General features: G+C 60.8%; 48 protein-coding genes, 1 other RNA gene and 2 pseudogenes (2 of these 51 running past the window's edge). 27 read left to right on the top strand and 24 right to left on the bottom strand.

The features are described from left to right. Positions 1 to 179: the end of a phenylacetic acid degradation bifunctional protein PaaZ gene (gene paaZ, locus F7R06_RS09650; protein WP_090323874.1), read on the top strand. It extends 1,876 nt beyond the left edge of the window; the window shows 179 of its 2,055 coding nt (coding positions 1,877–2,055); its start codon lies beyond the left edge, outside the window; the stop codon is at positions 177 to 179. A 217-nt stretch (positions 180 to 396) separates the two neighbouring features. On the opposite strand, the gene F7R06_RS09645 is transcribed toward paaZ, so the two are convergent. From F7R06_RS09645 to F7R06_RS09635, 3 genes are read right to left on the bottom strand one after another with little or no spacing between them, the layout of a single operon-like run. Beyond that, entirely contained in the window at positions 397 to 1,305 is a 909-nt protein-coding gene (locus F7R06_RS09645) for a helix-turn-helix domain-containing protein (protein ID WP_090323876.1), read from the bottom strand. Further along, entirely contained in the window at positions 1,302 to 2,720 is a 1,419-nt protein-coding gene (locus tag F7R06_RS09640) for an aminotransferase (protein WP_090323878.1), read from the bottom strand. The genes F7R06_RS09645 and F7R06_RS09640 overlap by 4 nt, the downstream gene beginning before the upstream one ends. 30 nt (positions 2,721 to 2,750) lie before the next feature. Next, positions 2,751 to 3,854, bottom strand: coding sequence for a polyamine ABC transporter substrate-binding protein (locus F7R06_RS09635; RefSeq protein WP_090323880.1), 1,104 nt, complete (start codon positions 3,852 to 3,854; stop codon positions 2,751 to 2,753). Positions 3,855 to 4,087: 233 nt separating this feature from the next. Between F7R06_RS09635 and F7R06_RS09630 the strand changes: the two genes are divergently transcribed. From F7R06_RS09630 to F7R06_RS09615, 4 genes are all read left to right on the top strand, one after another. After that, complete coding sequence (locus F7R06_RS09630; RefSeq protein ID WP_090323882.1) at positions 4,088 to 4,870, top strand: enoyl-CoA hydratase-related protein; 783 nt, start codon at positions 4,088 to 4,090, stop codon at positions 4,868 to 4,870. Further along, positions 4,867 to 6,048 (top strand): acetyl-CoA C-acyltransferase family protein, encoded by a 1,182-nt coding sequence (locus F7R06_RS09625; RefSeq protein WP_090323883.1) that lies wholly within the window; start codon positions 4,867 to 4,869, stop codon positions 6,046 to 6,048. The genes F7R06_RS09630 and F7R06_RS09625 overlap by 4 nt, the downstream gene beginning before the upstream one ends. A gap of 186 nt (positions 6,049 to 6,234) precedes the next feature. After that, positions 6,235 to 7,356: an HlyD family secretion protein gene (locus tag F7R06_RS09620; protein ID WP_090323885.1), complete on the top strand. Its 1,122-nt coding sequence runs from the start codon at positions 6,235 to 6,237 to the stop codon at positions 7,354 to 7,356. Further along, positions 7,353 to 8,945, top strand: a complete 1,593-nt coding sequence (locus F7R06_RS09615; RefSeq protein ID WP_090323887.1) for a DHA2 family efflux MFS transporter permease subunit — start codon at positions 7,353 to 7,355, stop codon at positions 8,943 to 8,945. Before F7R06_RS09620 ends, F7R06_RS09615 begins: the two co-directional genes overlap by 4 nt. Before the next feature lie 24 nt (positions 8,946 to 8,969). Here F7R06_RS09615 and F7R06_RS09610 read toward each other — a convergent pair whose 3' ends face one another. From F7R06_RS09610 to F7R06_RS09600, 3 genes are all read right to left on the bottom strand, one after another. Beyond that, entirely contained in the window at positions 8,970 to 9,410 is a 441-nt protein-coding gene (locus tag F7R06_RS09610) for a carboxymuconolactone decarboxylase family protein (protein WP_090323889.1), read from the bottom strand. A gap of 142 nt (positions 9,411 to 9,552) precedes the next feature. Further along, complete coding sequence (locus F7R06_RS09605; protein WP_090323890.1) at positions 9,553 to 10,995, bottom strand: mechanosensitive ion channel domain-containing protein; 1,443 nt, start codon at positions 10,993 to 10,995, stop codon at positions 9,553 to 9,555. 180 nt (positions 10,996 to 11,175) lie between these two features. After that, the gene (locus tag F7R06_RS09600) at positions 11,176 to 12,042 is read right to left on the bottom strand and encodes a pirin family protein (RefSeq protein WP_090323892.1); all 867 of its coding nucleotides are present in this window, start codon (positions 12,040 to 12,042) and stop codon (positions 11,176 to 11,178) included. A 272-nt stretch (positions 12,043 to 12,314) separates the two neighbouring features. Here F7R06_RS09600 and dkgB point away from each other — a divergent pair, with 272 nt between their 5' ends. Further along, the gene (dkgB, locus tag F7R06_RS09595) at positions 12,315 to 13,118 is read left to right on the top strand and encodes a 2,5-didehydrogluconate reductase DkgB (RefSeq protein WP_090323893.1); all 804 of its coding nucleotides are present in this window, start codon (positions 12,315 to 12,317) and stop codon (positions 13,116 to 13,118) included. Positions 13,119 to 13,121: 3 nt separating this feature from the next. Here the strand turns inward: dkgB and F7R06_RS09590 are convergent, their stop codons facing one another. From F7R06_RS09590 to F7R06_RS09570, 5 genes and pseudogenes are all read right to left on the bottom strand, one after another. Beyond that, the gene (locus tag F7R06_RS09590) at positions 13,122 to 16,355 is read right to left on the bottom strand and encodes a transporter substrate-binding domain-containing protein (protein WP_090323895.1); all 3,234 of its coding nucleotides are present in this window, start codon (positions 16,353 to 16,355) and stop codon (positions 13,122 to 13,124) included. Beyond that, positions 16,356 to 16,982, bottom strand: coding sequence for a response regulator transcription factor (locus F7R06_RS09585; protein WP_090323897.1), 627 nt, complete (start codon positions 16,980 to 16,982; stop codon positions 16,356 to 16,358). Positions 16,983 to 17,093: 111 nt separating this feature from the next. Beyond that, the gene (locus tag F7R06_RS09580) at positions 17,094 to 17,507 is read right to left on the bottom strand and encodes a chemotaxis protein CheY (protein WP_090323898.1); all 414 of its coding nucleotides are present in this window, start codon (positions 17,505 to 17,507) and stop codon (positions 17,094 to 17,096) included. A gap of 272 nt (positions 17,508 to 17,779) precedes the next feature. Beyond that, positions 17,780 to 17,902 (bottom strand): annotated as a pseudogene (locus tag F7R06_RS31380) (phosphopantetheine-binding protein); the annotation flags it as partial. Between the two features lie 37 nt (positions 17,903 to 17,939). Continuing rightward, positions 17,940 to 18,170, bottom strand: a pseudogene (locus tag F7R06_RS09570) (helix-turn-helix domain-containing protein); the annotation flags it as partial. 199 nt (positions 18,171 to 18,369) lie between these two features. Between F7R06_RS09570 and F7R06_RS09565 the strand changes: the two are divergent. Beyond that, a complete protein-coding gene (locus tag F7R06_RS09565; RefSeq protein WP_090323900.1) occupies positions 18,370 to 19,935 on the top strand; it encodes a methyl-accepting chemotaxis protein in 1,566 nt (521 codons plus the stop codon). A 240-nt stretch (positions 19,936 to 20,175) separates the two neighbouring features. Here the strand turns inward: F7R06_RS09565 and F7R06_RS09560 are convergent, their stop codons facing one another. Continuing rightward, entirely contained in the window at positions 20,176 to 20,853 is a 678-nt protein-coding gene (locus tag F7R06_RS09560; RefSeq protein WP_090323901.1) for an alpha/beta family hydrolase, read from the bottom strand. A 93-nt stretch (positions 20,854 to 20,946) separates the two neighbouring features. Here F7R06_RS09560 and ccoN (F7R06_RS09555) point away from each other — a divergent pair, with 93 nt between their 5' ends. The 16 genes from ccoN (F7R06_RS09555) to F7R06_RS09480 all read left to right on the top strand — a co-directional run bounded on the left by ccoN (F7R06_RS09555) (position 20,947) and on the right by F7R06_RS09480 (position 36,646). Then, complete coding sequence (gene ccoN, locus F7R06_RS09555) at positions 20,947 to 22,371, top strand: cytochrome-c oxidase, cbb3-type subunit I (RefSeq protein ID WP_090323903.1); 1,425 nt, start codon at positions 20,947 to 20,949, stop codon at positions 22,369 to 22,371. Positions 22,372 to 22,381: 10 nt separating this feature from the next. Continuing rightward, complete coding sequence (gene ccoO, locus F7R06_RS09550; protein WP_047531409.1) at positions 22,382 to 22,990, top strand: cytochrome-c oxidase, cbb3-type subunit II; 609 nt, start codon at positions 22,382 to 22,384, stop codon at positions 22,988 to 22,990. A 3-nt stretch (positions 22,991 to 22,993) separates the two neighbouring features. Continuing rightward, entirely contained in the window at positions 22,994 to 23,197 is a 204-nt protein-coding gene (locus tag F7R06_RS09545; protein WP_090323905.1) for a cbb3-type cytochrome oxidase subunit 3, read from the top strand. Then, on the top strand, positions 23,194 to 24,147 hold the full coding sequence (ccoP, locus tag F7R06_RS09540) for a cytochrome-c oxidase, cbb3-type subunit III (RefSeq protein ID WP_090323907.1): 954 nt from the start codon (positions 23,194 to 23,196) through the stop codon (positions 24,145 to 24,147). Before F7R06_RS09545 ends, ccoP (F7R06_RS09540) begins: the two co-directional genes overlap by 4 nt. A gap of 483 nt (positions 24,148 to 24,630) precedes the next feature. Further along, positions 24,631 to 26,073 carry a cytochrome-c oxidase, cbb3-type subunit I gene (gene ccoN / locus F7R06_RS09535; protein WP_090323908.1) on the top strand — a complete coding sequence of 481 codons (1,443 nt, stop codon included), beginning with the start codon at positions 24,631 to 24,633 and terminating at the stop codon, positions 26,071 to 26,073. Beyond that, positions 26,073 to 26,681 (top strand): cytochrome-c oxidase, cbb3-type subunit II, encoded by a 609-nt coding sequence (gene ccoO, locus F7R06_RS09530; protein WP_090323910.1) that lies wholly within the window; start codon positions 26,073 to 26,075, stop codon positions 26,679 to 26,681. Before ccoN (F7R06_RS09535) ends, ccoO (F7R06_RS09530) begins: the two co-directional genes overlap by 1 nt. Positions 26,682 to 26,686: 5 nt before the next feature. Further along, positions 26,687 to 26,872 carry a CcoQ/FixQ family Cbb3-type cytochrome c oxidase assembly chaperone gene (locus F7R06_RS09525; RefSeq protein WP_003175465.1) on the top strand — a complete coding sequence of 62 codons (186 nt, stop codon included), beginning with the start codon at positions 26,687 to 26,689 and terminating at the stop codon, positions 26,870 to 26,872. Continuing rightward, entirely contained in the window at positions 26,869 to 27,852 is a 984-nt protein-coding gene (ccoP, locus tag F7R06_RS09520) for a cytochrome-c oxidase, cbb3-type subunit III (RefSeq protein WP_090323911.1), read from the top strand. Before F7R06_RS09525 ends, ccoP (F7R06_RS09520) begins: the two co-directional genes overlap by 4 nt. Positions 27,853 to 28,188: 336 nt before the next feature. Beyond that, a complete protein-coding gene (gene ccoG / locus F7R06_RS09515; protein ID WP_090323912.1) occupies positions 28,189 to 29,604 on the top strand; it encodes a cytochrome c oxidase accessory protein CcoG in 1,416 nt (471 codons plus the stop codon). Positions 29,605 to 29,614: 10 nt separating this feature from the next. After that, positions 29,615 to 30,154, top strand: coding sequence for a FixH family protein (locus F7R06_RS09510; RefSeq protein WP_090323913.1), 540 nt, complete (start codon positions 29,615 to 29,617; stop codon positions 30,152 to 30,154). 163 nt (positions 30,155 to 30,317) lie between these two features. Beyond that, on the top strand, positions 30,318 to 32,768 hold the full coding sequence (locus F7R06_RS09505) for a heavy metal translocating P-type ATPase (RefSeq protein WP_090323914.1): 2,451 nt from the start codon (positions 30,318 to 30,320) through the stop codon (positions 32,766 to 32,768). Positions 32,769 to 32,791: 23 nt separating this feature from the next. Beyond that, a complete protein-coding gene (gene ccoS / locus F7R06_RS09500; protein WP_090323916.1) occupies positions 32,792 to 33,010 on the top strand; it encodes a cbb3-type cytochrome oxidase assembly protein CcoS in 219 nt (72 codons plus the stop codon). Beyond that, positions 33,003 to 33,686 carry a sulfite exporter TauE/SafE family protein gene (locus F7R06_RS09495; RefSeq protein WP_090323917.1) on the top strand — a complete coding sequence of 228 codons (684 nt, stop codon included), beginning with the start codon at positions 33,003 to 33,005 and terminating at the stop codon, positions 33,684 to 33,686. Before ccoS ends, F7R06_RS09495 begins: the two co-directional genes overlap by 8 nt. 122 nt (positions 33,687 to 33,808) lie before the next feature. After that, positions 33,809 to 35,191 (top strand): oxygen-independent coproporphyrinogen III oxidase, encoded by a 1,383-nt coding sequence (gene hemN / locus F7R06_RS09490; protein ID WP_090327463.1) that lies wholly within the window; start codon positions 33,809 to 33,811, stop codon positions 35,189 to 35,191. A 93-nt stretch (positions 35,192 to 35,284) separates the two neighbouring features. Further along, positions 35,285 to 36,019, top strand: coding sequence for a fumarate/nitrate reduction transcriptional regulator Fnr (gene fnr / locus F7R06_RS09485; RefSeq protein ID WP_090323919.1), 735 nt, complete (start codon positions 35,285 to 35,287; stop codon positions 36,017 to 36,019). Positions 36,020 to 36,097: 78 nt separating this feature from the next. Continuing rightward, positions 36,098 to 36,646, top strand: coding sequence for an adenine phosphoribosyltransferase (locus F7R06_RS09480; protein ID WP_090323920.1), 549 nt, complete (start codon positions 36,098 to 36,100; stop codon positions 36,644 to 36,646). Between the two features lie 65 nt (positions 36,647 to 36,711). Here F7R06_RS09480 and F7R06_RS09475 read toward each other — a convergent pair whose 3' ends face one another. The 5 genes from F7R06_RS09475 to dnaX form a co-directional block, all read right to left on the bottom strand. Further along, positions 36,712 to 37,860 carry an acyl-CoA dehydrogenase family protein gene (locus tag F7R06_RS09475; protein ID WP_090323921.1) on the bottom strand — a complete coding sequence of 383 codons (1,149 nt, stop codon included), beginning with the start codon at positions 37,858 to 37,860 and terminating at the stop codon, positions 36,712 to 36,714. 136 nt (positions 37,861 to 37,996) lie between these two features. After that, positions 37,997 to 38,599 (bottom strand): recombination mediator RecR, encoded by a 603-nt coding sequence (gene recR / locus F7R06_RS09470; RefSeq protein ID WP_057715679.1) that lies wholly within the window; start codon positions 38,597 to 38,599, stop codon positions 37,997 to 37,999. Positions 38,600 to 38,670: 71 nt separating this feature from the next. Then, positions 38,671 to 39,705, bottom strand: a complete 1,035-nt coding sequence (locus tag F7R06_RS09465) for an NADP-dependent oxidoreductase (protein ID WP_090323923.1) — start codon at positions 39,703 to 39,705, stop codon at positions 38,671 to 38,673. Positions 39,706 to 39,881: 176 nt separating this feature from the next. After that, entirely contained in the window at positions 39,882 to 40,220 is a 339-nt protein-coding gene (locus tag F7R06_RS09460) for a YbaB/EbfC family nucleoid-associated protein (protein WP_008028561.1), read from the bottom strand. A 67-nt stretch (positions 40,221 to 40,287) separates the two neighbouring features. Further along, positions 40,288 to 42,366, bottom strand: a complete 2,079-nt coding sequence (gene dnaX / locus F7R06_RS09455; RefSeq protein WP_090323925.1) for a DNA polymerase III subunit gamma/tau — start codon at positions 42,364 to 42,366, stop codon at positions 40,288 to 40,290. Positions 42,367 to 42,503: 137 nt separating this feature from the next. On the opposite strand from dnaX, the gene F7R06_RS09450 reads away from it, so the two are divergent. After that, on the top strand, positions 42,504 to 43,256 hold the full coding sequence (locus F7R06_RS09450; protein WP_090323926.1) for a substrate-binding periplasmic protein: 753 nt from the start codon (positions 42,504 to 42,506) through the stop codon (positions 43,254 to 43,256). Between the two features lie 34 nt (positions 43,257 to 43,290). On the opposite strand, the gene F7R06_RS09445 is transcribed toward F7R06_RS09450, so the two are convergent. Beyond that, positions 43,291 to 44,991: a putative bifunctional diguanylate cyclase/phosphodiesterase gene (locus F7R06_RS09445; RefSeq protein WP_090323928.1), complete on the bottom strand. Its 1,701-nt coding sequence runs from the start codon at positions 44,989 to 44,991 to the stop codon at positions 43,291 to 43,293. Between the two features lie 289 nt (positions 44,992 to 45,280). Between F7R06_RS09445 and F7R06_RS09440 the strand changes: the two genes are divergently transcribed. After that, positions 45,281 to 45,595 carry a helix-turn-helix domain-containing protein gene (locus F7R06_RS09440; protein ID WP_090323930.1) on the top strand — a complete coding sequence of 105 codons (315 nt, stop codon included), beginning with the start codon at positions 45,281 to 45,283 and terminating at the stop codon, positions 45,593 to 45,595. A 185-nt stretch (positions 45,596 to 45,780) separates the two neighbouring features. Here F7R06_RS09440 and ffs read toward each other — a convergent pair. The 6 genes from ffs to F7R06_RS09405 form a co-directional block, all read right to left on the bottom strand. Further along, an RNA gene (gene ffs / locus F7R06_RS09435) (signal recognition particle sRNA small type) lies at positions 45,781 to 45,877 on the bottom strand. Positions 45,878 to 46,106: 229 nt separating this feature from the next. Then, a complete protein-coding gene (locus F7R06_RS09430) occupies positions 46,107 to 47,273 on the bottom strand; it encodes a zinc-binding metallopeptidase family protein (protein ID WP_090323931.1) in 1,167 nt (388 codons plus the stop codon). Positions 47,274 to 47,427: 154 nt separating this feature from the next. Continuing rightward, positions 47,428 to 49,785: an NAD-dependent DNA ligase LigA gene (gene ligA, locus F7R06_RS09425; protein WP_090323933.1), complete on the bottom strand. Its 2,358-nt coding sequence runs from the start codon at positions 49,783 to 49,785 to the stop codon at positions 47,428 to 47,430. Between the two features lie 218 nt (positions 49,786 to 50,003). Beyond that, complete coding sequence (gene zipA, locus F7R06_RS09415) at positions 50,004 to 50,858, bottom strand: cell division protein ZipA (protein WP_090323935.1); 855 nt, start codon at positions 50,856 to 50,858, stop codon at positions 50,004 to 50,006. Positions 50,859 to 51,104: 246 nt separating this feature from the next. Further along, a complete protein-coding gene (smc, locus tag F7R06_RS09410) occupies positions 51,105 to 54,593 on the bottom strand; it encodes a chromosome segregation protein SMC (protein ID WP_090323936.1) in 3,489 nt (1,162 codons plus the stop codon). Positions 54,594 to 54,595: 2 nt separating this feature from the next. Further along, positions 54,596 to 55,255, bottom strand: coding sequence for a GntR family transcriptional regulator (locus tag F7R06_RS09405; protein WP_090327466.1), 660 nt, complete (start codon positions 55,253 to 55,255; stop codon positions 54,596 to 54,598). A 268-nt stretch (positions 55,256 to 55,523) separates the two neighbouring features. Between F7R06_RS09405 and xdhA the strand changes: the two genes are divergently transcribed. Continuing rightward, a complete protein-coding gene (gene xdhA, locus F7R06_RS09400; RefSeq protein WP_090323938.1) occupies positions 55,524 to 56,978 on the top strand; it encodes a xanthine dehydrogenase small subunit in 1,455 nt (484 codons plus the stop codon). After that, positions 56,971 to 57,459, top strand: the beginning of a protein-coding gene (gene xdhB, locus F7R06_RS09395) for a xanthine dehydrogenase molybdopterin binding subunit (protein ID WP_090323939.1). Its footprint extends 1,911 nt past the window's final position; only the first 489 of its 2,400 coding nucleotides appear in the window; its start codon is at positions 56,971 to 56,973; its stop codon lies beyond the right edge, outside the window. Before xdhA ends, xdhB begins: the two co-directional genes overlap by 8 nt.

The following is a 57,459-nucleotide window of genomic DNA, read 5'->3' as shown; positions in this document are numbered from 1 at the left end:
GCATCGGCGACACCATCCAGGCGCGCCTGACCTGCAAACGCAAAATCGACCAGGGCAAAAAGAGCCCGCAAGGCGTCCCGCAAGGGGTGGTGGCGTGGGACGTGGAAGTCACCAATCAGTTGGGTGAGCTGGTGGCCAGCTATGACATTTTGACCCTGGTGGTTAAACGCGAAGACTGATCTTGAGCAGGGTTCCTGCCTGACCACAAACCTGTGGGAGCGAGCTCGCTCCCATAGGGCTCAAGGTTGTTCGCAGATTCTGTGGACAACCACTGACGACTGTAGGAGCGAGCCTGCTCGCGATGGACGTGAATAATGGCGCGCGCTTTCTGGATAAACGCGGTGCTCTCATTTTTTTCGCGAGCAAGCTCGCTCCTACATTGGCTTGGTGTTGTGGTCAGTGCTTGCGCAACCACTCGATAAACAGCGCAAACAACTCCGACTGCGACCCCACTTCCAGTTTCAGGTACAGATTCTTGCGGTGCATGCGCACGGTTTCCGGGGAGATGCCCATCTGGCTGGCGGTGGATTTCACCGAGTGACCGCGAAGCACCATGTGCGCCACTTCCCGCTCACGCTCGGTGAGCACATCGCACCCGAATTGCTCGAAGGCCGACTGCACCCGGTGCTTGAGATCATCCCGCAGGCCTTGATCGTTATCGCTTTGGATTTCGTGATTGCGCAACAGGCCGCGCTGACTGAACTCGCTGACAAATTCGCGCACCAGCGGTTCGACGGCGCGCAGCAGGTTCAGTTGTTCGACCTGCAGGCATTCACCGCCGAAACCTTGAAACAGGCTGACGGATATCTTGGTGTCGTTGCCCGTATCGACGATGTAGTAGCTGTCTTCCGAACAACCCGCCTTCAGGTAGTAGGACTTGTAGTAGTCACTGTCGAAGAAGTTGTCCGGGGCAATTTCCTCCAGGTGATAGAAGCCTTGCGCCAAGCCTTGCTCCACCGCCAGACAAAACGGGTCGAGCAGGTAGCCCCCGGAAAAATAGCGGTCGAGAATCGAGACCTGGTATTCCTGGGCAATGCCGCGCTGGTGCAGCAACTGAGGCGCGCGGTCCTTGCGCTCCAGGCTGATCATCATCGACTCGATGGACACCAGCTGCGCCAATGCTGACGCCAGGTATTGCAGGGCGTCAGGCTCGTCGACATGGGCGAAGGCCTCGCGCATGCCCTCATGCCATTTGTGCAAGGCCCCGAAGGGCATTGCGATCAGTGTGTCGTCGTCTGGTTTGCTCATGCCCCGCAGTCTAGCGGGTGAGCAGGCCCTTGGTAAAAGCCTGACTGAAAGACTCATTGCCCGAAATACTGGCCGCTCTGCTCCAGCTCGGCCGCCACTTCCAGGATGCATACCCGCAGGATCTCGACGATTTCGTCGACCTGGGCATAGCTGAGAATCAACGGCGGCGACATGACGTTGAGGTGCATGATCGGCCGCACCAGCAAGCCCCGGGCCTGTGCCCGCACATGGATTTTTTCGCCAATGTTGATTTCATCGGCGAACAGCGCCTTGGTGCGTTTGTCGGCGACGAACTCCACGCAGGCCATCAACTTCTGGCAACGCACATCCCCCACCAACGGCAAATCCTTGAGCGTGGCCAGGCGCTGTTCCAGATAACCGCCGACATCGTCGACATGGGCCAGCAGGTTTTCCCGTTCGATGATTTCAATGTTCTTCAGCGCCGCCGTGCAGCACACCGGATGACCGCTGTAGGTAAAGCCGTGGGTAAAGCAGCGGCCCTTGCCGGGCTCGGCGATGACTTTCCAGATACGGTCGGAAAAGATGCACGCCCCCAATGGCAGATAGGCAGAAGTGAGGCCCTTGGCGGTGGTGATGATGTCGGGTTGCACATCGAACACGTCCAGGGAGGCGAAAAACTTGCCCAGGCGCCCGAACGAAGTCACCACTTCGTCGGCAACGAACAGGATGTCGTAGCGCTGGCACACGTCCCACATGCGTTTGAGATAACCCTTCGGCGGAATGATCACCCCGCCCGAGCCCATGATCGGTTCGGCGAAAAAGCCGGCGACCTTGTCCCCGCCGATCGACAGGATCTTGTCTTCGAATTCCTTGACCAGGAACTCGAGGAACTGCGCTTCATTCATGCCATCCGGGGCGCGGTACGGGTTGGGGTTGGACACGTGATGGATCAGCGGGTTGGCGTAATCGAACTCCGGCACCCGGTCGGCGGCCTTGTTGCCGATCGACATGGTCAAGGTGGTCGAGCCGTGATAGGCGTTGAAGCGCGCGATGATGTGTTTCTTTTCCGGCTTGCCGCGACAGTTCTGGTAGTACTGGATCAGCCGGTACGCGGTGTCCACCGCCGTGGAGCCGCCAGTGGTCAGGAACACATGGTCGAGGTCGCCGGGGGCGAGGCTGGCGAGTTTTTCGCACAGCTCGATCGCCACGTTGTTCGACATGTCGGAAAACGGGTTGGAGTACGCCAGTTGCCGCACTTGATCGGCAATGGCCAGGGCCATTTCTTCTCGGCCCAAGCCGATGTTGGTGCACCACATGCCGCCGACGGCATCGAGAAAACGGTTGCCCTGGGTGTCATAAATGTAGGCGCCGTCGCCGGCGACGATGTTCAGCGAACCCTGCTCGGCATGCTCGTCGAACACGTGATAGCCGTGCATGTGATGGGCCTTGTCGGCCTTGACCAGTTCAGCCGCGTCGACTGTCGAGAACACTTTTTTAGTTGGAGTAGCCATACAAAAACCTCAAACGAATCGATGGGTCGATCAAATCCCGCTTTTTACGGTGCTCCAGACGCGTGTCATGGCTCGCATGTCTTTGGCGTCCTGGGTTTTCTGCGGAAACAGCCGTTGACGAATGTCGTCATCGGGATAAATCGCCGGATTGTTTCGCACGCTGGCGTTGAGCAATGGCGTGGCCGCCGCGTTGCTGTTGGCGTAATTGATGAAGTCGCTCACGTCCGCCATCACCTGCGGCTGCATCAGGTATTCCAGAAACTTGTGGGCGTTGGCGACGTGGGGCGCATCGGCCGGGATGTACATGTTGTCGAACCAGATCAGCGAGCCTTCCTTGGGAATGAAGTACGCCAGGTTGATCTGCTTCTTGGCTTCTTCGGCGCGGGCCATGGCCGTCGCGTAGTCGCCGGACCAGGTCATCGCCATGCACACGTCGCCATTGGGCAGGCTGGTCAGGTAATTGACCGAGTCGAACTTGCGGATATACGGCCTGACCGACAGCAACAAATCCTGGGCCGCTTTCAGATCCGCCGGGGCCGCGCTTCTGGGGTCGCGTCCCAGGTACTTCAAGGCCATGGGAATGACTTCGGTAGGGGCATCGAGCAGGGTCACGCCGCAATCGGCGAAGCGCGACACGATCTTCGGATCGAAGATCATCGCCAGCGAGCCGATCGGCGCGTCGGGCATGCGCTCCTTGATCTTGTCGACGTTGTACGTGACACCGTTGCTACCCCAGGTGTAAGGCGCCGAGTAGGCGGTGCCCGGATCGAACCCTTGCAGGTCGTGCAGGACTTTCGGGTCCAGATTGTTCCAGCCCGGCAGCAACTTTTTATCCAGCGGCTGGAACACCTTGGCCTGGATCAGCGGCGGTGCGAGGGAAGCGTTGAGCACGATCAGGTCATAACCGGAGTGGCCGGTGAGCAATTTGGCCTGCACGGTTTCGTAGGAATCGAACGTGTCGTAGATCACTTTGATGCCGGTGGACTTTTCAAAGTCCGACAGGGTTTTTTCACCGATGTAATCCGCCCAGTTGTAGAGCCGCAGCGTCTGGCTGTCGTCCACTTCGGCGGCTTGGGCATTGATGATCAACGGAAGAGCAAACAGACTGGAAATCACCTTCAGTGTCTTGCGCATTGCACATTCACCTTATCAAGCGAGTTCGGCTCTGGATGAGCGGATGAACCTACTATTGGGCGATTCGCCAGGCGGCACCATACCCCGAATGGGTGTGTGCGAATCGACTGCCGCTGCCGGGCCGGCAACGGCACATGGCAAAAAGCATCAGTCGGGTTGACCCGTTTTGTCATAGCTGCGGGGTTTGCCTGACGCTTAAAGTGGCGACCGAACCGACTCTGCAAGAGCCATCCATGACTGACCTGATCAAACATGAACAACGCGATGGCGTACTGACGCTGACCATCGACCGCCCCGACAAGCTCAATGCGTTGACCAACGCCATGTACATGCGCCTGGCCGACCTGTTGTTCGCGGCGGACGAGGACGACTCGGTCGGCGTGGTCATCCTGACCGGCGGCCCGAGCTGTTTTTCCAGCGGTAATGACCTGGTGGACTTCCTGCAGCAGCCACCCACGCATCTGGACAGCCCGGCCTTTCGCCTGATGCGCGCCGTGACCCATCTGCAAAAACCACTGATTGCCGCCGTATGCGGGGCCGCCATCGGTATCGGCACCACCGTGTTGCTGCATTGCGATCAGGTGCTGGTCACCCGCAATGCCAAGCTGCGCATGCCGTTCGTCAACCTGGGCCTGTGCCCGGAGTTCGGCGCCAGCCTGCTGCTGCCACGCCTGCTCGGCCAGGCCCGCGCCGCGCGCTTGTTGCTGTTGGGCGACAGTCTGGACGGCAGCGAAGCGGTGGCATGGGGCCTGGCCAACGAAGTGTTCGACGACGGGGCGCAATGCCTGGCGGCGGCCACCCGTCTGGCCCATCGACTGCTGGCAATGCCTCAGCAAGCCCTGCGCCAATCGCGACAACTGATGAAACAGGCCAGCATGGCCGAACTGCAAGCCACCCTGCGTGAAGAGAACCTGCTGTTCATCGAACGCCTCAATAGCGACGAAGCGAAAACAGCCTTGAACGCCCTGCTCAATCGCAGTACTGATAAGCATTCACCGAAAGGAAACCAGCCATGAACACTCCGGAAATCTACGTCGTCAGCGCCGCCCGTACCGCCATCGGCACCTTTGGCGGTTCTCTCAAGGACGTGCCACCGGCCGACCTGGCAACCACCGCCGTGAAGGCCGCCCTGCAACGGGCCGCCGTAGACCCGGCGCTGGTCGGTCATCTGGTCATGGGCAACGTGATCCCGACAGAAACCCGTGACGCCTACATCTCCCGGGTCGCCGCGATGAACGCCGACATCCCGAAAGAAACCCCGGCCTACAACGTCAACCGTCTCTGCGGCTCCGGCCTGCAAGCGATCATCAGTGCGGCACAGACCCTGCTGCTGGGCGACGCCGAAATCGCCATCGGTGCCGGTGCCGAATCCATGAGCCGCGGCCCGTACCTGATGCCTTCGGCCCGCTGGGGCGCGCGCATGGGTAACGTCCAGGCCATCGATTACATGCTGGGCATCCTGCATGACCCGTTCCACAGCATCCACATGGGCATCACCGCCGAGAACGTCGCTGAACGCAACGGCATCACCCGCGAAATGCAGGATGCCCTGGCTCTGGAAGACCAGAAACGCGCTGCCCATGCGATCGCCAACGGCTATTTCAGCGAGCAGATCGCGACCGTGGAAATCCAGGATCGCAAGGGCACCAAGCTGTTCAACGTCGACGAGCACCCACGCGCCACGTCCCTGGAACAGCTGGCAGCAATGAAGCCGGCGTTCAAGAAGGACGGTTCGGTGACCGCCGGCAACGCTTCGGGCTTGAACGACGGCGCGGCTGCACTGGTCATGGCCACCGGCAACGCGGTCCAGGCCAACAACCTGCGTCCGCTGGCGCGTCTGGTCAGCTACGCCCACGCCGGTGTTGAGCCAGAACTGATGGGCCTGGGCCCGATCCCGGCCACGCGCCTGGCGCTCAAGCGTGCCGGCCTGACCATCGCCGACCTGGACGTGATCGAAGCCAACATCGCCTTCGCCGCCCAAGCCTGCGCGGTCAGCCAGGAGCTGGGCCTGGATCCGGCCAAGGTCAACCCGAACGGTTCGGGCATCGCCCTGGGTCACCCGGTGGGCGCGACCGGTGCCATCATCGCCACCAAGGCCATCCACGAACTGCATCGCATCAACGGCCGTTACGCCCTGGTGACCATGTGCATCGGCGGCGGTCAGGGGATTGCGGCGATCTTCGAACGCGCTTGATCCCCCCTTTTCTCCCGCGTTACACCTGATAGGAGCTGCCGCTGGCAGCTCCTTCGTTTTGTTTCTGACCTCAATCCTCAGCCAACCCAGCACCTGACGACCGGCAGCAAAATTCATTTGCCACTAAATATTACATACGTCATATTACGTTCGTAATTAAACGCCGTTTCCGACAGGTAATTCTCCATGACCAGCATGCCCTCCGTTGAACCCGACCTTGCTGTCCCGGTGAACACCCCCAAGCCTCCCCTGCTCAAGCGCCTGTTCCTGCCAACGCTGGGTATGGCTGCGCTGGTACTGGCCGGCGTGTACGTCGCGCATTGGTGGACGACCGGCCGTTTCATCGAAGCAACCGACGACGCCTACATTGGCGGCGACGTGACGGTGATCGGGCCGAAAGTGGCGGGTTACATCGACGAAGTGCTGGTGACCGACAACCAGAAGGTCAAGGCTGGCGATGTGCTGATTCGTCTCGACGCCCGCGATTACCGCGCCAACCTGGCCAAGGCCGAAGGCGCAGTAGCGGCCGAGGAAGCCCTGCTCGCCAATCTCGACGCCACCGAACAATTGCAGCAAGCCGTCATCGGCCAGGCCCGCGCCGGCATCGACGCCGCCGGAGCCGAAACCGCCCGTTCGCGGGATGACGATGCGCGCTACAAAAAACTGGTCAGCACCAACGCCGTTTCCGTGGAAAGCGCGCAGCGGGCCAACGCCACCTTCAAGACCGCACAGGCCCAAAGCACTCGCGCCCAGGCCGAACTGCTGGCGGCACAGCGGCAGTTGAACGTGATCGCCACCCAGAAACAGCAGGCCCGCGCCGCGCTGGTCCAGGCCAAAGCCGAACGTGACCTGGCGCAATTGAACGTTGGCTACACCGAACTGCGTGCACCGGTCGACGGCGTGATCGGCAATCGCCGGGCACGACTCGGCGCTTACGCCCAGGCCGGTTCGCAACTGCTGTCGGTGGTGCCTTCCAGCGGCTTGTGGGTCGATGCCAACTTCAAGGAAGACCAACTGGCGCGCATGACGCCCGGCCAGCGGGTGGTGATTCACGCCGACGTGCTCTCGGGTCAGGAGTTTCACGGTCACCTGGACAGCCTCGCGCCGGCCAGTGGTGCGCAATTCAGCGTGCTCCCGCCAGAAAATGCCACCGGCAACTTCACCAAAATCGTGCAACGGGTGCCGGTGCGTATCCACCTTGATCCGGCTGACGGCGTACTCGGCCACCTGCGCCCCGGCCTGTCGGTGACCGCCGAAGTGGACACACGCAAGGAGCCTGAAGCGCCAGCCGTGGCCAGCGCACCATGAGCCGCGCCCTCGCCGCCCCGGCGCAACCGTTCAATGCGGCGAACATGGCGACAGCGACCAAGGTCTTCGCCTTCGCCAGCATGTGCATCGGCATGTTCATTGCGCTGCTGGACATCCAGATCGTCTCGGCGTCGCTGCGTGACATTGGTGGCGGGCTTTCGGCCGGCACCGACGAAACCGCCTGGGTGCAAACCAGTTACCTGATCGCCGAAATCATCGTCATTCCGCTGTCGGGCTGGCTTTCCCTTGTGTTCTCGACGCGCTGGCTGTTTTGCGCCTCGGCCGTGGGCTTCACCCTGACCAGCCTGTTGTGCGGCGTGGCGTGGAACATCCAGAGCATGATCGCCTTCCGCGCCCTGCAAGGCTTTCTCGGCGGATCGATGATCCCCATGGTGTTCACCACGGCCTTCGTGTTCTTCAGCGGCAAGCAACGGGTCATCGCCGCCGCGACCATCGGCGCCGTGGCGTCTTTGGCGCCGACCCTGGGCCCGGTGATTGGTGGCTACATCACCGACATTTCGTCCTGGCACTGGCTGTTCTACATCAACCTGGTGCCGGGGATTTTTGTCGCCGTGGCGGTGCCGATCCTGGTGAAAATCGATCAGCCGGAACTCTCGCTGCTCAAGGGCGCCGACTATATAAGCATGGTGTTTCTCGCACTGTTTCTCGGCTGCCTGGAGTACACCCTCGAAGAAGGCCCGCGCTGGAACTGGTTCAGCGACAGCACGATTCTGACCACCGCCTGGATCAGCGGCCTGGCGGGCCTGGCGTTCATTGGCCGAACCTTGCACGTGGCCAACCCGATCGTCGATCTGCGCGCCTTGGAGGACCGCAATTTCGCCCTCGGCTGCTTCTTCTCGTTCGTCACCGGGATCGGTCTGTTTGCCACCATTTACCTGACGCCGCTGTTTCTCGGTCGGGTGCGTGGCTACGGCGCACTGGACATTGGTCTGGCGGTTTTCTCCACCGGCGTGTTCCAGATCATGGCAATTCCGTTGTATGCCTTTCTGGCCAACCGCGTCGATCTGCGCTGGATCATGATGACCGGCCTTGGGCTGTTCGCTTTGTCGATGTGGGATTTCAGCCCGATCACCCATGACTGGGGGGCCAGGGAATTGATGCTGCCGCAAGCCCTGCGCGGGATTGCCCAGCAACTGGCGGTGCCGCCCGCGGTGACCTTGACCCTGGGCGGGTTGGCACCGGCGCGACTGAAACATGCTTCGGGGTTGTTCAACCTGATGCGCAACCTGGGCGGCGCGATTGGCATCGCCGCCTGTGCGACCATCCTCAACGACCGCACCAACCTGCACTTCACAAGGTTGGCGGAAAACCTCAACAGCACCAACGAGGCCCTCAACCAGTGGCTGTCCCAGGTCGGAAACAACTTCGCCGCCCTGGGCCAGAGCGGCGATGTCGGGGTCACTGCCAGCCTGCATCAGCTCTGGCTGTTGACCTTCCGCGAAGCCCAGACGCAAACCTATGGCGACGCGTTTTTGATGATCGGGATCTGCTTCGTCATCGCCACGGCGATGGTGCCCTTGATGCGCAAGGTGCAACCACCGGCCGCGCCGAGTGCCGATGCCCATTGAGGCGCATCGGCAATGACTTGAGGATCAGGCCTGAGGGGTTTTGCGAAAGCCTACCGCCAGGCGGTTCCAGCTGTTGATGGTGCTGATGGCCACAGTCAGGTCGACCATTTCCTTCGGTGTGAACTGGGCGCTGACCACTTCGTAGTCTTCATCCGGCGCATGGGTCAGGCTGAGCTGGGTCAGGGATTCGGTCCAGAGCAACGCAGCGCGTTCACGCTCGGTGAAGAACGGTGCCTCACGCCAGGCGGTCACGGCGAACAGACGACGCGGAGTCTCCCCGCCCTTGATCGCATCGGCGGTGTGCATGTCGATGCAGAAGGCGCAGCCATTGATTTGCGAAGCACGGAGCTTGACCAGTTCGATCAGGGGTTTCTCCAGCGGCAGCTTGGAGACCGCGGTTTCCAGGGCGATCATCGCTTTCAGAGCGTCAGGGCTGGCGGTGTAGAAATCAGTACGTGGTTGCATGGGATGCTCCAGGGCAAGTGGGTGTGTGGCTAAGTTAGTCCCCGGAGCGCTTTGCACAAATAGCCAATATTCCAGAAGTCGAGGAGGCCACTCCACGGGCGAAAAAACAACTCAACTGAACCGCGTCCTCTGCAACGGCCCTTCATACCCGTTTACGCAACCAGTGCAAAAACCCGGTCTTTGGCACCACCTGCGGCACCTCCTGAGTCAGGGTCTTGGCTTTGTGCAGGCGGAAATCCAGCAAGGTCTGCATCGCGTCGTTGATGTCGTGACGGGCATCCAGGCACGGTTTGAGGTACTCCTTTTCGATGCGGTAAAGCATGCAGGGAGTCTTCGCCGCAAACGTGGCGGGCACCGAACTGTCGTCCAGAATGCCGGCCTCGCCAATCACCTCGCCAGGCCCCATGCGCCCGGACTCGAAAGGCGTGCCGTGGCGGTTCAGCGTTACCGTGACCACCCCGGATTCAATGATGAACAAATGATCGCTGACCTCCCCCGCCGCCAGGATGGTCTCCCCGGCGCGGAACGTTTGCAGGGTCATGTTCTGGCTGAAGGTTTCTTTCTCTTCCTGGCGCAAGGTCGAGAAAATCGGTGAACTGTCGAGCAGCGCCCGCGCCCGTGAAAGGTTGGTCGAGGCGATGGGCTCCACGCTCGACAGCAGGTTGACCCCGGACGCCTGCAAGTGCCGGTACGCCAGATCGTAGAGTTGATTGCGGACCTCGCGCTGTTCGTTCATCGAGGCGACAAACCCGCTGATTTCGTATTCCACGCCGGCGCTGGAGGAGCTTTTGAGCGCCACTTTCGGCGCCGGCTTGTTCAACAGCATGCGACAGCCCTGCATCGCCCGCTCAAGGGCATCGATCACCTTGTTCGGCCGGACGTGGGGGCTCACCTGCAAACTGATCGAAATGCCGAAAATGTCGCTGGGCCGGCTGAAGTTGACGATCTTGGCCTTGGCCGCCAGCGAGTTGGGAATCACCGCCATGCTGCCTTGTGAGGTTTGCAGGCGCGTGGCGCGCCAATCGATGTCGATGACCCGGCCTTCGGTGCCATCGATGGAGATCCAGTCATCCAGTTGATAGGGTTTGGTGGTGTTCAGGACGATCCCCGAAAACACGTCGCTGAGGGTGCTCTGCAGGGCCAGGCCGACGATGATCGCCAACGCGCCGGACGTGGCCAGAACACCTTTGACCGGCAGATCGAGCACGTACGCCAGGGCGGCGATCACCGCGACGAGGAAAATCACCGCACCGAGCAGGTCTTGCAACAATCGCCCGGTATGCCCGACCCGTTGCATCATCGCCGCGCCAATCAACACCGTCAGGGTGCGCGCGCCGAACAGCCACCAACCGATCTGCAATCCCGTGGCCGCCAGGTGCAGCGGCACGTTGTCGGCCCAGGGCGCCGTCTCCATCGGGTTCAAGCCTTCGTTGAACAGCAACAGGCTGAACAGCGAGAAAATCACCACGCGCAACAGCAGCTTCCAGCCGTTGCGATTGGCGGTGACCAGGCGCCACAGCCCGAGATCGATCAGGATCAGCACCAGGGCGCACACCAGCGGGTGTTCGGTAAGCAAAGACAACATCAAGAAACTCCAGCCCGGAACAATGAACGGAAGATCGCATTGGCCACAGTGTAGGAGCAATTGATTTCGCTGGAACCTGACGTCCAGAAACCTGTGGCAGCGTGCGTGCCCGTTGCCACAGAGGATGGGAGCTGGCGGATTTACGCGCCGTTGCTCAGTGTGATGTCGCGGGTCTTCCCGTCAACCGTGCAGGCGGCCGAAGCGGCCGGACTGGAAGTCGGCGAACGCCTGGTGAATTTCTCGCTCGGTGTTCATCACGAACGGACCGTGCCCGACGATGGGCTCGTCAATCGGCTCGCCACTGAGTAACAGCACCACGGCCTCGTCGCTGGCTTCCAGGGTGAGCTGCTTGCCCTTGCGCTCGAACAGGGCCAACTGCCCTTCGCCGACCGATTCCAGACCGTTGACCTGAACCGTGCCACGCAAGACCACCAATGCCGTGTTACGACCTTCATGCAGGTCAAGCGTGAGCGCCTGGCCGCCATTGAGACGCAGGTCCCAGACGTCGATCGGCGTAAAGGTGCGCGCCGGCCCGGTGTGACCGTCGAACTCACCGGCAATCAAGCGCAGGCTGCCGGCGTTGTTCTTCAGGGCGATGTTTGGGATATCCGCGTCGAGGAGGGTCTGGTAACCGGGGTCGGCCATTTTGTCCCTGGCCGGCAGGTTGACCCACAACTGCACCATCTCCAGGGTGCCACCGCTTTTGGCAAAGCCTTCGGAATGAAACTCTTCGTGGAGAATGCCGGAAGCGGCGGTCATCCATTGCACATCGCCCGCGCCGATCTTGCCGCCACTGCCGGTGGAATCGCGGTGTTCCAGTTCGCCCTTGTAGACGATGGTCACGGTTTCGAAACCCCGGTGCGGGTGCTGACCCACGCCACGCCGCTCAGTGGTCGGGGTGAATTCAACGGGCCCGGCGTGATCCAGCAGCAGAAACGGGCTGATGTGTTTGGCCAGATTGTCGTAGGAAAACAGTGTACGAACCGGAAAACCGTCGCCGACCCAGTGGGTATTGGGACGAGCGTAGATACCGATGATGTTTTTCATGGTGTCTCCTGAAGAGGTGAGTGAAACCATGGACATAGCTTAAAAACATCGCCAATGATGCGCTAGGCGGTAAAAAGCAGCTTGATCGTTCTACCAGTGGAACGATAACGACTCATCTGACTCACACGCCGCCAGATCAGCCCCCCCGCGCTGCATCAGACTGTCCGATTCATGATTTGCGGTAAACATTGCTTTGCCATTGCAGCGGTTTTTCCCACGGATGCAGACACGGATACTCGCCGCCATTCCCACTGCAACCTCTGGAGTCATACATGTCCATCCCCGCATTCGGCCTGGGTACCTTTCGCTTGCAAGGCCAGGTGGTCATCGATTCGGTGCGCACCGGCCTCGAACTGGGCTACCGGGTCATCGATACCGCGCAAATCTACGAGAACGAAGCCGAGGTCGGCCAGGCCATCGCCGCCAGTGGCATTGCCCGGGAAGAACTGTTCATCACCAGCAAGATCTGGGTGGCCAACTTCGCCAGGGATCGCCTCATCGACAGCCTCAGGGAGAGCCTGCGCAAACTGCGGACCGACTACCTCGACCTGACGCTCATCCACTGGCCGTCGCCGGAAGATCAGGTGCCGGTGCAAGAATTCATGGGCGCCCTGCTCGAAGCCAAGCGTCTGGGCCTGACCCGGCAGATCGGTGTGTCGAACTTCACCGTCGACCTGATGCAACAAGCCATCGCTGCCATCGGCGCCGAGCACATCGCCACCAACCAGATCGAACTGCACCCCTATCTGCAAAACCGCACAGTGGTCGGGTTCGCGCAGAGCCAGGGCATCCAGATCACCTCTTACATGACCCTGGCCTACGGCGAGGTGCTCAAGGACCCGGCCATCCAGCAGATCGCCGGGCGCCTGCGGGCGACACCGGCACAGGTCACCCTGGCCTGGGCCATGCAAATGGGATACGCGGTGATTCCTTCGTCCACAAAACGCGCCAACCTTGAGAGCAACCTCAAGGCTTGCGGACTGACACTGAGCGAAGCCGACATGCAATTGATCGCCAGCCTGGATCGCGGCCATCGCCTGACCAGCCCGAAAGGCATCGCGCCCGACTGGGACTAAGGGTCAGCCCGGCTTAAGGCTGAGGTCCAGGCGCGTCATGGCTTGCTGCAACTGATCGACGGCAGCGTCGATCAGTGCGGCGTTGCCCTCGCGGCACGCACGCTCCAGCTGTTCGCAATATTCGACCAGCGTCATCGCCCGAACCATCAGCGCCCCGCCCTTGATGCGGTGCGCCAGATCCTGCAAGGCGGGGTGATTGCCACTGGCGTGTTCCTGCAGCAGAAGCTCGCGGTCATCGCGATTGGTCACCGCCAGATCGTGCAACAACTGGGTGATCAGCTCTCGATCCGCCCCCACATAACGCTCCAGGCCACTCAAATCGATCTCGGCGGCTGACGGTGCTTCGTCCTGCGCTTCGCTCAAAAACCTTGCGCCCAGCCAGCCGCTCAGATCCTCCAGCCGAATCGGCTTGAACAGGCAATCGTCCATGCCCGCCTCGATGCAGCGGATCTTTTCCTCGTGTTGCGCATTGGCGGTAAATCCCAGAATCACGGTCGGCGCCATGCCCTGTAACCGCTCGTCATCGCGAATCGCCCCCGCCAACTCATAACCACTGAGCACCGGCATGTTGCAGTCGGTGATGACCAGATCGAACTCATGCTCGCGCCATTTTGCCAACCCTTGCTGACCATCCTCCGCCTCCATTACCTGGTGCCCCAGCCAACTCAGCTGTCGCGTAAGCAACAGGCGATTGGCCGGATAATCGTCGACCACCAGAATCGTCAGCGGTCGGGTGGGCAGCTGCGCAGCGCTCTGCGCCAGCTCGCTGGCGGGCAGCGGTTGCAGGGCCATCAGTTCAAGGTTGATGTCGACACGGGTGCCGCGCCCGAGCGCACTGTCGAGTTGCAGGCGGCCGCCCATCATTTCGCACAGGGTGCGGCTGATCACCAGCCCCAGCCCGGAACCCTGGCGGCCGGATTGCTGGCTGTTGCCGGCCTGCACGAAGGGGCTGAACAGGCGTTGCTGGTCGAAGGCACTGATGCCGATGCCGCTGTCCTGTATCTGAACGCTGACCGCCAGGCGCTGCGAGGACGTCGGATCCACCCGCAGTTTCAGGCTGACCTCGCCTTCAGCGGTGAACTTGATCGCATTACTCAACAGATTGGACAGTACTTGCTTGAAACGTACGGGATCGATCAACACATCGCAGTCGCTGTTTGCGTCGACTTCGACCCGCCATCGCAGGTTTTTCTGCCGCGCCAGACCTTCGAAGACCCGGCACACCGAGACCACCAGCGCCTGCAGGTTGGTCCGCTCCGGTGTCAGTGACAAATGCCCGGACTCGATACGGGCGATGTCGAGGATATCGCCAATCAAGGCCAGCAATTGCTGTCCGGCGTTCGACGCCACCTCGATGGCGCAACGGTCGGTGACACCTTCATCCGCCCGTTTCAGCGCCAGCTCGAGCATGCCGATCAAGGCGTTCATGGGCGTGCGGATTTCATGACTCATGGTCGCCAGAAACGTGGTCTTGGCCCGGTTGGCCTGTTCGGCGGCGTCCTTGGCTTCCTGCAATTGCCCCAGCAGCAGCTGGCGCTGGCGAATCTGCCGGCGCTGCCAGAGCATCCCGCCGAGCGCAATCAAGAGCAGGACGCCGGCCGCGGCGAACGCCTGGAAAATGCTCTGCCGATAGCGCAACCAATAGCTCTGTTCCACCATTTGGTCGTTTCGCCAGGGGAGTGTCAGTTCGTCGATCTCTTCGGGGGGAATACTCAGCAGCGCCTTGTCCAGGATCGAATGCAACTCGGTCGCCTCGCGGCTGGTCGCCAGGGTGCTGCGGGCAGGATCGGTTCCCACGGTGCTGGTCACTTGCAGACGGTCGCGGTATTGCCGGGAAATCTGGTAACGGGCGCTGATCAACGAGTTGATGCTGCCATCGGCCTTGCCCTGGGCGACCATCTCCATGGCCTCAGCCGACAAGGGTGCATCGACAAAGCGGATCAACGGGAAATGCTCCCGAATGTAGTCGCTGGCGATGTTGCCCTGAGTCAGCGCCAGGGTTTTTCCGGCCATCTCGTCCAGTGTCTTGGGGCTGTAGGGCGATAGCCGCGTAACCAATACCGACGGACTGGTCAGGAAGGGCCGGGTAAACAGCAGCGCTTCTTCGCGTCGAGAACTGAGGCCGATCCCGGCCAGCATGTCGACCTGGCGGCTCTGTATGCCCTGGATCATTTCGCTCACCGACTGCATGGCCCTGAGGTCGAATTGCAACCCGGTACGCAGACTGATTTTGGCCAGCACATCGACACCGATGCCGCGATACTTGCCCTCGCTGTCGATGAACGTGATCGGCGGCACATTCGCGTTGATCGCCACGCTGACCCGCGGGTGTTGTTCGAGCCAGCGTTGCTCGGCCACGCTCAATTGCAGTGACTGAGTACCCGGCATCGACACCCCGCCCGCGCCCCAGCGCCGCAAGATGTTCATCTGCTCATTGGCTGGGATCGCCGCCAGAGCCTGGTTGACGATGCGCCGCAATTGCCGGTTTTCGTGGGTCAGCGCAAAGGCAAAGCGCCCCGATTCCATGCGCGAAAAATCGGTCAGTTGCACGTTGTTCAGATAGTTTTTGCTGATCAGGTAATGGGCACTGATCGCGTCGCCCAGATAGACATCCGCCTGACCGAAGGCCACGGCTCCCACCGCCGCCAGCGTCGAGGGGAAGAGCTGAACCTTCGCCTCGGGATAGAACTGCTGCACGCTTTGTTCGGGCAAGTAGTGGTACAGCATTGCCAGTCGCTCGCCGGCCAGCGCCGGGGCCGGCACTTGAGTCGAATCAATGCGGGTCACTAGCACCGGTTGATCAACCGCATAGGCACTGGAGAGGCGTAACTGCGAATCCCGTGCTTCATAACTGTTGGCCGTGCCCAGCAGGTCAGCATCACCTTGCTTGAGCGCCCGGACCGCCTCGGCGCGGGACTCATAGCGCTGGACGACGATCTGCACCTGCAACAGCTTTTCGAGCAATCCGGCATAGTCCGCCGTTACCCCTTCCAGTGCATGGCCGGTGGTGGTGATGTCAAAGGGGGGATAATCCGGAGCAGAGACGCCCAGTACCAACCGGCCCTTTTGCTGCAACCAGCGTGAGTCGGCCGCTGACAGCACGACGCTGTACCCTTCGACGTCGGAGCGCCCCAGCAACGTCAATGTCTGCGGCTGTGCACAGACGCTCGATACCCAGAGGCAAAGCCCAGGCAGCAGGAAGTTTTTCAGAAGACGCAGGGGGCGGAAGGCGTTCATTCAGATCAGATGATTGCGCCGGGCCAGGTCCCGCAGGTGCACCGACGACTCCACATTGAGCTTTTCCGTCAATCGGGATTTGTAGGTGCTGACGGTCTTGTGGCTCAGGTGCATGATTTCCGCGATGGCCTTGTTGGTCATGCCTCGGGACAGGTGCTGGAAGATCGTCAGTTCTCGGTCCGAGAGGTTGTCGATCAACTGTTTTTCACTGCGTTGCAAAGTGCTCAACGACACTGAACTGGAGGGTAACCGGGTGAAATAGGTGTATCCGGACATCACGGCATGCACGGCTTTATGCAAATGCTGCAGGTCGTTGGTCTTGGCCACGTAGGCCGAGGCACCGGCGCGCATGCAGCGCTCCTGATAAAACATCGGTTCCTGGGAAGTGAACACCACGACCCGACATGGCACCTCACCGGCCTTGATCCTGGCCAGCACATCGAGGCCGTCGAGCGCCGGTATGTTCAGGTCCAGCACCACCAGTTCCGGTGAGTGCTTACGAATCATCGGCAGGACTTCGTTTCCACTGGTCGCTTCGTGAATCCGCTTGAATCCTTCCTGCTTGAGTACGATTTTGAGGGCGCCGCGTATCACCGGATGATCGTCCACTATCAGCACTGACTTCATGGCTACTCCCTGTGCAAAAAAACACGACGATTGGGCACTGGCTGCCCATGGGCAAGGCCCGGATCGGACACAACGCTGCGCATAAACTGTGGCATGTAACGCCTTGACGGACTACCTGACAGAAATGACAGTCCCGACGAACGGCATGCCTGGATCAATGATAGTCATCAGGCGCTGGAGCGCCGCCAGATCCGGCAGCACCGCATGACTTACCTGGGTTTTCTGCTGCTCGCAGGCTGGAGTGGGTGGCAGCTGCGCCCGCTGTCCATCGTAGATCAACACGCGATACAGTTGCCGGTTATCGAGGCAGAAACCCATCAGGTCGAGTTTGCCGCCCGCCAGTGCAGCATTGATGACCAGCAGGTCGAACGGCTCGCAACCGTATTCCACCAGGGTCAACAGTTCGTCGAGGTTTTGCACTGGCGCCACCCGGTAGTAACCGAGCTGGTTGAACCAACGCTCGATTCTCAGCCGGTTAAAATGTTGTTCATCGGCGATCAGAATGCGTAACGACTTGTTCGACAATGTGCGCCCCCGGAAGCGAGTCAGATGAGTGAGGGCGCAAGGCTACGGAAGACCCAACGAGCTTTCTGTAGGACTTTTCCTAAATCCCATACCACTCCAGCACATTCCATGTAGGAGCTGCCGCAGGCTGCGATCTTTTGCCGATAGAACACAAAATCAATGGATCACCGCACATTGGAGACCCAACGCACCCTGTATGCCGCGCAGGACTTGAGGGGTGGGTGGCAGGCTTTGTCATGGTGAGGTCGTCGCCCCTGTAGGAACCGGCTTGAGCTGGTCAACGAGTCCAGTCCCAACTCCTGGAGCGGTCGGGTGACGTCCAGTTTGCTGGTGGGTATACGCAGGATTTCGCTGATTTCCTGTTTGAGCATTTCATTGAACAGCTCGATCAGCTCGGGTCGTCCATTTTCAGGCTCGACTTGCGCCCATCGGTATTGGCCGCCGTGCCGGCAACGGCACGGCCTGAGCTTGGGAGTGTCGCTTGCGACTGCACTCCGTCAAGCCATGAATGCTGTCCGCGTTATAGCGGGCCACCCACTTGTAACCCGTCTTGCGACTACTGCCGTGAGCCGCACAGAGTTGACTGAAATTGAGTCGACCGGACAGATAGTCGGCAATGAACATCACTTTCAGGTCCATAGGTTTCAGCTCTCGCCATGGCATGGTCAGATCCTCGGAATCGACCCGTGCCAGTTAAAAACTGTTACCTATGTGCTTGAACTGTTTTGTTACCCATGTGAGTGAGTCATACCACCTTCGTTTTCGCGGCGAATTTGCGACACGCATCAGGTTCCGCAAAAAAAAATTCAACAAATTCGCGACGCAGCCGACAACTCTTGAAAGCCTTGCGGATTGAAAAGCCATGCGTAACAACCAGCCCATCACACAACGCGAACGGACCTTCCCGGCTCAGCAACGGTTGATTTCCACCACCGATGCCAAGGGACTGATCACCTACTGCAACGACGCCTTCGTCGAAATCAGCGGGTTTTCTCGTGAGGAACTGATCCGCGCGCCGCATAACCTGGTTCGGCACCCAGACGTTCCGGCCGCGGTGTTCTCGCACATGTGGGCAACACTCAAACAAGGCTTGCCATGGATGGGCATTGTCAAGAATCGCTGCAAGAGCGGTGATCACTACTGGGTTAATGCCTACGTGACGCCGATCTTCGAAGGCAATCAGGTGATCGGTTACGAGTCGGTGCGGGTCAAGCCCACCGCGGAACAGATCCGCCGTGCCGAAGCGCTCTACCAACGCATCAATCAGGGCAAGCCGGCCATTCCTTCCACCGATAAATGGTTGCCGATCCTGCAGGACTGGCTGCCGTTCATTCTGGTCAGCCAGTTGAGCTTCATGATCGGTGCCTCGCTGAACTCTCAGTGGGGGTTTGCCCTGGCCGCCGGTCTCTCGGTGCCACTGGGCCTGATGGGCCTGAGCTGGCAGCAACGCGGCATCAAGCGTTTGCTGCAACTGGCCGAGCAGACCACCTCGGACCCGCTGATCGCACAGATGTACACCGACAGCCGCGGTGCCCAGGCGCGCCTGGAGATGTCGATCCTCAGCCAGGAAGCCCGCCTGAAAACCTGCCTGACCCGCTTGCAAGACACCGCCGAGCACCTGACCGACCAGGCGAAACAGTCCGACACCCTGGCCCACAACAGTTCCTCGGGCCTGGAGCGCCAGCGCGTCGAAACCGAACAGGTGGCCACTGCCGTCAACCAGATGGCCGCCACGACTCAGGAAGTCGCCAGCCACGTGCAGCGCACCGCCGACGCCACCCAGGAAGCCAATCGCCTGACCGGGCGTGGCCGTGACATCGCCGGGGAAACCCGCGAAGCCATCCAGCGCCTGTCGGTGGTGGTTGGGGAAACCGGACAGACCGTGACTCAACTGGCCAAGGACAGCGACGAAATCGGCGGCGTGGTCGATGTGATCAAAGGCATCGCCGACCAGACCAACCTGCTGGCGCTGAACGCCGCCATCGAAGCGGCCCGCGCCGGTGAGATGGGTCGTGGATTTGCGGTAGTGGCGGATGAAGTGCGCCAATTGGCGCAACGCACCAGCGAATCCACCGGGCAGATTCACGCCCTGATCGCCAAGCTGCAGCAAACGGCCGGCACGGCGGTGCAGACCATGGAAGCCGGGCATCGTCAGGCGGAAGAAGGTGTGGCGCGGGTGCTGGAAGCGGACCAGGCCCTGGTCGGCATCAGCGAAGCGGTGGCCAACATCACCGACATGACCACCCAGATCGCTGCCGCGACCGAAGAGCAAAGCGCGGTCGCCGAGGAAATCAGCCGCAACATCAGCAATATTTCCACCCTCGCCGACCAGACTTCGGAACAGGCACAGAACTCGGCGCTGCTGAGCGAAGAGCTGACCAAGACCGCGAATACTCAGTATTCGTTGGTGGAGCGGTTCAATCGGTAGGCCTTGAATTCGCTGGCAAGCCAGCTCTTACAGGGGATCGTGGCCTCCTGCAGGAGCTGGCTTGTCGGGTCGCCGCATCGCCGATAAAGCGTGCGGACTGGATAAACGCGGCGCACCTGAGGGCATCGCCAGCAGGCTGGCTCCTACAGTGTTTTGCAGTGATCACGAATTCACGTCACACCATAAATCATTGTAGGAGCTGGCTTGCCAGCGAAGAGGCCATGGCAGCCGGTGAGAATCTCACCGAAGAAATTCAGCAACCCGACTCGCCGCAGCCGCCAGATGCTGCTCATGGCTGAATCCTGAGGCCTTCAACGGCTTCAAATCATGGTCCCCCGCCGCCAGCCACATCAGCTCGATACTCGGCGACAGCGCATACCCCTCGACCGTCTCGCGATTGCCCAACGCATCTCGCTCGCCCTGCACGATCAACGTCCGCGTCTTCAACTCAGCCAGATGCTCCACACGCGGCTTCTCCGGCTTGCCCACGGCATAGAACGGATACCCCAGACACACCAGCGCATCGACCCCCAATTCATCCGCCAGCAAACTGGCCATCCGCCCGCCCATGGACTTGCCACCAATGGCCAGGCGCCCGGCGACATGGCGTCGCACCACGGCGTATACCTCGCGCCACCACTCCAGCAGCTTCGGTGCCGGATTCGGTGGGCGCTTGCCGCCGTCGACACGCCGCTGTGCCATGTAGGGAAATTCGAAGCGCAAGACGTTGACGCCCTGTGCGGCAAGGCGTGCAGCCATGTCGCTCATCCAGTCGCTGTCCATCGGCGCACCGGCACCATGGGCCAGAATCAGCGTCGCCGAAGCCGGCGCCACGGCGGCATTCCACAGCCATCCATGATCCCCCACGCACTGCGCCCATTGATCCCCGTCAATACCGGCCTTGTGCTTCTTGTCCATGCTTGCCTCGCTTTTAGTCTGCCTATAACTCCAGGCGAAGGGGACACTGCCTTGCGCAAGCGCCCACTTCGGCTGAACCGTGGATGGGGAACCATGAACACTTCTATCAGTACCGCCTACAACTACAAGGTGGTCCGCCAATTCGCCATTATGACGGTGGTGTGGGGCATCGTCGGCATGGGGCTCGGGGTTTTTCTCGCTGCCCAGTTGGTCTGGCCTGAACTCAACTTCAATTTGCCGTGGACCAGTTTCGGCCGCTTGCGCCCGCTGCACACCAACGCGGTGATCTTCGCCTTCGGCGGCTGCGCCCTGTTCGCCAGTTCGTTCTACTCCGTGCAGCGCACCTGCCAGACACAACTGTTCGCGCCAAAAATCGCCGCGTTCTGCTTCTGGGGCTGGCAACTGGTGATCCTGCTGGCCGCCATCAGCCTGCCGCTGGGCTACACCAGCTCCAAGGAGTACGCCGAGCTGGAATGGCCGATCGATATCCTGATCACCATTGTCTGGGTCGCCTATGGCGTGGTGTTCTTCGGCACGCTCATGAAGCGCAAGACCAAGCACATCTACGTCGGTAACTGGTTCTTCGGTGCGTTCATCATCACCGTGGCGATTCTGCACATCGTCAACAACCTTGAGCTGCCGGTGAGTTTCACCAAGTCCTACTCGGTGTATTCCGGTGCGACCGATGCCATGGTGCAGTGGTGGTACGGGCACAACGCCGTGGGCTTTTTCCTCACCGCCGGTTTCCTCGGGATGATGTATTACTTCGTGCCGAAACAGGCCGAACGCCCGGTGTATTCCTATCGCCTGTCCATCGTGCACTTCTGGGCGCTGATCACCCTGTATATCTGGGCCGGTCCGCACCACCTGCACTACACCGCGCTGCCGGACTGGGCGCAATCGTTGGGCATGGTGATGTCGCTGATCCTGCTGGCTCCGAGCTGGGGCGGGATGATCAACGGGATGATGACGCTCTCGGGGGCCTGGCATAAGTTGCGCAGCGACCCGATCCTGCGCTTCCTGGTGGTGTCCCTGGCGTTCTACGGCATGTCGACGTTCGAGGGGCCGATGATGGCGATCAAGACCGTCAACGCCCTCTCCCACTACACCGACTGGACCATCGGCCATGTGCACGCCGGCGCACTCGGCTGGGTGGCGATGATTTCCATTGGCGCGCTGTACCACATGATCCCGAAAGTCTTCGGTCGCCCACAGATGCACAGCATCGGCCTGATCAACGCGCACTTCTGGCTCGCCACCATCGGCACCGTGCTGTACATCGCCTCCATGTGGGTCAACGGCATCGCCCAGGGCCTGATGTGGCGCGCAGTCAATGAAGACGGAACGCTGACCTACTCCTTCGTCGAAACCCTGGCGGCCAGTCATCCGGGCTTCATCGTACGGCTGGTGGGCGGGGCGATCTTCCTCAGCGGCATGTTGCTGATGGCTTACAACACCTGGCGCACCGTGCGGGCCTCGCAGCCTGCCGACGTTGCCGCTGCCGCGCAGATGGCCTGAGGAGTCCGCCATGAAACACGAAACAATCGAAAAAAACGTCGGCCTGCTGCTGTTGTTGATGATCTTTGCCGTGAGCATCGGCGGCCTGACCCAGATCGTCCCGCTGTTCTTCCAGGACGTGACCAACAAACCGGTGGAAGGCATGAAGCCCTACACCGCGCTGCAACTCGAAGGCCGCGACCTCTATATCCGCGAAGGCTGCGTCGGCTGCCACTCGCAGATGATCCGCCCGTTCCGTGCCGAGACCGAACGCTATGGGCACTACTCGGTGGCCGGTGAGAGTGTCTGGGACCACCCGTTCCTGTGGGGCTCGAAACGCACCGGCCCGGACCTGGCGCGGGTCGGCGCACGTTACTCTGATGACTGGCACCGCGCGCACTTGTACAACCCGCGCAACGTCGTGCCGGAATCGAAGATGCCGGCCTACCCATGGCTGGTGGCCAACGCGCTCGACAGCAGCCACACCGAAACCAAGCTGCGCGCCATGCGCACCCTGGGCGTGCCGTACACCGACGAAGACATCGCCGGCGCGACCGAATCGCTCAAGGGCAAATCGGAAATGGATGCCCTGGTCGCCTACCTGCAAGTGCTCGGCACTGCGATCAAGAGCAAGAGGTGAGCCATGGTCTTTGAAATAAGCAGTGGAATGATTCGCGGCCTGGGCACGGTCGTGGTGTTCGTGGCTTTCGTCGGCCTGACGCTCTGGGTGTTCAACAGCAAGCGCAATCCGGAGTTCGCCGAAGCGCGCCTGTTGCCGTTCGCCGACGAGCCACAACCCGACAGTGTCACCCCCCAAGAATCCGCAACAAGGAGTACCCGGCCATGACCACCTTCTGGAGTACGTGGATCTGCGTACTGACCATCGGCAGCCTGATCGGCCTGACCTGGCTGCTGATCGGCACTCGCAAGGGTGAAACCAAGGGCAGCGTCGACCAGACCATGGGCCATAGCTTCGACGGCATCGAGGAGTACGACAACCCGTTGCCGCAGTGGTGGTTCATGCTGTTCGCCGGCACCCTGGTGTTTGCCGTCGGCTACTTGATCCTCTATCCGGGCCTGGGCAACTGGAAAGGCATCCTGCCCGGCTACGAAAACGGCTGGACCGGTGCGCACGAATGGGAAAAGGAAATGGCCAGGGCTGATGCGAAGTTCGGACCGATCTTCGCCAAATTCGCCGCCATGCCACTGGAAGACGTGGCCAAGGATCCGCAAGCGTTGAAAATGGGCGGCCGTCTGTTTGCCTCCAACTGCTCGGTATGCCACGGCTCGGATGCCAAGGGCGCGTTCGGCTTTCCCAACCTGACAGACCGCGACTGGCGCTGGGGCGGCACCCCCGACACCATCAAGACCACCATCATGGGTGGACGCATGGCGGCGATGCCGGCCTGGGGTGAAATCCTCGGTGAAGCCGGGGTGAAAAACGTCGCGGCTTACGTGCGCCATGAACTGGCCGGCCTGCCGCTGGCCGCCGACAGCGGTGCGGATCTGCAAGCCGGACAGCAAGTGTTCAGCACCACCTGCGTAGCCTGCCACGGGGCAAACGGCCAGGGCACTGAAGCCATGGGTGCGCCGAATCTGACGCACCCGGCCGGTTTTATCTACGGTACAAGCCTGGCGCAGTTGCAACAAACCATCCGCCATGGTCGCCAGGGCCATATGCCAGCGCAAAGCGAACTGCTCGGTAACGACAAGGTTCAATTGCTGGCGGCGTATGTGTACAGCCTGTCGCACGCTGCCGGCACCGAGCGCTTGCAGGCTGAAGGCAAAGCCGAGTAATCGGTGACCGCTCTACTGCCGCATTCTCCGGAATGCGGCAGCTTCCTGCCCCTTTGCGACCCATTGTCGCACCCTCATTCAGTCTTCCTTTCGGTTCGCCAGATTCGGGTCTAAGCTTGCTCCGATGCGGACTGGCAAGTACCGGTTCCAGGTCGACCCTAACCGATGTGTTCGACGGATTCAGCTCGATGACAGGCCGCAAAGGCTGGTAGATACCGGCTGTCGCGCGAATTGCCATCGGTCACCTGATCCTTGCGTTTGAACACACCCCGTTACATGTGACCTGACCCCCTCGCCCATTTAGTCCGGCGGGACATTTTGCCGGTGTGCAATTTTGTCCCTACGCGGCGCATGGAAAGGCCGCAGAATCAACATTTGAAAGCATTGATCCAGGTCATGGCGCGTTGCAATGACCCCCTGCTTTCTACATACTTGCGGCCGATTTTTAATCCTAATAAAACACCCAAACCGTGGAACCTTAGAATGAGCACAGCAATCAGTCCGACTGCTTATAACTATAAGGTAGTCCGCCAGTTCGCCATCATGACGGTGGTCTGGGGGATCCTTGGCATGGGGCTCGGTGTCTTCATCGCCTCACAGCTCGTATGGCCGGAATTGAATTTCGGTCTGCCGTGGACGACTTTTGGACGCCTGCGCCCGTTGCACACCAACCTGGTGATTTTCGCCTTCGGTGGATGTGCACTGTTTGCCACTTCTTATTATGTCGTGCAGCGAACCTGCCAAACGCGACTGATTTCCGACAGCCTCGCTGCCTTCCATTTCTGGGGATGGCAAGCGGTGATCGTCGGTGCCATCGTTACCTTGCCGCTGGGTTACACCACCACCAAGGAATACGCTGAGCTGGAATGGCCGCTGGCCATTTTGCTGGCCATTGTCTGGGTTACCTATGGCCTGGTGTTCTTCGGCACCATCGTCAAGCGCAAGACCAAGCACATCTATGTGGGCAACTGGTTCTACGGTGCCTTCATCGTCGTGACCGCGATGCTGCACATCGTCAACCACGCGTCCCTGCCGGTCAGTTTCTTCAAGTCCTATTCCGCCTACTCGGGCGCCACGGACGCGATGATCCAGTGGTGGTACGGCCACAACGCCGTAGGTTTCTTCCTGACCACCGGCTTCCTGGGGATGATGTACTACTTCGTGCCGAAACAGGCCGAACGTCCGATCTACTCCTATCGCCTGTCCATCGTGCACTTCTGGGCACTGATCACCCTGTACATCTGGGCCGGCCCGCACCACCTGCACTACACCGCGCTGCCGGACTGGGCCCAGTCCCTGGGCATGGCCATGTCGATCATCCTGCTGGCTCCGAGCTGGGGCGGCATGATCAACGGCATGATGACCCTGTCGGGCGCCTGGCATAAGCTGCGCACCGACCCGATCCTGCGCTTCCTGGTCGTGTCCCTGGCGTTCTACGGCATGTCGACCTTCGAAGGCCCGATGATGGCCATCAAGACCGTGAACTCGCTGTCGCACTACACCGACTGGACCATCGGCCACGTACACGCCGGTGCCCTGGGCTGGGTGGCGATGATCTCGATCGGCGCGATCTACCACATGATCCCGAAACTGTTCGGTCGTGCGCAGATGCACAGCACCGGCCTGATCAACGCGCACTTCTGGCTCGCGACCATCGGTACCGTTCTGTACATCGCTTCGATGTGGGTCAACGGCATCACCCAGGGCCTGATGTGGCGTGCAATCAACGATGACGGCACCCTCACCTACTCGTTCGTCGAAGCACTGCAAGCCAGCCACCCGGGTTACATCGTCCGCGCACTGGGCGGTGCATTCTTCGCCACCGGCATGCTGTTCATGGCCTACAACGTATTCCGTACCGTACGCGCCTCGAACCCGGCTGAAGCTGAAGCCGCCGAACAGATTGCTGTAGTTGGAGCTCACTGATGAAGCATGAAGCAGTCGAGAAGAACATTGGCCTGCTGGCCTTCTTCATGGTTATCGCCGTCAGCGTCGGCGGCCTGACCCAGATCGTTCCGCTGTTTTTCCAGGACGTCACCAACAAGCCGGTTGAAGGCATGAAGCCTCGCCCGGCGCTGGAACTGGAAGGTCGTGACATTTTCATCGCCAACGGTTGCGTCGGCTGCCACTCGCAGATGATCCGTCCGTTCCGCGCCGAGACCGAACGTTACGGTCACTACTCGGTGGCCGGTGAAAGCGTCTGGGATCACCCGTTCCTGTGGGGCTCCAAGCGTACCGGTCCGGACCTGGCCCGCGTCGGCGGTCGTTACTCCGATGACTGGCAGCGTGCGCATTTGTACAACCCGCGCAACGTCGTGCCCGAGTCGAAAATGCCGGCCTACCCGTTCCTCGTGGAAAACAAGCTCGACGGCAAGGACACTGCCCGGAAAATGGAAGTCTTGCGCACGCTCGGCGTCCCTTACACCGACGAAGACATCGCCGGCGCCAAGGATGCTGTGAAGGGCAAAACCGAAATGGACGCGCTGGTGGCCTATCTGCAAGGCCTGGGCACCATCATCAAAAGCAAACGGTGATCTAAATGGATATCGGGATGATTCGTGGCCTGGGCACCGTTGTCGTGATGGTTGCCTTTATCGGTCTGGCCTTGTGGGTATTCAGCCCCAAGCGCAAGTCGGAGTTTGAAGACGCGACCTTGCTGCCTTTCGCGGATGATCCCGAAGCCATCAAGCACGTCGAGCAAGCTTCTAGGAGTAACAAAGAATGACTACATTCTGGAGTCTGTACGTCACAGTCCTCAGTCTCGGTACGATCTTTTCCCTGACCTGGCTGCTGCTGTCGACCCGCAAGGGCCAGCGCACCGAGGCGACCGAAGAGACGGTTGGACACTCCTTCGACGGGATCGAGGAGTACGACAACCCGCTGCCGAAATGGTGGTTCATGCTGTTCGTGGGCACCATCATCTTCGCCCTGGGCTACCTGGTGCTGTACCCGGGCCTGGGCAACTGGAAGGGGCTATTGCCGGGTTACAACTACCTGGATAACGAGAAGCAGACCGCGTTCGCCAACGGCCAGACTGGCTGGACCGGCGTTCACGAGTGGGAAAAGGAAATGGCCAAGTCGGACGCCAAGTTCGGCCCGATCTTCGCCAAATTCGCGTCCATGCCGATCGAAGAAGTCGCCAAGGACCCGCAAGCCCTGAAGATGGGTGGCCGCCTGTTCGCCTCCAACTGCTCGGTTTGCCACGGTTCCGACGCCAAAGGCGCTTACGGCTTCCCTAACCTGACCGACGCCGACTGGCGCTGGGGCGGCGAGCCGGAAACCATCAAGACCACGATCATGGGCGGCCGTCACGCGGTCATGCCGGCGTGGGCTGAAGTGATTGGCGAACAAGGCGTTGCCGACGTTGCCGCGTTCGTGGTGACCAACCTCGATAGCCGCAAGTTGCCGGAAGGCACCAAGGCTGACCCGGTTGCCGGCCAGAAACTGTTCGCGGCCAACTGCGTGGCTTGCCACGGTCCGGAAGGCAAAGGCACCCCGGCAATGGGCGCCCCCAACCTGACCCACCCTGCCGCGTTCATCTACGGTTCGAGCTTCGCTCAACTGCAGCAGACCATCCGCTACGGCCGTCAGGGCCAGATGCCTGCGCAAGAGCTACTGCAGGGTAACGACAAGGTTCACCTGCTGGCCGCTTACGTCTACAGCCTGTCTCACGGTGAGAAGGCTCCGGCGGCGGACGCTCAGTAAGGCGAACGCTGGACGCAACACAAAGGACCCCGTCATTTGACGGGGTCTTTTTTTTTAACCGCAAGACAAGATCCCGATCACACAGCCCCTGTTGCCGCGCCAGGGGCTGACGTTGTCACCACCCCACGACCGGACAGCTATACTGCACATGTCAATTGACCTGCATCATGTTTTGTTACATTCGCTACACCATCTGTGAATTTCACCCAACGCGACCAAAGGTCGCACCCTTGGGCTAGAGCGACAGGCGTATCATTGCGCCACTGCAACACCTCTCTTTGACCGCGGTCGGCACGCACTGACCGAGGCATTTTTCCACTGCCGTGGGATGCAATGATGAGCAACCAGATTCCGGTACACGACGTCACACCGCCCAACAAAAACGCGAACAACAGCGTCGATCTCTACGCCTCTCGAGAAAAAATCTACACCCGTGCGTTCACCGGCCTGTTCCGCAACTTGCGAATGATGGGCGGCGCCTTTTTGTTTCTGTTGTATTTCGGCACGGTCTGGTTGAACTGGGGCGGCCATCAGGCCGTCTGGTGGAACCTGCCGGAGCGCAAATTCTTTATTTTCGGCGCGACCTTCTGGCCGCAGGACTTCATCCTGCTCTCGGGCATTTTGATCATCAGCGCTTTCGGCCTGTTCTTCATTACGGTGTACGCCGGGCGGATCTGGTGCGGCTATACCTGCCCGCAGAGCGTCTGGACCTGGATTTTCATGTGGTGCGAAAAGGTCACCGAAGGCGACCGCAACCAGCGCATCAAGCTCGACAAGGCGCCCATGAGCGCCAACAAGTTTCTGCGCAAATTCAGCAAGCACGCCCTGTGGCTGCTGATCGGTTTTGTAACCGGCATGACCTTCGTCGGCTACTTCTCGCCGATCCGTGAGTTGGTAATCGACTTCTTTACCGGCGAAGCCGATGGCTGGTCGTATTTCTGGGTCGGCTTCTTCACCCTCGCCACCTACGGCAATGCCGGCTGGTTGCGCGAGCAGGTGTGCATCTACATGTGCCCGTACGCACGTTTCCAGAGCGTGATGTTCGACAAGGACACGCTGATCGTGTCCTACGATCCACGTCGTGGCGAAAGCCGTGGCCCGCGCAAAAAAGGCGTCGACTATAAGGCCCAGGGCCTGGGCGACTGCATCGACTGCACCATGTGCGTTCAGGTCTGCCCGACCGGCATCGACATTCGCGACGGCCTGCAGATCGAGTGCATCGGTTGCGCCGCGTGCATCGATGCCTGCGACAGCATCATGGACAAGATGGAATACCCGCGCGGCCTGATCAGCTACACCACCGAGCACAACCTGTCCGGGCAGAAAACCCATAAACTGCGTCCGCGCCTGATCGGCTACGCCGTGGTGCTGCTGGCGATGATCAGTTTGCTGGTCACTGCGTTTTTCATGCGTTCGCTGGTGGGTTTCGACGTCAGCAAGGACCGCGTGCTGTACCGTGAAAACGCCGAAGGGCGGATCGAAAACGTCTACAGCCTGAAGATCATGAACAAGGATCAGCGCGACCACACCTATGTGCTGGAAGCCACCGGCTTGCCGGACCTGAAGTTGCAAGGCCGGCGCGAGATCAAGGTGGCGGCCGGGGACATCATCAGCCAGCCGGCCGAACTGTCCGTGGCGCCAGAACACCTGCCGTCGAGCACCAACGAGGTGAAATTCATCCTCAAGGATGCCGATGACGCCAGCATCCACGTAGAAGCCAAGAGCCGATTCATCGGCCCCCAAAATCGTTGAGAGACTGAACATGCCCGCAGCAAACGCCGCAAGCCCCTGGTACAAGCACCTTTGGCCGTGGATCATCATCGGGATTCTGACTTGCTCGGTGACCCTGACCCTGTCCATGGTGACCATTGCGGTGAACCACCCGGACAACCTGGTCAACGACAACTACTACGAGGCCGGCAAAGGCATCAACCGTTCCCTCGACCGTGAACTGCTGGCGCAGACGCTAAAGATGCGTGCCAACCTTCACCTGGATGACGTGACGGGGGAAGTCGACCTGCGCTTGAGCGGCAACAGCCAGCCGAAAACCGTGGATCTGAACCTGATCTCGCCGACCCAGCCGGAAAAGGACCGCAAGATTGTCCTGACCCGCAGTGAAACCGAACAGGGTCGCTATATCGGCCAGTTGAGCGACAAGATCGAAGGCCGGCGCTTTGTCGAATTGCTCGGCACCCAGGATGACCACACATGGCGCCTGTTCGAAGAAGAACTGGTCAGCCATGACAAGGATCTGCTGCTCGGTGACGAGCCACTGCAAGGCGCGGAAGACCTGAAAAAATAACAAACCTTCTGTGTGGCGAGGGAGCTTGCTCCCGCTGGGGTGCGAAGCGCCCCTGAAACCTGCGGACCCGTTTTTCAGAAATTGCGAGTATTCAGCATTACGACTGCTTCGCAGCCGAACGGGAGCAAGCTCCCTCGCCACATTGGTTTTCATAACGACCGACATGACCACCCCAATCCCCTGCTACCACTGCGCCCTGCCCGTCCCGGCCGGCAGCCGTTTCACCGCGGCGGTCCTGGGGCAAACCCGCGAGTTCTGCTGCCCGGGCTGTCAGGCGGTGGCCGAGGCGATTGTCGCCGGTGGACTGGAAAGCTATTACCAGCATCGCAGCGAAGCGTCGGCCAACCCCGAAGCGCTACCGGTGCAACTGGTGGACGAACTCGCGCTGTACGACCGCGCGGATGTGCAGCAACCCTTTGTCCGCCACGAAGGCGAACTCGCCGAAACCACGCTGTTGATGGAAGGCATCAGTTGTGCCGCCTGTGGCTGGCTGATCGAGAAACATCTGCGTGCGCTGCCGGCCGTGGCCGAAGCGCGCTTGAACCTGTCCAACCATCGCCTGCACGTCCGTTGGGCCGATGCCCAATTGCCACTCAGTCAGGTGCTCGGCGAGTTGCGCCACATCGGTTACGCCGCCCACCCCTATCAGGCCGACCGCGCCAGCGAACAACTGGCCAGCGAAAACCGTCTGGCCCTGCGTCAGTTGGGTGTCGCCGGATTGTTGTGGTTCCAGGCGATGATGGCGACCATGGCCACCTGGCCGGAATTCAACATCGACCTCAGCCCGGAGCTGCACACGATCCTGCGCTGGGTTGCGCTGTTCCTCACCACCCCGATCGTGTTCTACAGCTGCGCGCCCTTCTTCAAAGGGGCCATGCGCGACCTGCGCACTCGCCACCTGACGATGGACGTTTCGGTGTCGCTGGCCATTGGCAGTGCCTACATCGCCGGCATCTGGACCTCGATCACCGGCGTGGGTGAGCTGTACTTCGACGCCGTCGGCATGTTCGCGCTGTTCCTGCTGGCGGGGCGTTATCTGGAACGTCGCGCCCGGGAACGCACGGCCGCCGCCACCGCACAGCTGGTCAATCTGCTACCGGCCTCGTGCCTGCGCCTGAGTGCCGACGGTCAGAGCGAACGCATCCTGCTCAGCGAACTGCGCGTCGGTGACCAGGTGCTGGTGCACCCCGGCGCGGTTCTCCCGGCCGACGGCAAGATCCTCGAAGGCCAGTCGAGCATCGACGAATCGCTGCTCACCGGTGAATACCTGCCGCAGGCCAGGACCACAGGCGATGCAGTTACCGCGGGCACCCTGAACGTCGAAGGTGCGTTGACCGTGGAAGTCCAGGCCCTGGGTCAGGACACTCGTCTGTCCGCCATCGTCCGCCTGCTGGACCGCGCTCAGGCCGAAAAGCCGCGACTGGCGGAAATCGCCGACCGCGCGGCGCAATGGTTCCTCCTGCTGTCACTGATCGCCGCCGCCGCGATCGGCTTGCTGTGGTGGGAGCTGGATGCGTCGCGGGCATTCTGGATTGTCCTGGCGATGCTGGTTGCAACCTGCCCATGCGCCCTGTCCCTGGCCACGCCGACGGCGCTCACCGCGGCCACCGGCACGTTGCACAAGCTGGGGCTGTTATTGACGCGCGGCCATGTGCTCGAAGGCCTGAACCAGATCGATACAGTGATTTTCGACAAGACCGGCACCCTCACCGAAGGACGCCTGACGCTGCGCTCGATCCGCCCCCTCGGCGTCCTCGACAGCGATCAATGCCTGAGCCTCGCCGCCGCGCTGGAAAACCGCTCCGAACACCCGATTGCCCGCGCCTTTGGTCGTGCGCCACTGGCCGCCGAAGACGTGCACAGCACGCCCGGCCTCGGCCTCGAAGGACGGGTCGGCGAACAGCGTTTGCGCATTGGGCAACCCGGCTTTGTCTGCGAACTCAGTGGCGCCACCCTGCCGTCGATGCCGGATGAAGCCGGGCAATGGCTGTTGCTCGGCGATAGCCAGGGGCCGTTGGCGTGGCTGGTCCTCGACGACCGCTTGCGTGCCGATGCCCGCGCCCTGCTGGATGCCTGCAAGGCGCGTGGCTGGCGCACCTTGCTGCTGTCGGGCGACAGCTCGCCGATGGTCGCCAGTGTCGCCGCCGAACTCGGTATCGACGAAGCCCGCGGCGGCTTGCGCCCGGACGACAAACTGCAAGTCCTGCAACAGCTGCACCAGCAAGGTCGCAAAGTGTTGATGCTCGGTGACGGGGTCAACGACGTACCGGTGCTGGCTGCTGCCGACATCAGCGTGGCCATGGGTTCGGCCACCGATCTGGCGAAAACCAGTGCGGACGCGGTGCTGTTGTCCAATCGACTCGACGCGTTGGTGCAGGCCTTCAGCCTGGCTCGGCGCACCCGTCGGGTAATCATCGAGAACCTGCTGTGGGCCGGGCTGTACAATGGCCTCATGCTGCCGTTCGCCGCCCTCGGCTGGATCACTCCGGTATGGGCCGCGGTCGGTATGTCCATCAGTTCCCTGACCGTGGTGCTGAACGCGCTGCGCCTGACTCGCCTGCCGAGCGCGCCCGCCACCAGCAGCACGCCACAAACCCGTCCGCTGCCGGCCTGAGCCGCAACGGGCATGGAGTCCAGATGCCAGCTCTTTACGTGATGATCCCGGCTGCCCTGCTGATCGTGGCCATCGCTGTCTACATCTTCTTCTGGGCGGTCGACAGCGGGCAGTACGACGACCTCGACGGCCCGGCCCACAGCATCCTGTTCGACGACCAGGATCCGAACCACACCGCCGCAGTCGACGAAGCCGGCAGTCATGCCGCCAACCCCGACGACAAGGCACCGCCCCATGCTTGAATTGGCGCCACTGCTGGTGTCGGCGGTGATTCTGGGTCTGCTCGGTGGCGGTCATTGCCTGGGCATGTGCGGCGGCCTGATGGGCGCATTGACCCTGGCGATCCCCAAGGAACAGCGCAGCCGACGCTTTCGCCTGCTGCTGGCTTATAACCTTGGGCGAATTCTCAGCTATGCCACCGCCGGCCTGCTGATCGGTCTGGCGGGCTGGGCGGTGGCCAACAGTCCGGCGGCGATGTTCATGCGGGTGCTCGCCGGTTTGCTGTTGATCGCGATGGGCCTGTACCTCGCGGGCTGGTGGAGCGGCCTGACCCGCATCGAAAGCCTCGGGCGCGGCCTGTGGCGGCATATCCAGCCGGTTGCCAACAAACTGTTGCCCGTGTCGAGCGTGCCCCGTGCGCTGCTGTTGGGCGCGCTCTGGGGCTGGTTGCCGTGCGGCCTGGTTTACAGCACCTTGTTGTGGTCCGCCAGTCAGGGGAATGCGCTCGACAGTGCGTTGCTGATGCTGGCGTTCGGGTTGGGCACCTGGCCGGTGCTGCTCGCCACGGGGCTGGCGGCCGAGCGGGTGACGGCGCTGTTGCGCAAGCGCAGCGTGCGCATGGCGGGAGGATTGCTGGTGATACTGTTCGGCATCTGGACCTTGCCGGGGCCGCATCAGCATTGGCTCATGGGGCATTAGATCGGCGATGAGGGCCGCAACGACAACACGAATCCTGACCCTTGACGCAAATCAAGATGCCTCAACGACGCAGACCCTAGACTCGCCGGTACTGCCAGCCTATCCGGGGGAACGCCCGCATGATGCTCGACGCCATTCGTTGGGATACCGATCTGATCCGCCGTTATGACCTGGCGGGACCGCGCTACACCTCCTATCCGACCGCCGTACAATTCAATAGCCAGGTTGGCACCTTCGACCTGTTTCACGCCCTGCGCGACAGCCGCAAGGCCCAGCGCCCGCTGTCGCTGTATGTGCATGTGCCGTTCTGCGCCAACATCTGCTACTACTGCGCCTGCAACAAAGTCATCACCAAGGATCGTGGCCGCGCCCTGCCCTACCTGCAGCGCCTGGAGCAGGAAATCCAGTTGATCGCCTGCCACCTCGACCCCGCGCAAACAGTCGAGCAACTGCACTTCGGTGGTGGCACGCCCACCTTTCTCAGCCACGATGAATTGCGCCAGCTGATGGCGCATTTGCGCAAACACTTCAATTTGCTGGACGACGATTCCGGCGACTACGGCATCGAGATCGACCCACGCGAGGCCGACTGGTCGACCATGGGCTTGCTGCGTGAGCTGGGATTCAACCGCGTCAGCATCGGCCTGCAAGACCTCGACCCGGCGGTGCAACGCGCCGTCAATCGGCTGCAGAGCCTCGAAGAAACCCGCGCGGTGATCGACGCCGCTCGCACCCTGCAGTTTCGTTCGATCAACATCGACCTGATTTACGGCCTGCCGAGACAGACCCCGGACAACTTCGCCCGCACAGTCGAAGAAGTCATCAACCTGCAACCGGATCGTCTTTCGGTATTCAACTACGCACACCTGCCGGAGCGCTTCTTGCCGCAGCGACGGATCAACAGCAACGAACTGCCGACACCGGCGCAGAAGCTGGAAATGCTGCAGCGCACCATCGAACAACTGACCGCTGCCGGTTATCGCTACATTGGCATGGACCACTTCGCCCTGCCCGACGATGAACTGGCGATTGCCCAGGAAGAATCGACCCTGCAACGCAACTTCCAGGGCTACACCACCCACGGGCATTGCGACTTGATCGGGCTGGGCGTGTCGGCCATCAGCCAGATCGGCGACCTGTACTGCCAGAACAGCAGCGACCTGAATCAGTACCAGAACGCTTTGGCCTCTTCACAACTGGCCACCAGCCGCGGCCTGCTGTGCAACGCCGATGATCGGGTGCGGCGTGCGGTCATTCAGCAACTGATCTGCACTTTCAACCTGGAGTTCGCCCAGATCGAGCGCGACTTCAATATCGATTTTCAGGGTTATTTCGGCGAACTTTGGCCTCAGTTGCAGAGCATGGCCAAGGATGGCCTGATCGAACTCGACAGTGAAAGGATCACCGTACTGCCTGCCGGCCGCCTGCTGGTGCGTTCGGTGTGCATGGTTTTTGATGCGTATCTGGAACATCACAATCGCCAACGGTTTTCCCGTGTGATCTAAGCCCTTACGGCAAATCCGCCGTACGCTGGCCTCAATGTCCTTCGGTGGGTTACCCTTACGTCTTATGCGTGTTTTCCCACAAGGATTGAAGAAATGTCTGAGCCAGTAAAGTTGCGCGCTCATAATCAGGCCCATTGCAAGGATTGCAGCCTGGCCCCGCTGTGTTTGCCACTTTCACTGAACCTGGAAGACATGGATGCCCTGGACGAAATCGTCAAACGTGGCCGCCCGCTGAAAAAGGGCGAGTTTCTGTTTCGCCAGGGTGACACCTTTGACTCCGTTTACGCCGTACGCTCCGGTGCGCTGAAAACGTTCAATCTGAGCGATGCCGGCGAAGAACAGCTCACCGGTTTCCACTTGCCGAGTGAACTGGTTGGATTGTCGGGCATGGACACCGAGAAACATCCGGTGTCGGCGCAAGCGCTGGAAACCACGTCGGTGTGCGAGATTCCTTTCGAACGCCTCGACGAACTGGCCCTGCAACTGCCGCAGCTGCGCCGCCAGCTGATGCGGGTGATGAGTCGCGAGATTCGTGACGATCAGCAGATGATGCTGTTGTTGTCGAAAAAGACGGCCGACGAACGCATCGCGACCTTCCTGGTCAACCTGTCGGCACGTTTCCGTGCCCGTGGTTTCTCGGCCAACCAGTTCCGCCTGAGCATGTCGCGCAATGAAATCGGCAATTACCTGGGCCTGGCGGTGGAAACCGTGTCGCGGGTGTTCACGCGCTTCCAGCAGAACGAACTGATCGCCGCTGAAGGCAAGGAGATCCAGATTCTCGATCCGATCCAGCTCTGTGCGCTGGCCGGCGGCTCCATCGACGGCTGATCTCGATCCGCGGTTGAGCGAACCCTTTCAGCCGCGGGTATACTTCGCCGTTTGCAGCCCTGCCAGGACACCTTGACGATGGCCTTCGACTCCTTCGACATCAAATCCCTCATTCGCCCCGTGATCGACTTCCCCAAGCCGGGGGTGATTTTTCGCGACATCACCCCGCTGTTCCAGTCGCCCACGGCCCTGCGCCTGGTGATGGACAGCTTCGCCCACCGTTACGTCGAGGCTGACTTCACCCACATCGGCGCCATGGATGCCCGTGGTTTCCTGATCGGTTCGGTGCTGGCCTATCAGTTGAACAAGCCGCTGGTGCTGTTCCGCAAGCAAGGCAAACTGCCCGCCGATGTGCTGGCCGAAGGCTATGCGACCGAATACGGGGAAGCCTTCCTCGAAGTGCACGCGGACAGTCTTTGCGAAGGCGATTCGGTGGTGATGTTCGATGACCTGATCGCCACCGGCGGCACCCTGATTGCTGCGGCGAACCTGATTCGGCGCATGGGGGCACGGGTGCATGAAGCGGCGGCGATCATTGATTTGCCGGAGCTGGGCGGTTCGCAGCGCCTGGAAGACATGGGGATTCCGACGTTCTGCCTGACGCAGTTTGCGCTGACGGACAGGTAAGCGGCGCCTGCACTGACGCCATCGCTGGCTTGCCAGCGATGGCGTCAGTCGTTACACCGCAAGCCTCAGAGCCCCATCTGCTTGCTGATAATCTCGTTCATCACTTCCCGCGTACCGCCGCCGATCGAAAGTATCCGGTTATCCCGGTACAACCGCTCCACCAGGCTTTCGCGCATGTAACCCATGCCACCCAGAATCTGCACCGCGTCCGAGGTGATGCGATCCGCCGTGTCCGTCGCAAAATTCTTGGCCATGGAAATTTCCTTGATCACACTCTTCCCCGCGGCCATTTTCGCGGCCTGGCGGTAGGTGAATTCGCGCGACACTTCCAGTGCCGTGGCCATTTCGGCGAGGCGGTGCTTGATCACCTGGAACCTGCCGATGGGCTTGCCAAAGGCCTCACGCTCCCGTGCCCATTTCAGGCTTTCCTCCAGCGCCAGCTGGGCCGTCATGTTGGCCATCAAGGCCAGGGCCAGGCGCTCGCTCTGGAAGTTGCCCATGATGCAAGCGAAGCCCATGTTCTCGCCGCCGATCAAATGGCCTACGGGCACCCGGCAATCATCGAAGAACAATTCAGCAGTGTCTGACGCCCACCACCCCATTTTCTTCAACTGACGCCCTACGCTGAAACCGGGCGTGCCCTTTTCGATCATTAACAGACTGATGCCGGCGAAACCCGGCTCACCGGTTCGCACCGCGACTGTGTAGAAATCCGCGCGCACGCCACTGGTGATGAAGGTTTTACTGCCGCTGACCCGGTAAACGTCGCCGTCACGCACGGCACGGGTTTGCAGGTTGGCAACATCGGAACCGCCACCGGGTTCGGTGACGGCCAGGGCGCAGATTTTCTCGCCAGACAACACCTGTGGCACAACCCGATCACGGACGTCAGGCCTGGCCCACTTGAGAATCGGTGGCAGGCCGATGTCCAGCGAGCCAAGCCCCGCCACCAGGCCACCCGAACCACAGCGCATCAACTCTTCGCTGGCGGCGACCTTGGCGAACAGATCGCCTTCGTGGCTACCTCCCAGGCTCTCGGGGTAACCGATGCCTAGGATGCCCGCCGCACCGGCCTTGAGGTAGAGCTCGCGGGGGAAGCTTTCAGCTTCTTCCCACTGGTCAATGTCCGGAAGAATCTCGCGCTCGACGAAACGTCTGACGCTGTCGCGGACCAATTGGTGGCTGGGGTCGAAGTATTCCTGAAAGGCAGACATCGGCGAACTCCACTGAAGGGTTCGCCGACGTTAACCGAGCGCTTGCTTGGTTTTCAACAGGATTGTGTGAATCAAGGGGACCGAGGCGACGCTATCGCCAGCAGGCTCGCGATGGCGTCACCCCAAACGACACACATTACAAGCTGATCGGCTTACGCCCGGCAAACGAATGCGCCAGCGTCCCGCCATCCACCAGCTCCAACTCGCCACCTAACGGCACGCCATGGGCGATGCGCGAGGCGATCAGGCCTTTGCTGCTGAGCAACTGGGCGATGTAATGGGCGGTCGCTTCGCCTTCCACCGTCGGGTTGGTGGCGAGAATGACTTCGGTAAACGTACCCGCCTCCTCGATCCGCGCCATCAACTGCGGAATGCCGATGGCCTCAGGCCCCAACCCGTCGAGTGGCGACAGGTGGCCCTTGAGCACGAAGTAGCGACCGCGAAACCCGGTCTGCTCCACGGCATAGACATCCATCGGCCCTTCCACCACGCAGAGCAAGGTGTCGTCACGGCGGGTGTCCGCGCACTGCGGGCAGAGGTCATCTTCAGTCAGGGTGCGGCACAAACGGCAATGACCGACGCCTTCCATGGCCTGACTCAAGGCCAGTGCCAGGCGCGAGCCGCCGCTGCGATCACGTTCGAGCAACTGCAACGCCATGCGCTGGGCGGTTTTCTGACCGACACCTGGCAAAATTCGCAGGGCATCGATCAGTTGGCGAATCAAAGGGCTGAAGCTCATGGGGGAAAAATCCGACAAAACAACGAGACGCGGTTTATACCCGCGCCTCTGATTAGCGTCAAATTGCGGCGTCAGTCTTTGGCGACCCGAACCACCAGCTTGCCGAAGTTGCGTCCTTCCAGCAGACCGATAAATGCCTCGGGCGCTTGCTCCAGACCATCGACCACGTCTTCGCGGAACTTGATCTTGCCATCGCGCACCCACGGCGCCATGGCGCTGACAAATTCCGGCTGACGGTCACCGTAATCGTCGAAGACGATGAAGCCTTGAATTCGCACGCGCTTGGTCAGCAGTGTGCGCTGCAATTGCGGCAGGCGATCCTGGCCGCTCGGCGCCTCGCTGGCGTTGTACGACGCAATGAGCCCACACAGCGGAATCCGCGCCTTGGGATTGAGCAGTGGCACGACCGCGTCGAATACCTTGCCGCCGACGTTTTCATAATAGATATCGATGCCGTTGGGGCAGGCCTGGGCCAGCTCATCGGCGAAGGTCGGGCTCTTGTGATCGATACAGGCATCGAAGCCCAACTCTTCGACTACATAGCGGCACTTTTCGGCGCCACCGGCCACGCCCACCACACGCAGGCCCTTGATCTTCGCCACCTGCCCGACCACCGAGCCGACCGCACCCGACGCGGCCGCGACCACCAGCGTCTCGCCGGACTTGGGCTGGCCGATGTCCATCAATCCCATGTATGCGGTCATGCCCGGCATGCCGAGGACGCCCAGGGCCATCGACGGGCTCGGCAGACCCGCCGGCAGAGGCATGATGCTACGACCGTCGTTGATGCTGTGGCTCTGCCAACCCGTGGCGCCGACCACCAGATCGCCCTCCTGAAACTTCGGATTGAGCGAGCGCTCGACGCGGCTGACAGCGCCGCCAGTCATCACGCCACCGATTTCCACCGGCGCGGCGTAGGACGGCGCGTCACTCATGCGCCCGCGCATGTAAGGGTCCAGCGACAGATAAAGGGTCTTGAGCAGCACCTGTCCGTCAGCCAGCTCGGGCAGCGCGACCCGCTCCAGGCGGAAATTCTCCGGCGTTGGCGCGCCGACAGGGCGCGAGGCCAGGACGATACGTTGGTTGAGGGGCATGGGGTCGGACATGGCAGCGTCTCCTTGATCGTTGAATTCAGTGGTTAGGGAGAAGACCTTTGTGGCGGTGGCGCGTTCGATGATTGTTCAGTTTTACCGGGTCGACGCCATCCCGGGAAGCCGGAAACAAAAATGCCAGGCTCGATGCCTGGCATTTCTTGTAGCTCATCTGGCGCCCGAAGACGAAATCAGAACGGCAGTTTCATGCCCGGTGGCAGTTGCATGCCAGCGGTCATACCGGACATTTTGTCCTGGCTGTTGGCTTCGATTTTGCGCACAGCGTCGTTGACTGCTGCGGCGAACACCGCTTCCAGCATTTCCTTGTCATCTTCGCTCAGGCCTTCGACCAGGCTTGGGTCGATGGTCACGCGCTTGACGTCGTGACGACCGGTCATCACCACGGTGACCATATCGCCACCAGCCTTACCGGTGACTTCGGCATTGGCCAGCTCTTCCTGCATCTTGGCCATTTTTTCCTGCATCTGCTGTGCCTGCTTCATCAGGCCGGCCATGCCACCTTTCATCATGGGAATCACCTCAAAAGTACTTGGATAAAAACAGCGCCCGGCCTTGCTGACCGAACGCCCTCAGTTATTAGCCCTGACTGACCAGAGCTTCGACAGGTTCAATAGTATCGTTACGGATCACCGCACCGAACTGCTGCATCATTTGCTGGATGAACGGATCGCCATGGATCGACTCCTCGGCCTCGCGCTGGCGATCGGCACGCCGGCGCGACGCGGCCTGGGCCGGGGTTTCCTGCTCGGGCTTGATCAGTTCCATGGTCAGGGTCAGAGTACGCCCGTGGTACTGATTCAACGCATCGTTGAGGCGGCGTTGCTGGGTGGCGTTGAACAGGGCGCTGTGGGCCGGGTCCAGGTGCAACAGCCAATGGTCGCCATCAACGGCGATCAGCGTGCAGTTGGCGGCGATGCTGCCGGTCATGCCGGAGATCGGCAGGTTCGGGAACAGTTCCAGCCATTGCAGGGCCAGTCCCGTGGCCGGCGCGGCGGCAGGCTCGGGCTCCGGTTCGGCAGCAGGCTCGGCGGCATGCTCACTGGCCAGTTCGTCGAGGTAGCTGTAGGCGGAATCCATGTCCGGCTCGATGTAATCCTCATCCAGCGGCGGCTCGTCGTCCAGATCCATGCCGGGTGTGGCGGCATCGACCTCGGCCACGGAAGGCTCCGGAATCGGTGCGGCGACCCACTCCGGCGCGTCCGGCACCACGCTGTCGGGCGTCGGCAACGGCATCGGCGGCAATTCCGGTTGCTCGCTGGCGGTTTCCAGTACCGGCTCGACGACAGGCTGCTGAACGTTTGCCGGCTCGACCGGATCATTCCACGGCAGGTCGACCACTTCTTCGACCACGACCGCCTCGACCACCGGCTCGGGCTCGGGCTCGGGCTCGGGCACCGCGACCGGCTCAGGCGGCGCTACCGGAGTGACGACAGGCGCGGGCGCCGGAGGTGCAACTGCCGCAGCGACTACCGGCGCAACAACGGGCGCGGCAGCCACGGATTTGGCGGAATCAACTGTGGCCTGGCTGATCCCCACTGGCTTTAGCGTTTGCCTCGGGGCATCCGCGGTGTCGGCGGGCCGGAAAGCGAGCATTCGCAGCAGCACCATTTCGAAGCCGCCTCGGGGGTCCGGCGCCAGGGGCAAGTCGCGACGGCCGATCAGTCCCATCTGGTAATAGAACTGCACGTCTTCGGCCGGCAACGCCTGGGCCAGTGCCAGCACCCTGTCCCGGTCGCCATGGCCGTTGTCGACGCCCTCAGGCAAGGCCTGAGCGATGGCGACACGGTGCAGCACATTGAGAATTTCCGAGAGCACGCCATTCCAGTCCGGGCCTTGTTCGGCCAGGTGACGAACGGCCTCGAGCAAGGCCTTGGCATCACCTTCAATCAGGGCATGCAGGACGTCGTAGACCTGCCCATGATCGAGGGTCCCGAGCATCGCCCGCACATCGGCGGCCATGACCTTGCCTTCACCGAAGGCAATCGCCTGATCGGTCAGGCTCATGGCGTCACGCATCGACCCATCGGCGGCGCGGCCCAGCAGCCACAGTGCATCGTCTTCGAACGGCACGTTCTCGACGCTCAGCACATGGGTCAAATGCTCGACAACGCGCTCCGGGGTCATGTTCTTCAGGGAGAACTGCAGGCACCGCGAGAGAATCGTTGCAGGAAGTTTCTGCGGGTCAGTGGTCGCCAGGATGAACTTGACGTAGGGTGGCGGCTCTTCGAGGGTTTTCAACAGCGCATTGAAGGAATGGCTGGAGAGCATGTGCACTTCGTCGATCAGGTAGACCTTGAAGCGTCCGCGGCTCGGCGCGTACTGCACGTTATCGAGCAGTTCGCGGGTGTCCTCGACCTTGGTGCGGCTCGCGGCGTCGATCTCGATCAGGTCGACGAAACGGCCCTCATCGATTTCGCGACACACCGAGCATTCGCCACAAGGCGTTGAAGTGATACCTGTTTCACAGTTCAGGCATTTGGCAATGATTCGCGCGATGGTGGTCTTGCCGACCCCGCGCGTACCGGTGAACAGGTAGGCGTGGTGCAGCCGCTGGCTGTCCAAGGCATTGATCAGAGCCTTGAGCACATGGGTCTGGCCGACCATTTCGCGGAACGAGCGCGGACGCCATTTACGTGCAAGAACCTGATAACTCATCGAAAACCGTCGCAACGAAGGAAGCTGAAGCGGCTAATGCTAGCGGAGCAAGGCCAAAATTGCATCCGGTGCGCTCGTCTAATCTGGCTAAGCTGCACTTTGGGGGCTTTTTGTTTCAAAGATACATCGGAGCATTTATGCGGTTGGCCTTGGGGGCACTGCTGTTGATCAGCCTGAACGGAGCGGCCGCCGATGCGCCGTTGCGTTTTGTGGTACCCGACAGTTGGGCGATGCCGATGCTGCAACTGGACCGTGGGCGGCCGACCCAGGGCATTCTGTACGACGTCATGCTCAGCCTCGCGACCCAGGTCGGCGTCCCGGCGGAGTTTCATGTATTGCCCCGGACCCGGGTTCAGAGCGCCATGGAACAGGGCGAAGTCGATATCCGCTGCTATGCCGCGCAGTCCTGGATGCCAAACCAGTCCGGCGACTATATCTGGAGCATCCCGCTCTGGACCCAGCCCGACATCCTGGTCAGTCGCCCTCCTGGCCCCGCTTCGGTGACGCCGGCGAATTTATCGCACCAGTCCATCGGCACCGTGCTCGGCTATAGCTACCCGACGCTGCAACCGCTGTTCGATAACAACCAGTTGCACCGCGACGACGCGCGCAACCAGGAACAGGTGCTGGAAAAGCTCCAGGCGGGACGCAATCGGTATGCCGTCAGCAATCAATGGTCGCTGGAATGGTTCAATCAGCGCCTGATGCCGGAGCAACAACTGCAGAGTGTCGCGGTGCTGCAGGTCCAGCATGTGGGCTGCTACGTGCGCAACGCCCCCGAGGTGCCGGTGCAAAGGATTCTGCGCACCTTGCTGCGCATGAAAATGTCCGGCGAGATCGACGACATCATTCGGCTCTACATCGGCGGTAGATCCGAACTCGCCCCATAACCTGTGGCAGCGGGCACCTTCGTTCTCACAGAATTCAGCGACTGACTTCCAGAGCCCGCCATTGTGCTGGCACGACAAAACCGGCGACCCAGTCCGGTATGTCTGCAGGCGGCATTGGCCGGGCAATGTAATAGCCCTGCGCCACTTCACAGCCCAGTTGCAGCAATAACTCACCATGCTCGGCGCTTTCGAGCCCTTCGGCGATCACCTGCCGACCAAACGCCCGCGCCAGGCCTATCACCGCGGTGGTCAGGGCCAGGTCGTCGCGGTCATGCAGGATGTCGCGCACAAATGACTTGTCGATCTTGATGGTTTGGGTGCGCAGGCGCTTGAGGTAGCTCAGGGATGAATAACCGGTACCGAAATCGCCCAGTGAGAACTGCACCCCCAGCGCCTGGCAGGCGCGCAAACAATCACTGACGTGTTGAATGTTCTCGATGGCGACCGACTCGACGATTTCCAGGTCCAGCCGTTGCGGTGCGACCCGCGCATGTCGCGCCAGCAGGCTGGCGAGCCGTTCGACAAAATCCACCCGCTGGAAATGCCGCGCGGCAATGTTGATGCTCACCGGCCAGTCATGCCCGGCCTGTTGCCAACGATCCAGTTGCGACAGCACCTGATCCATCACCCATTCACCGATATCGATGATCAGGTCCGTCTCTTCAACCAGCGCCAGAAACTCCTTCGCCGCCACCAGGCCGTCCTGCGGATGCTCCCAGCGCAGCAGCGCTTCGAAACCGACGACCTCGCCACGGCGCATGTTGACCTTGGGCTGGAAATGCAGACGCATTTCATTGGCGGCCAGTGCCTGGCGCACCCGCTCGACGGTCTGGTGCTTGGCCCTGCCCTCGCGGTCCCGTGACACGTCGAACAAATGAAACCGCTTGCGCCCGCTCTGCTTGGCCACATACATGGCTTGATCCGCGTGGCGCAACAGGGTTTCGGCATCTGCGTTGTCGTGGGGGAACAGAGTGACGCCGATGCTGGCATACACGTTGACGTCCTTGCCATGCAGCGAGTACGGCGCCGAGATGATCCCCAGCACCCGGTTCAACGCCGCACGCAGGTCCGGCAAGTCGCGCACATAACGCAGTATCAGCACGAATTCGTCACCCGCCAGCCGCGCCACCACATCCTCGCCACGCACGATGCCGCGCAGGCGCCGGGCCACTTCCACCAGCAACAGATCGCCACTGGCATGCCCGTAGCTATCGTTGACGGCCTTGAAGCCATCGAGATCGAGCATGCACACCGCCAGCGGAATACTCTCCTGGCGCGAGAACTCCAGCGCCTGGTCCAGCATGTCCGAGAGATACGCGCGATTGGGCAATCCGGTCAGCACATCGTGCCCGACCCGCCATTGCAGCGAATGCAGCAGTTTATGCTTTTCACTGATGTCGAAACGAATGGAGACATAACGCTCGACCCGCCCGGTGGCGTTATCGAGCAAGGGCACCATGGTGCTTTCGACCCAATACAGGCTGCCGTCCTTGGCGCGATTGCAGATTTCGCCCTTCCACACGTTACCCAGGGCGATGGTGCGCCACATGCCGGCAAAAAACTCGGTGGAGTGCATGCCCGAATTGAGCATGCGGTGGTTCTGCCCGAGCAGTTCCTCACGGCTGTAGCCGGAGACTGCACAGAACTGATCGTTGACGTGGGTAATCCGGCCGGAGAGATCGGTCTCGGAAAAAATAGCAGCGGCATCGACCGCCCTGCGGTACTTCTCATCCATGAGTCAGACTCGCTGTTGCTGGCGATGGAACCCGCTTAAGGGAGCAACGTCAACAATGGTAAATTCGGCAGGTTTTCAGAGCCGGTTTAACGCGTACGCAACCGTGCGAGCGCGTGCCATGCTGGCTTTTTCACATTATTCAAACTTCTGAAAACCGGTCACTGAAAGCCCTAACTGACCGGCAATTCTACGAAACACATCACATTTTGCAAAGCAAGGTGATGGATCATGCGGTTGTCTAATGCAAAAATCTATCGTTAAGTTCTTGATTCTAAATGGGAATTGAGCAATGCAAATTTCAAGTTTGGGTCCAGCCATCCGGCGCTACCGCAAGGTCGCGGGGCTTACTCAGGCTGAACTTGGCGAAAGAACCGGTTTTGACCCCAAAACCATCAGCCGCTTCGAAACCGGCACCTATACCCCCAGCGTGGATGTCCTGTTCCAGTTAGCCGACGTGCTGGGCGTGAAGCTGAAAGCCTTTTTCGCAGATTTGGGCGATGAAGACGAACAGCGGGCGTATTTGTTCGAAGTCATTCATAAAGCCACCCCAAAGGACCTGGGAAAGCTGATTGCAGCGGTTGACCAGGCCTTGTCCAAGCCTTAGTGGCAGAAAAATAAAAAAGGAGGCCGACTTGTCTGGTACGACAGGTCGGCCTCCTTTTTATTTATGCCTGATCTGTCAATCACGAACGATGACAAGCCGCAATGGACAAAATCCATGGCAGCGCAATAAAGAGGGTATTCGAATAGATAACGCGAGAGAGGGCTCGCGGTGCGTTATGGAGGCAACCCCACCAGCCACACCCCGGCACACAATGTCACCGCTGCGGCTGCTCCCTTCCAGGCCTGACCGGGTTCACGGCTGATCGTTGCGGGGGGACCGATGGGGTCACCATAACGACGCTCACCTGACGGCGAGCCGCGCCATTGTACCTATCTGCGGCGAAGTTACAACCGTTGGTTTCGGATAAAAAATATCAGTCCGGTCAAGGACATGCGCCAACGATAAAAATCAGCCCGTGCAAGAGCGAGCTTGCTTGCGATAGACGTTGACGGTGACGTGTGTTGCCTGGAGGTAAGCGTCGCGTTCACGTTCTACGCGAGCGAGCTCGCTCCTACAGGTCCTGCAGCACCTCGTCTGCCCTGCCGCCCTCGCGCTGGATGACCAGGTGAATGAAATGCAGCTTGGTGATCACCGCCGGCGGCAATACAAAAGGGTAAAAATCCGGCTGCCCCATGCTGCGCGACAGTTCATTGAGCATGCCGGCCAGCTCGATCCAGGCATTGACGAAGGACAGGAACGCCTCGGCACCGGGATGCTGCGGATCATAGAGGGTGCTTGAAGGGAACGGCTGGTAGTCGAAATCCATTTCCCGGGCACTCATGCCAAACCCCAGCGCGGTATCCACCGCGTCCATCATGTGCAGGTAGTGAGCCCAGGTTTCCGCCCAGTCTTCCCAGGGATGCATGGTGGCGTAGGCGCTGACGTAAAACTGCTGCCAGTCGAGTGGCGCACCTTGCTGATAATGCTGCTCCAGGGCCTCGGCATAGCTGGCGCGCTCGTCACCGAACAGGCCGCGAAAGGCTTCGAGCCAATCGCGGCCGGCGATCAACCGGTCCCAGTAGTAATGCCCGACTTCGTGACGAAAATGCCCGAGCAGGGTGCGATAGGGCTCGTGCATTTGCACGCGTACCCGTTCGCGATGGGCGTCGTCGGCCTCATTGATATCCAGCGTGATCAAGCCGTTGGCATGGCCCGTGGTCGGTGGCTTGCCCTCGAGGTTCACGCCGATAAAGTCAAAGGCCAGGCCGGTGTCCTCGTCGACAGTTTTCGGGATGACCTGCAATCCGAGGCTGACCAACTGCGCGATCAGGCGCCGCTTGGCAGTTTCGACTTTGCACCAGCGTTCATGGTTTTCGGCCAATGACAGATCAGGGATGGTGCGATTGAGGCTACAGGCCATGCACAAGGCATCGCGATCATTGGCGGGCAGCAGCCAGTTACAGGCCGCCGGGGAGTCGAGATTGGCACACCGACGGAACACGCCGGCGGCAGGGGCGGCGTCGAGCAACCAGGTGTCAGTTTGCGCGCCTGGTTGCAATGAAGAGACACGACTGAGCCGAGGGTGATAACCCAACGCCGCCGAACAGGCCAGGCACTGGCTGTTGCGAAAGAACAATGACTGCCCGCAACGACACGGCCAGACCTTGCTATTGCGTGAGCTTTCGCCGATGACAGGCGCAGCGATGCGCGAGCTGAGCTGGTCGAAGTAGCGGTACATGACGATCTCTCCCTGGGGCTTGCCAAGACTAGATCATGATTGGCCGTCGATCGTTCCCGTGACTTTCAAAGGGACTGATACCGATTTCGCTGGCAAGCCCGCGCCTGCAAGAATTGCGTCGTCCTTGCAGGAGCCGGCTTGCCGGCGAATGGCGTCAGACTGAAATACCGTGCCTGCTCAGGAACCCGACAAACGCTTCTTCATCCAGCACTTTCAGCCCCAGCTCATTGGCCTTGGTCAATTTCGACCCGGCGCCCGGCCCCGCGACCACGCAATGGGTCTTGGCCGACACCGAGCCCGCCACTTTGGCGCCAAGGCTTTCGAGCTTGTCCTTGGCCACATCGCGGCTCATCAGCTCCAGCGAGCCCGTCAGCACCCAGGTCTGACCGGCCAGCGGCAAGCCTTCGACGACCTTCTTCTCGCTGTGCCAATGCATGCCGAAGTCGGCCAGTTGTTTTTCGGCAGCCTCGGCCAATTGGCGATGTTCCTCGATCGCAAAAAATTCGCGGACCGAGCTGGCCTGTTTCTCCGGCAACGCCTGACGCATATCCAGCCAGTCGGCACTCATGACCGCTTGCAGCGTACCAAACTTGTCGGCGAGCTTTTGTGCTCCGCCCGGCCCGACCGAAGGAATGTTCAGCTTGTCGAGAAAGCCGCCCAATGTCGTGCTGGCGGCAAATTCGGCGCCCAGTTCGCCCTGATCCTGTATCTGCAATCCATGCTTGAGCAGATTGGCGATCACTTGCCGGTTATGCTCGTCTTCAAAGAAGCTGTGAATCTCGTGGGCGACTTCCAGCCCGACATCCGGCAAGTACGTCAGCACTTGCGGCAGCGCTTGCTGCACCCGCTCCAGCGAACCCAGGGAGCGCGCCAGCACCTTGGCTGTCTCCTCGCCGACATCGGGAATCCCCAGGGCATAAATGAACCGTGCCAGACCCGGCTTCTTGCTGTCTTCGATGGCGCCAAGCAGGTTCCTGCTCGACAGCTCGGCAAAGCCTTCCAGATCCACGATCTGCTCGAACGTCAGGGCGTACAGATCGGCCGGCGAACTCACCAGACCTTCATCCACCAGTTGCTCGACACTCTTCTCGCCCAGGCCTTCGATGTCCATCGCACGACGCGAAACGAAGTGAATGATCGCCTGCTTCAGTTGCGCGCCACAGGCCAGTCGACCGACACAGCGATACACCGCGCCTTCGCTGACGGTCTCGCGGCCCTTGCTGCGCTTGATCAGTTGCGTGCGCTCGACATGGGAGCCGCACACCGGGCATTGCTGGGGAATATGAACCGGCCGCGCATCGTCCGGACGACGCTCAAGCACGACTTGAACCACTTGCGGAATCACGTCGCCAGCACGGCGGATGATCACGGTGTCGCCGATCATCAGCCCCAGGCGAGCGACTTCGTCCATGTTGTGCAACGTCGCGTTGGCCACGGTAACACCCGCCACCTTGACCGGCCTCAGGCGGGCCACGGGTGTGACGGCGCCGGTGCGTCCGACCTGGAATTCGACGTCGAGCAGCTCGGTCAACTCTTCCATGGCCGGAAATTTATGGGCGATGGCCCAACGCGGTTCGCGAGCGCGGAAACCCAGTTCGCGCTGGGAGGCAATGCTGTTGACCTTGAACACCACGCCGTCGATTTCGTAAGGCAGTGCGTTGCGCCGCTCACCGATGTCACGGTAGTAATCCAGACATGCGTCGATGCCGTTCGCCAGCTTGAGCTCATGACTGATCGGCATGCCCCAGGCCTTGAGCTGCTGCAGGTTACCGATGTGCGTATCGGCGATATCGGCGGACACCTGGCCGATGCCGTAGCAGCAGAATTCCAGCGGGCGGTTGGCGGTGATCTTCGAATCCAGCTGACGCAGGCTACCCGCCGCCGCGTTACGCGGGTTGGCGAAGGTCTTGCCACCCACTTCCAGTTGCGTGGCGTTGAGCCGCTCGAAACCAGCCTTGGACATGAACACTTCGCCGCGCACTTCCAGCGTGGCCGGCCAGCCGGTGCCGTGCAGCTTGAGGGGAATGTTGCGCACGGTGCGCACATTGACGCTGATGTCTTCGCCGGTGGTGCCGTCGCCGCGCGTTGCGCCACGTACCAGTACGCCGTCCTGATACAGCAAACTGACCGCCAGACCATCAAGCTTCGGCTCGCAACTGTACTCGACCGCCGCGCCGCCACCGAACAGATCACCGGCCGGCAGATCCAGCCCTTCGGTCACCCGGCGGTCGAATTCACGCATGTCGGTTTCTTCGAAGGCGTTGCCGAGGCTGAGCATCGGCACTTCGTGGCGCACCTGAGTGAACGCCGACAGCGCCGCGCTGCCCACTCGCTGAGTTGGCGAGTCACTGGTGATCAGTTCCGGGTTGGCGGCTTCGAGCGCCTTGAGCTCGTTGAACAACCGATCGTATTCGGCGTCCGGAATGCTCGGCTCGTCCAGCACATGATAGCGATAGTTGTGCTGATCCAGCTCGGCGCGCAGCTCTAGAATGCGGTTTTTGGCGGCAGTCATGGTGTTCTCTCATAAAGCAAAAGAGCAGCCGAGGCTGCTCAATATTCTTAATCACACTCGCTCAAGGCAATGGAGATTGTGGCGAGGGAGCTTGCTCCCGCTGGGCCGCGAAGCGGCCCCAAGGCCATCCACCTCATTGTGCCAGGTACGACGAGTTTGCAGATTTACGACGGCTACGCCGCCGAGCGGGAGCAAGCTCCCTCGCCACAACAGCGATCCTAGCGTTTCTGGGTCAGGGCGCGACGTTCGAACTCGACGATACGCTGACGGTAGTGCTCGATGGTCTGGGCCGTCAGCACGCTGCGCTGGTCATCCTTGAGCTCGCCGTTCAGCTCCTGGGACAATTTGCGTGCCGCCGCCACCATCACGTCGAAGGCTTGCTTCGGATGGCGCGGGCCTGGCAGACCCAGGAAGAAGCTCACCGCCGGCGTGCTGAAGTGATCGATGTCGTCCAGATCAAAGACACCCGGCTTCACCGCGTTGGCCATGGAGAACAGGACTTCACCGTTGCCCGCCATGCTTTCGTGACGGTGGAAGATGTCCATTTCGCCAAAACGCAGGCCGCTTTCCAGAATGTTCTGCAACAGGGCCGGGCCCTTGAAGCCGGCTGCGTCACGGCAGATCACACTGATGACCAGCACTTCTTCGGCTTGTGGATGATCCTTGTCGCTGACCGCAGGGGCTGCCTTGGCGTCTTCGACGAAATCGTCGTCGCGACTGCTGAAGCTCGGGCCGCCATCCAGGTCCAGGCTGAGGTTCATGTCACCTTGCGAAGGTTCGCCATGACCACGCTTGCCGCGCTTGGAACCCGATTCACGCGGTTCGCGGGCCGGCATGCTCACCGACGGCAGATCCTGCTCGTCCAGTTGCGGTTCCTTGTGGGTGTCCAGCACTCGAGGCGGGCCCAACAGCTCGGCGCTGGTGTCCTCGTCCGGCAGGTTGGACAGGCTTCGGTCAAGACGGAATTTCAGTTTTCCCTTGCCGCCGCGCATACGGCGCCAGCCATCGAAAAGAATACCGGCAATGACAATAATGCCGATGACGATCAGCCACTCGCGCAGACCGATTTCCATGTAATCCCGTGCCTCTATAAAAAATGCTGAAAAATAAGGGGTTTACAACCTGTAAACCGCTTTAAAACGTGGCGCCAACTCTATGTTCTGACAGGCGTTTTGCCCACGTATACGAAAAATTGACATTAAACTAGCACGACCAAAGGTAACTTTACACCGCTTGTCACGCTGGCTTCAGCGATTATGTCGATTGGCCAGCAAGTCCAGGCCAGTAAAACGTCTTGTCTACCCTGATACACGCCGTCATCAGGCGTCCACCATCGCCATCGCCTCCTCGACATCCACCGCTACCAGTCGCGAACAACCAGGCTCATGCATCGTCACCCCCATCAATTGCTCGGCCATTTCCATGGCGATCTTGTTGTGGGTGATATAGATGAACTGCACGGTCTGCGACATTTCTTTGACCAATCGTGCGTAGCGTCCAACGTTAGCGTCATCCAGTGGTGCGTCAACTTCGTCGAGCATGCAGAACGGCGCCGGATTCAACTTGAAGATCGCAAAAACCAGGGCCAATGCGGTCAGGGCTTTTTCGCCACCGGAGAGCAAATGGATGGTGCTGTTCTTCTTTCCTGGCGGCTGCGCCATGATCGTCACCCCTGTATCGAGTAGATCTTCGCCCGTCAGTTCCAAATACGCGCGGCCTCCACCGAAAACTTTTGGGAAAAGTGCCTGTAAACCGCCATTGATCTGATCAAAGGTATCCTTGAAGCGGTTACGGGTCTCCTTGTCGATCTTGCGAATCACGTTCTCCAGGGTGTCGAGCGCTTCAACCAGATCATCGTTCTGCGCATCCAGGTAACGTTTACGCTCGGATTGTTGCTGGTATTCGTCGATGGCCGCGAGGTTGATGGCACCCAGGCGCTGAATCCGCGCCGCGATGCGTTCCAGTTCTTCCTCGGCGTCTTTCTCGTTGGCTTCAGGTGTCAGCGTGGCGAGTACGCCGTGCAGGTCGTAACCGTCTTCCAGCAACTGGTCCTGCAATGCCTTGCGCCGCACGGTCAGGGCTTGCCATTCCATGCGCTGGGTTTCTAGCTGGCTGCGAATCAGCTGGGATTGTTGCTCGGCCTGGGTACGGCGCTTCTCGGCCTCGCGCAGCTCGCGGTCGGCATCCTCGAGAGCGATCTGCGCGATCTTGAGTTCTTCATCGACGGTCATGCGCTTGTCGAGCAGTTCTTCAAGCTTCAGGCGCAGCTCCTCAAGCGGCGCCTCGCCCTCCTCCAGATTGAGGCTCAACTGCTCGCGCTTTTCGGTCAGGCGCTCGGACTGCATCTCCAGACGTTCCAGTGCCTGGCGCGTCGAATCGTGCTGGGCCTTGAGCGATCCGAGGCGTACCGCCAATTGATGAGCGTGATCCTTGTGCTGCCGCGCTTCCTGCCGCACCCGGTCAAGACGCTCACGCAAGCTGTCGCGCTGGGCCAGCAGCAACTCACGCTGCTCAGTGTCCAGCGCCATGGCGTCGAGGGCTTCCTGCAACTGGATGCGCGCTTCACCGATGTTTTCGTGCTCCTGGGCCCGTTGCTCGCCCAACTCCTCGATTTCTTCATCAAGACGCGTGCGGCGCAAGGTCAACTGCTCGGCCTTGGCTTTTCCGGCCGACAACTGGGCTTTCAATTCGCCTTGTTGACGAGCCTCGTCCTGCAGCAATCGACGCAAGTGTTCGCGTCCGTTTTCCTGCTGACGCTGCTGCGCCCGCAGGTTTTGCAATTCGGTTTCCAGGGTTTCGACCGCGGCTTCGCGTTCTTCGCGCTCAAGGCCCAGCTTCTGGATTTCCTGCCCTCGGGCCAGCATGCCGCTTTCCGCTTCGCTGGCGCGGCGCACCCGCAAAAAGTGCCGACCGACCCAGTACCCGTCGCGGCTGATCAGACTCTGGCCGACCGCCAACTGACCACGCAAGGCCAATGCCTGTTCGAGGCTGTCCACCGGTTTGACCTGCCCCAGCCACGGCGACAGATCGATCTGCGCCTCGACCTTGTCGAGCAAACTGCCGGGCACGCGCACGCCATCGGTCGCGGGACTGAGCAAACGCAGATCGCCCTGGGCAAACCCGGACAGATCGAAATCGTTGAAATCATCCACCAGCACGGCTTGCAGGTCGGCACCGAGCACGGTTTCCACCGCCAGCTCCCAACCCGCTTCAACCTTCAGCCCTTCGGCCAGACGCGGGCGATCGGCCAGGTTCTGCTCACGCAACCATTCGGTGGTGCCGGTTCCCGGATCGAGGGCGGCTTGCTGCAAGGCTTCCAGGGAGGCCAGTCGACCGTTGAGGCGCTGCAAATCGCCCTGGGCCTGCTGCTGCGCCGTCAGCGCTTGCTGCAATTGCTGACGCAACTGCTCTAGCTTTTCGACCTGAGCTTCTTCGCTGGTCTGCAAATCCTCAAGGGTCGCCTCGGATTCAGCGAGTTGCTCGCTGAGTTCCATGATCGCCGCGTCTTCCGGGTCCGCCGACAACAAGGCGCGCTCTTCGCCAAGACGCTTTTGGCGATCAGCCAGACGCTCAAGGCTGGTTTCCAGTTGCTGGATTCGCGACTGCTGAACTTCGGCCTGACGTCGCGGTTCGGCGGCAGTCAGGTTGAAGGTGTCCCACTGCTCCTGCCAGCCGTGCATGGTGGTTTCGGACTCTTCCAGCGCGGCGGCGGCTTCTTCGGCGGCAGCGCTGGTGACTTCCTGCTCGGGGGTGAGCATGTCCAGCTCTTCGCCGAGGGTCAGCAGCAAGGTGCGGTCGTGGCCCAGGTGAGACTCGGTTTCCAGACGCGCGCGCTCGGCTTCCTTCAAATCATCCTGCAACTGGCGCAAGCGCTGTTGACCATGCTGGATGCTCTGCTCGACCCGGGCGATGTCGCCACCGACCGAATAGAAGCGCCCCTGCACCAGGTTGAAGCGCTCGGAAAGATCATGGTGCCCGTCGCGCAGACGCTCGATGCTGGCATCGGCGTTACGCTGCTCGGCCACCAGCGCCTCGAAACTGATCTCCTGGGTGCCGATGACCGCTTCGCGCAGGCCGACCTGAGCGTTCAGATCCTGCCAACGCAGGGCCGACAGCTGGGCCTTGAGCTGCCGCTCTTCGCCTTTGAGCTCCTGATACTTCTTGGCGGCCTCGGCCTGACGGTGCAAGCGTTCGAGCTGGCGTTCGAGCTCTTCGCGCAGGTCGGTCAGGCGCTCCAGGTTTTCGTGGGTGCGGCGGATGCGGTTTTCAGTCTCGCGCCGACGCTCCTTGTACTTGGAGATGCCCGCCGCTTCCTCAATGAAGTTACGCAGGTCTTCGGGCTTGGATTCGATCAGCTTGGAGATCATCCCCTGCTCGATGATCGAGTAGCTGCGCGGGCCGAGGCCGGTGCCGAGGAAAATATCGGTGATGTCACGGCGCCGGCATTTGGTGCCGTTGAGGTAGTAGGTGGTCTGGCTGTCGCGGGTGACTTTGCGCCGAATGGAAATTTCCGCGTAAGCAGCGTATTCACCGAGCAGCGTGCCGTCGGAGTTATCGAACACCAGTTCGATGCTCGCCTGGCTCACGGGCTTGCGGCTGGTGGAGCCGTTGAAGATGACGTCGGTCATCGACTCGCCGCGCAGGTTCTTGGCCGAGCTCTCGCCCATGACCCAACGCACGGCGTCGATGATGTTCGACTTGCCGCAACCATTGGGCCCGACCACCGCCGCCATGTTACTGGGGAAGTTCACCGTGGTCGGATCGACGAAGGATTTGAACCCCGCCAGCTTGATGCACTTGAGCCGCACGCTTAAGCGTCCGTCAGGGCAGAGACCACCAGATCGCAACTGCGCTGGGCGTAAGCCGTCAGCACCAGGCGAATCTGCGCAAAGTCACGGGCGATCACGGCGGCAAGCAAGCGTTCGAACAGCTCCAGAAACTCGCTCATCGACGCTTTGCGCTGGTCCAGGGCGAGAAAATACGCCCGACTCATGGCCGGCTGCAGGTTCTCGACGGTTTCCTGCAGGTACGGGTTGTTGGCAAACGGATACGCAGCGCGCATCACGCTGAAACTGTCATCGACGAAGCTGCGAATGTCCTGGCACTGGAAATCGCTGCTCAGGCGCTGCTGGATCTGCACGAATGGCGCCAGGTCGGCCTGGACTTGCCAGCCATTGGCCACGGCATTGCCCAGCAGGATGTACATCTCGCTCATCAGCGTGCACAGGCTCTGCACCTTGTGCGCGGTGAGTTCGGTGACATGGGCGCCACGTCGCGGCAGGATCGCGATCAAGTGCCGGCGTTCAAGGATCAGCAGGGCCTCGCGAACCGAGCCGCGACTGACGTTGAGCGCCAGCGTGACCTTCTGCTCCTGGATGCGCTCTCCGGGCTTCATTTCGCCGCGAATGATGCGTTCGGCGAGGTGGTGAGCGATTTGCTCGGCGAGGCTGTCCGGCGCCTTGAACGTCATGGTTGTCCCTTCAAACTCTTCGATCTGTACAGGCGGCGCAGTGTAGCGCAATTGATACGACATGGCGCAGGGCCCGCCCGGTGGTTTTTGGCACGATTCGCGCAAAAAAGCAGGCTATCCCGCAAGGGTCAATAATGAAGAAACCGGTTGTCGATCGACAAAATGCAATTTCCTGACCTTTAAGTCAGAAAATCATTGACCGAAAAGTCAGACCTGCTAAATTCGGATCAAGTCGGTTAACAACAATAATGAGTCTGCGAGGCCTTCCGTGATCCAGTTTTTACTAAACCAGGAACTCCGTAGCGAGCACGCCCTGGACCCGAACCTGACCGTGCTCAACTATCTGCGCGACCATGTGGGCAAACCCGGCACCAAAGAAGGCTGCGCCAGCGGTGACTGCGGCGCCTGCACCGTGGTGGTCGGCGAATTGCAAACGGATGACGAGGGTCGCGAACACATCCGTTATCGCAGCCTCAACTCGTGCCTGACCTTCGTGTCGTCCCTGCACGGCAAGCAATTGATCAGCGTCGAAGACCTCAAGCACAAAGGCGAGCTGCACAGCGTGCAGAAAGCCATGGTCGAGTGCCACGGCTCACAGTGCGGCTTTTGTACGCCCGGCTTCGTCATGTCGCTGTTCGCCCTGCAAAAGAACAGCGACGAACCCGACACCCATAAAGCCCACGAAGCCCTGGCCGGCAACCTCTGCCGCTGCACCGGCTATCGCCCGATCCTGGAAGCGGCCCAACAGTCCTGCTGCGCTAAACAGCCCGACCAGTTCGACGCCCGTGAAGCCGAAACCATTGCCCGCCTCAAAGCCATTGCCCCGACCGATATCGGCGAACTCAACAGTGGCGACAAACGTTGCCTGGTGCCGCTGACCGTGGCTGACCTGGCTGACCTCTACGACGCTTATCCACAGGCCCGCCTGCTAGCCGGCGGCACGGACCTGGCGCTGGAAGTCACCCAGTTCCACCGCACGCTGCCGGTGATGATTTACGTCGGTAACGTCGCCGAAATGAAACGCATCGAGCGCTTCGAGGATCGCCTGGAAATCGGCGCCGCCACAGCCCTTTCCGACTGCTACGACGCCTTGAAAGCCGAGTACCCGGACTTCGGCGAATTGCTGCAACGTTTTGCCTCCTTGCAGATCCGCAACCAGGGCACCCTGGGCGGCAACATCGGCAACGCCTCGCCCATCGGTGACTCGCCACCCCTGCTGATCGCCCTCGGCGCGCAAATCGTCCTGTGCAAGGGCGAAACCCGCCGCACCCTGGCGCTGGAGGATTACTTCATCGATTACCGCGTCACTGCCCGTCAGGAAAGCGAGTTCATCGAGAAGATCATCGTGCCGCGCGCCAGCGCCGAAAAACTGTTCCGCGCCTACAAAGTCTCCAAGCGCCTGGACGATGACATTTCGGCAGTGTGTGCCGCCTTCAACATTCGTCTGGAAAATGGTGTGGTCGCCGACGCCCGCGTGGCCTTCGGCGGCATGGCAGCCATTCCGAAACGTGCCGCCGCCTGTGAAGCCGCGTTGCTTGGCGCGCCTTTCAATAGCGCCACGGTCGAACGTGCCTGCGCGGCCCTGGCCGAAGATTTCACACCGCTCTCGGACTTCCGCGCCAGCAAGGAATATCGCCTGCTCAGCGCGCAGAACCTGCTGCGCAAATACTTCATCGAACTGCAAACACCGCACATCGAGACTCGGGTGACCGCTTATGTCTAATCATCACGCCGTAGAGAAGACCCAGGCCGAACTGGCTGAACTGTTCGCCAAGGACCTGACCACCGGTGTCGGCCGCAGCGTCAAGCATGACAGCGCCGCCAAGCACGTGTCCGGTGAAGCGCAGTACATCGACGATCGCCTGGAATTTCCGAACCAGTTGCACGTGTACGCCCGTCTGTCGGACCGTGCCCACGCCCGGATCATCAGCATCGACACCGCGCCGTGCTACGCCTTTGAAGGCGTGCGCATTGCCATCACCCACGAAGACGTGCCGGGCCTGAAAGACATTGGCCCACTGTTGCCGGGCGACCCGCTGCTGGCAATCGATACGGTGCAGTTCGTCGGTCAACCGGTGGTCGCGGTTGCCGCGAAAGACCTGGAAACCGCGCGCAAGGCGGCGATGGCCGCGATCATTGAATACGAAGATCTGGAGCCGGTGCTGGATGTGGTCGAAGCCCTGCGCAAGCGTCACTTCGTACTC

This window comes from Pseudomonas moorei (assembly GCF_008801475.1).
In the GTDB taxonomy this organism is placed as follows: domain Bacteria; phylum Pseudomonadota; class Gammaproteobacteria; order Pseudomonadales; family Pseudomonadaceae; genus Aquipseudomonas; species Aquipseudomonas moorei.
This window is presented reverse-complemented; position numbering and strand designations above follow the sequence as displayed.

What these genes read in the sequence shown, in the direction of transcription:
- F7R06_RS09645 (WP_090323876.1), bottom strand. Translation starts at nt 1,305, where the DNA reads ATGAGTCTTTCAGTCAGGCTTTTACCAAGGGCCTGCTCACCCGCTAGA.
- F7R06_RS09640 (WP_090323878.1), bottom strand. Translation starts at nt 2,720, where the DNA reads ATGGCTACTCCAACTAAAAAAGTGTTCTCGACAGTCGACGCGGCTGAA.
- F7R06_RS09635 (WP_090323880.1), bottom strand. Translation starts at nt 3,854, where the DNA reads ATGCGCAAGACACTGAAGGTGATTTCCAGTCTGTTTGCTCTTCCGTTG.
- F7R06_RS09630 (WP_090323882.1), top strand. Translation starts at nt 4,088, where the DNA reads ATGACTGACCTGATCAAACATGAACAACGCGATGGCGTACTGACGCTG.
- F7R06_RS09625 (WP_090323883.1), top strand. Translation starts at nt 4,867, where the DNA reads ATGAACACTCCGGAAATCTACGTCGTCAGCGCCGCCCGTACCGCCATC.
- F7R06_RS09620 (WP_090323885.1), top strand. Translation starts at nt 6,235, where the DNA reads ATGACCAGCATGCCCTCCGTTGAACCCGACCTTGCTGTCCCGGTGAAC.
- F7R06_RS09615 (WP_090323887.1), top strand. Translation starts at nt 7,353, where the DNA reads ATGAGCCGCGCCCTCGCCGCCCCGGCGCAACCGTTCAATGCGGCGAAC.
- F7R06_RS09610 (WP_090323889.1), bottom strand. Translation starts at nt 9,410, where the DNA reads ATGCAACCACGTACTGATTTCTACACCGCCAGCCCTGACGCTCTGAAA.
- F7R06_RS09605 (WP_090323890.1), bottom strand. Translation starts at nt 10,995, where the DNA reads ATGTTGTCTTTGCTTACCGAACACCCGCTGGTGTGCGCCCTGGTGCTG.
- F7R06_RS09600 (WP_090323892.1), bottom strand. Translation starts at nt 12,042, where the DNA reads ATGAAAAACATCATCGGTATCTACGCTCGTCCCAATACCCACTGGGTC.
- dkgB (WP_090323893.1), top strand. Translation starts at nt 12,315, where the DNA reads ATGTCCATCCCCGCATTCGGCCTGGGTACCTTTCGCTTGCAAGGCCAG.
- F7R06_RS09590 (WP_090323895.1), bottom strand. Translation starts at nt 16,355, where the DNA reads ATGAACGCCTTCCGCCCCCTGCGTCTTCTGAAAAACTTCCTGCTGCCT.
- F7R06_RS09585 (WP_090323897.1), bottom strand. Translation starts at nt 16,982, where the DNA reads ATGAAGTCAGTGCTGATAGTGGACGATCATCCGGTGATACGCGGCGCC.
- F7R06_RS09565 (WP_090323900.1), top strand. Translation starts at nt 18,370, where the DNA reads ATGCGTAACAACCAGCCCATCACACAACGCGAACGGACCTTCCCGGCT.
- F7R06_RS09560 (WP_090323901.1), bottom strand. Translation starts at nt 20,853, where the DNA reads ATGGACAAGAAGCACAAGGCCGGTATTGACGGGGATCAATGGGCGCAG.
- ccoN (WP_090323903.1), top strand. Translation starts at nt 20,947, where the DNA reads ATGAACACTTCTATCAGTACCGCCTACAACTACAAGGTGGTCCGCCAA.
- ccoO (WP_047531409.1), top strand. Translation starts at nt 22,382, where the DNA reads ATGAAACACGAAACAATCGAAAAAAACGTCGGCCTGCTGCTGTTGTTG.
- F7R06_RS09545 (WP_090323905.1), top strand. Translation starts at nt 22,994, where the DNA reads ATGGTCTTTGAAATAAGCAGTGGAATGATTCGCGGCCTGGGCACGGTC.
- ccoP (WP_090323907.1), top strand. Translation starts at nt 23,194, where the DNA reads ATGACCACCTTCTGGAGTACGTGGATCTGCGTACTGACCATCGGCAGC.
- ccoN (WP_090323908.1), top strand. Translation starts at nt 24,631, where the DNA reads ATGAGCACAGCAATCAGTCCGACTGCTTATAACTATAAGGTAGTCCGC.
- ccoO (WP_090323910.1), top strand. Translation starts at nt 26,073, where the DNA reads ATGAAGCATGAAGCAGTCGAGAAGAACATTGGCCTGCTGGCCTTCTTC.
- F7R06_RS09525 (WP_003175465.1), top strand. Translation starts at nt 26,687, where the DNA reads ATGGATATCGGGATGATTCGTGGCCTGGGCACCGTTGTCGTGATGGTT.
- ccoP (WP_090323911.1), top strand. Translation starts at nt 26,869, where the DNA reads ATGACTACATTCTGGAGTCTGTACGTCACAGTCCTCAGTCTCGGTACG.
- ccoG (WP_090323912.1), top strand. Translation starts at nt 28,189, where the DNA reads ATGAGCAACCAGATTCCGGTACACGACGTCACACCGCCCAACAAAAAC.
- F7R06_RS09510 (WP_090323913.1), top strand. Translation starts at nt 29,615, where the DNA reads ATGCCCGCAGCAAACGCCGCAAGCCCCTGGTACAAGCACCTTTGGCCG.
- F7R06_RS09505 (WP_090323914.1), top strand. Translation starts at nt 30,318, where the DNA reads ATGACCACCCCAATCCCCTGCTACCACTGCGCCCTGCCCGTCCCGGCC.
- ccoS (WP_090323916.1), top strand. Translation starts at nt 32,792, where the DNA reads ATGCCAGCTCTTTACGTGATGATCCCGGCTGCCCTGCTGATCGTGGCC.
- F7R06_RS09495 (WP_090323917.1), top strand. Translation starts at nt 33,003, where the DNA reads ATGCTTGAATTGGCGCCACTGCTGGTGTCGGCGGTGATTCTGGGTCTG.
- hemN (WP_090327463.1), top strand. Translation starts at nt 33,809, where the DNA reads ATGCTCGACGCCATTCGTTGGGATACCGATCTGATCCGCCGTTATGAC.
- fnr (WP_090323919.1), top strand. Translation starts at nt 35,285, where the DNA reads ATGTCTGAGCCAGTAAAGTTGCGCGCTCATAATCAGGCCCATTGCAAG.
- F7R06_RS09480 (WP_090323920.1), top strand. Translation starts at nt 36,098, where the DNA reads ATGGCCTTCGACTCCTTCGACATCAAATCCCTCATTCGCCCCGTGATC.
- F7R06_RS09475 (WP_090323921.1), bottom strand. Translation starts at nt 37,860, where the DNA reads ATGTCTGCCTTTCAGGAATACTTCGACCCCAGCCACCAATTGGTCCGC.
- recR (WP_057715679.1), bottom strand. Translation starts at nt 38,599, where the DNA reads ATGAGCTTCAGCCCTTTGATTCGCCAACTGATCGATGCCCTGCGAATT.
- F7R06_RS09465 (WP_090323923.1), bottom strand. Translation starts at nt 39,705, where the DNA reads ATGTCCGACCCCATGCCCCTCAACCAACGTATCGTCCTGGCCTCGCGC.
- F7R06_RS09460 (WP_008028561.1), bottom strand. Translation starts at nt 40,220, where the DNA reads ATGATGAAAGGTGGCATGGCCGGCCTGATGAAGCAGGCACAGCAGATG.
- dnaX (WP_090323925.1), bottom strand. Translation starts at nt 42,366, where the DNA reads ATGAGTTATCAGGTTCTTGCACGTAAATGGCGTCCGCGCTCGTTCCGC.
- F7R06_RS09450 (WP_090323926.1), top strand. Translation starts at nt 42,504, where the DNA reads ATGCGGTTGGCCTTGGGGGCACTGCTGTTGATCAGCCTGAACGGAGCG.
- F7R06_RS09445 (WP_090323928.1), bottom strand. Translation starts at nt 44,991, where the DNA reads ATGGATGAGAAGTACCGCAGGGCGGTCGATGCCGCTGCTATTTTTTCC.
- F7R06_RS09440 (WP_090323930.1), top strand. Translation starts at nt 45,281, where the DNA reads ATGCAAATTTCAAGTTTGGGTCCAGCCATCCGGCGCTACCGCAAGGTC.
- F7R06_RS09430 (WP_090323931.1), bottom strand. Translation starts at nt 47,273, where the DNA reads ATGTACCGCTACTTCGACCAGCTCAGCTCGCGCATCGCTGCGCCTGTC.
- ligA (WP_090323933.1), bottom strand. Translation starts at nt 49,785, where the DNA reads ATGACTGCCGCCAAAAACCGCATTCTAGAGCTGCGCGCCGAGCTGGAT.
- zipA (WP_090323935.1), bottom strand. Translation starts at nt 50,858, where the DNA reads ATGGAAATCGGTCTGCGCGAGTGGCTGATCGTCATCGGCATTATTGTC.
- F7R06_RS09405 (WP_090327466.1), bottom strand. Translation starts at nt 55,255, where the DNA reads ATGACGTTCAAGGCGCCGGACAGCCTCGCCGAGCAAATCGCTCACCAC.